This window comes from Campylobacter sp. BCW_4338 (genome assembly GCF_001763255.1).
Taxonomy (GTDB): Bacteria; Campylobacterota; Campylobacteria; order Campylobacterales; family Campylobacteraceae; genus Campylobacter_D; species Campylobacter_D jejuni.
Window position 1 is genome coordinate 1 of the sequence record NZ_MJYJ01000043.1, and the last position, 57,160, is coordinate 57,160.

The 57,160-nt window shown below is 29.9% G+C and carries 62 protein-coding genes, 1 tRNA gene and 3 pseudogenes (1 of these 66 cut by a window edge); 22 read left to right on the top strand and 44 right to left on the bottom strand.

Features of this window, described 5'->3' with window-relative positions; translation table 11 throughout:
- From AJN69_RS04750 to AJN69_RS10605, 3 genes and pseudogenes are all read left to right on the top strand, one after another.
- On the top strand, positions 1–255 hold a 255-nt coding region (locus AJN69_RS04750; RefSeq protein WP_032600453.1), incomplete at its 5' end, for a methyl-accepting chemotaxis protein.
- A 134-nt stretch (positions 256–389) separates the two neighbouring features.
- Positions 390–1,533, top strand: a pseudogene (locus AJN69_RS04755) (PhoX family protein); the annotation flags it as partial.
- A gap of 86 nt (positions 1,534–1,619) precedes the next feature.
- Positions 1,620–1,742, top strand: coding sequence for a hypothetical protein (locus AJN69_RS10605; protein ID WP_370659185.1), 123 nt, complete (start codon positions 1,620–1,622; stop codon positions 1,740–1,742).
- Between the two features lie 38 nt (positions 1,743–1,780).
- On the opposite strand, the pseudogene AJN69_RS04760 reads toward AJN69_RS10605, so the two are convergent.
- The 22 genes and pseudogenes from AJN69_RS04760 to mqnP all read right to left on the bottom strand — a co-directional run bounded on the left by AJN69_RS04760 (position 1,781) and on the right by mqnP (position 17,846).
- Positions 1,781–3,355 (bottom strand): annotated as a pseudogene (locus tag AJN69_RS04760) (GMC family oxidoreductase).
- 152 nt (positions 3,356–3,507) lie between these two features.
- The gene (locus tag AJN69_RS04765; protein ID WP_186820495.1) at positions 3,508–4,053 is read right to left on the bottom strand and encodes a gluconate 2-dehydrogenase subunit 3 family protein; all 546 of its coding nucleotides are present in this window, start codon (positions 4,051–4,053) and stop codon (positions 3,508–3,510) included.
- Positions 4,047–4,223, bottom strand: coding sequence for a twin-arginine translocation signal domain-containing protein (locus AJN69_RS10060; protein ID WP_172671516.1), 177 nt, complete (start codon positions 4,221–4,223; stop codon positions 4,047–4,049). Before AJN69_RS10060 ends, AJN69_RS04765 begins: the two co-directional genes overlap by 7 nt.
- Positions 4,224–4,392: 169 nt before the next feature.
- Complete coding sequence (gene trxB / locus AJN69_RS04770; protein ID WP_002857228.1) at positions 4,393–5,331, bottom strand: thioredoxin-disulfide reductase; 939 nt, start codon at positions 5,329–5,331, stop codon at positions 4,393–4,395.
- Positions 5,332–5,464: 133 nt separating this feature from the next.
- Entirely contained in the window at positions 5,465–5,779 is a 315-nt protein-coding gene (gene trxA / locus AJN69_RS04775) for a thioredoxin (RefSeq protein ID WP_002778629.1), read from the bottom strand.
- Between the two features lie 56 nt (positions 5,780–5,835).
- The gene (locus AJN69_RS04780) at positions 5,836–6,174 is read right to left on the bottom strand and encodes a YraN family protein (RefSeq protein ID WP_044778703.1); all 339 of its coding nucleotides are present in this window, start codon (positions 6,172–6,174) and stop codon (positions 5,836–5,838) included.
- The gene (locus AJN69_RS04785) at positions 6,174–7,421 is read right to left on the bottom strand and encodes a homoserine dehydrogenase (RefSeq protein WP_044778705.1); all 1,248 of its coding nucleotides are present in this window, start codon (positions 7,419–7,421) and stop codon (positions 6,174–6,176) included. Before AJN69_RS04785 ends, AJN69_RS04780 begins: the two co-directional genes overlap by 1 nt.
- A gap of 3 nt (positions 7,422–7,424) precedes the next feature.
- The gene (locus AJN69_RS04790; protein ID WP_070210176.1) at positions 7,425–8,627 is read right to left on the bottom strand and encodes an LL-diaminopimelate aminotransferase; all 1,203 of its coding nucleotides are present in this window, start codon (positions 8,625–8,627) and stop codon (positions 7,425–7,427) included.
- An 11-nt stretch (positions 8,628–8,638) separates the two neighbouring features.
- Entirely contained in the window at positions 8,639–9,445 is an 807-nt protein-coding gene (locus tag AJN69_RS04795; protein WP_002860973.1) for a hypothetical protein, read from the bottom strand.
- Positions 9,439–10,377 carry a membrane protein gene (locus AJN69_RS04800; RefSeq protein ID WP_044778708.1) on the bottom strand — a complete coding sequence of 313 codons (939 nt, stop codon included), beginning with the start codon at positions 10,375–10,377 and terminating at the stop codon, positions 9,439–9,441. The genes AJN69_RS04795 and AJN69_RS04800 overlap by 7 nt, the downstream gene beginning before the upstream one ends.
- On the bottom strand, positions 10,370–11,053 hold the full coding sequence (gene rlmB / locus AJN69_RS04805; protein WP_070210175.1) for a 23S rRNA (guanosine(2251)-2'-O)-methyltransferase RlmB: 684 nt from the start codon (positions 11,051–11,053) through the stop codon (positions 10,370–10,372). The genes AJN69_RS04800 and rlmB overlap by 8 nt, the downstream gene beginning before the upstream one ends.
- A 13-nt stretch (positions 11,054–11,066) precedes the next feature.
- Complete coding sequence (rsmI, locus tag AJN69_RS04810) at positions 11,067–11,891, bottom strand: 16S rRNA (cytidine(1402)-2'-O)-methyltransferase (protein WP_070210174.1); 825 nt, start codon at positions 11,889–11,891, stop codon at positions 11,067–11,069.
- A gap of 2 nt (positions 11,892–11,893) precedes the next feature.
- Positions 11,894–12,094 carry a 50S ribosomal protein L31 gene (rpmE, locus tag AJN69_RS04815; RefSeq protein WP_002860977.1) on the bottom strand — a complete coding sequence of 67 codons (201 nt, stop codon included), beginning with the start codon at positions 12,092–12,094 and terminating at the stop codon, positions 11,894–11,896.
- Between the two features lie 78 nt (positions 12,095–12,172).
- The gene (locus tag AJN69_RS04820; protein ID WP_002880850.1) at positions 12,173–12,829 is read right to left on the bottom strand and encodes a 16S rRNA (uracil(1498)-N(3))-methyltransferase; all 657 of its coding nucleotides are present in this window, start codon (positions 12,827–12,829) and stop codon (positions 12,173–12,175) included.
- Position 12,830: 1 nt separating this feature from the next.
- Positions 12,831–13,238 (bottom strand): membrane protein, encoded by a 408-nt coding sequence (locus tag AJN69_RS04825; protein ID WP_002851635.1) that lies wholly within the window; start codon positions 13,236–13,238, stop codon positions 12,831–12,833.
- Positions 13,238–13,663 (bottom strand): cytochrome c, encoded by a 426-nt coding sequence (locus AJN69_RS04830; RefSeq protein ID WP_002880848.1) that lies wholly within the window; start codon positions 13,661–13,663, stop codon positions 13,238–13,240. The genes AJN69_RS04825 and AJN69_RS04830 overlap by 1 nt, the downstream gene beginning before the upstream one ends.
- Complete coding sequence (locus AJN69_RS04835; protein WP_070210173.1) at positions 13,663–14,244, bottom strand: 6-carboxytetrahydropterin synthase; 582 nt, start codon at positions 14,242–14,244, stop codon at positions 13,663–13,665. Before AJN69_RS04835 ends, AJN69_RS04830 begins: the two co-directional genes overlap by 1 nt.
- A complete protein-coding gene (locus tag AJN69_RS04840; RefSeq protein WP_070248042.1) occupies positions 14,241–14,984 on the bottom strand; it encodes a 7-carboxy-7-deazaguanine synthase QueE in 744 nt (247 codons plus the stop codon). The genes AJN69_RS04835 and AJN69_RS04840 overlap by 4 nt, the downstream gene beginning before the upstream one ends.
- A 2-nt stretch (positions 14,985–14,986) precedes the next feature.
- Positions 14,987–15,949, bottom strand: a complete 963-nt coding sequence (gene moaA / locus AJN69_RS04845) for a GTP 3',8-cyclase MoaA (protein WP_002860981.1) — start codon at positions 15,947–15,949, stop codon at positions 14,987–14,989.
- A 12-nt stretch (positions 15,950–15,961) separates the two neighbouring features.
- On the bottom strand, positions 15,962–16,477 hold the full coding sequence (locus tag AJN69_RS04850; RefSeq protein ID WP_044778712.1) for a DUF6115 domain-containing protein: 516 nt from the start codon (positions 16,475–16,477) through the stop codon (positions 15,962–15,964).
- Positions 16,474–16,971: a hypothetical protein gene (locus AJN69_RS04855; RefSeq protein WP_002860983.1), complete on the bottom strand. Its 498-nt coding sequence runs from the start codon at positions 16,969–16,971 to the stop codon at positions 16,474–16,476. The genes AJN69_RS04850 and AJN69_RS04855 overlap by 4 nt, the downstream gene beginning before the upstream one ends.
- Positions 16,962–17,846, bottom strand: coding sequence for a menaquinone biosynthesis prenyltransferase MqnP (gene mqnP, locus AJN69_RS04860; RefSeq protein WP_070239763.1), 885 nt, complete (start codon positions 17,844–17,846; stop codon positions 16,962–16,964). The genes AJN69_RS04855 and mqnP overlap by 10 nt, the downstream gene beginning before the upstream one ends.
- 70 nt (positions 17,847–17,916) lie before the next feature.
- On the opposite strand from mqnP, the gene miaA reads away from it, so the two are divergent.
- Positions 17,917–18,786 (top strand): tRNA (adenosine(37)-N6)-dimethylallyltransferase MiaA, encoded by an 870-nt coding sequence (miaA, locus tag AJN69_RS04865; protein WP_070210600.1) that lies wholly within the window; start codon positions 17,917–17,919, stop codon positions 18,784–18,786.
- Here miaA and AJN69_RS04870 read toward each other — a convergent pair.
- Entirely contained in the window at positions 18,772–19,335 is a 564-nt protein-coding gene (locus AJN69_RS04870; RefSeq protein ID WP_070287915.1) for a manganese efflux pump MntP family protein, read from the bottom strand. The genes miaA and AJN69_RS04870 overlap by 15 nt on opposite strands.
- 147 nt (positions 19,336–19,482) lie before the next feature.
- On the opposite strand from AJN69_RS04870, the gene AJN69_RS04875 reads away from it, so the two are divergent.
- Positions 19,483–19,557 (top strand) — tRNA-Glu (locus AJN69_RS04875).
- 135 nt (positions 19,558–19,692) lie between these two features.
- On the opposite strand, the gene AJN69_RS04880 is transcribed toward AJN69_RS04875, so the two are convergent.
- A complete protein-coding gene (locus AJN69_RS04880; RefSeq protein WP_070239765.1) occupies positions 19,693–19,875 on the bottom strand; it encodes a hypothetical protein in 183 nt (60 codons plus the stop codon).
- Between the two features lie 266 nt (positions 19,876–20,141).
- On the opposite strand from AJN69_RS04880, the gene sodB reads away from it, so the two are divergent.
- The 3 genes from sodB to AJN69_RS10315 all read left to right on the top strand — a co-directional run bounded on the left by sodB (position 20,142) and on the right by AJN69_RS10315 (position 21,563).
- On the top strand, positions 20,142–20,804 hold the full coding sequence (gene sodB, locus AJN69_RS04885) for a superoxide dismutase [Fe] (protein ID WP_002851662.1): 663 nt from the start codon (positions 20,142–20,144) through the stop codon (positions 20,802–20,804).
- 68 nt (positions 20,805–20,872) lie between these two features.
- Positions 20,873–21,091 carry a hypothetical protein gene (locus tag AJN69_RS10310; RefSeq protein ID WP_002857297.1) on the top strand — a complete coding sequence of 73 codons (219 nt, stop codon included), beginning with the start codon at positions 20,873–20,875 and terminating at the stop codon, positions 21,089–21,091.
- Between the two features lie 109 nt (positions 21,092–21,200).
- Complete coding sequence (locus AJN69_RS10315; protein WP_002870694.1) at positions 21,201–21,563, top strand: hypothetical protein; 363 nt, start codon at positions 21,201–21,203, stop codon at positions 21,561–21,563.
- 12 nt (positions 21,564–21,575) lie between these two features.
- Here the strand turns inward: AJN69_RS10315 and AJN69_RS04900 are convergent, their stop codons facing one another.
- From AJN69_RS04900 to AJN69_RS04920, 5 genes and pseudogenes are all read right to left on the bottom strand, one after another.
- Positions 21,576–22,781: a saccharopine dehydrogenase family protein gene (locus tag AJN69_RS04900; RefSeq protein WP_002881175.1), complete on the bottom strand. Its 1,206-nt coding sequence runs from the start codon at positions 22,779–22,781 to the stop codon at positions 21,576–21,578.
- 35 nt (positions 22,782–22,816) lie between these two features.
- Positions 22,817–23,725 (bottom strand): ABC transporter ATP-binding protein, encoded by a 909-nt coding sequence (locus AJN69_RS04905; protein ID WP_072223564.1) that lies wholly within the window; start codon positions 23,723–23,725, stop codon positions 22,817–22,819.
- A complete protein-coding gene (locus tag AJN69_RS04910; RefSeq protein ID WP_070239767.1) occupies positions 23,709–25,325 on the bottom strand; it encodes an iron ABC transporter permease in 1,617 nt (538 codons plus the stop codon). Before AJN69_RS04910 ends, AJN69_RS04905 begins: the two co-directional genes overlap by 17 nt.
- Positions 25,325–26,329 carry a Fe(3+) ABC transporter substrate-binding protein gene (locus AJN69_RS04915; RefSeq protein ID WP_002870690.1) on the bottom strand — a complete coding sequence of 335 codons (1,005 nt, stop codon included), beginning with the start codon at positions 26,327–26,329 and terminating at the stop codon, positions 25,325–25,327. Before AJN69_RS04915 ends, AJN69_RS04910 begins: the two co-directional genes overlap by 1 nt.
- Positions 26,326–26,456: pseudogene (locus AJN69_RS04920) on the bottom strand (hypothetical protein). Before AJN69_RS04920 ends, AJN69_RS04915 begins: the two are co-directional and overlap by 4 nt.
- A 222-nt stretch (positions 26,457–26,678) precedes the next feature.
- Between AJN69_RS04920 and AJN69_RS04925 the strand changes: the two are divergent.
- The 7 genes from AJN69_RS04925 to AJN69_RS04955 all read left to right on the top strand — a co-directional run bounded on the left by AJN69_RS04925 (position 26,679) and on the right by AJN69_RS04955 (position 34,436).
- Entirely contained in the window at positions 26,679–27,521 is an 843-nt protein-coding gene (locus AJN69_RS04925) for a ChaN family lipoprotein (RefSeq protein ID WP_052949929.1), read from the top strand.
- Between the two features lie 10 nt (positions 27,522–27,531).
- A complete protein-coding gene (locus tag AJN69_RS04930) occupies positions 27,532–29,808 on the top strand; it encodes a TonB-dependent receptor domain-containing protein (protein ID WP_070248048.1) in 2,277 nt (758 codons plus the stop codon).
- Between the two features lie 11 nt (positions 29,809–29,819).
- Entirely contained in the window at positions 29,820–30,581 is a 762-nt protein-coding gene (locus AJN69_RS04935; protein WP_070287916.1) for a MotA/TolQ/ExbB proton channel family protein, read from the top strand.
- Complete coding sequence (locus tag AJN69_RS04940) at positions 30,568–30,978, top strand: biopolymer transporter ExbD (protein WP_002851714.1); 411 nt, start codon at positions 30,568–30,570, stop codon at positions 30,976–30,978. Before AJN69_RS04935 ends, AJN69_RS04940 begins: the two co-directional genes overlap by 14 nt.
- Position 30,979: 1 nt before the next feature.
- A complete protein-coding gene (locus AJN69_RS04945; protein ID WP_002867104.1) occupies positions 30,980–31,726 on the top strand; it encodes an energy transducer TonB in 747 nt (248 codons plus the stop codon).
- A gap of 45 nt (positions 31,727–31,771) precedes the next feature.
- The gene (locus AJN69_RS04950; RefSeq protein ID WP_083262288.1) at positions 31,772–32,977 is read left to right on the top strand and encodes a putative transporter; all 1,206 of its coding nucleotides are present in this window, start codon (positions 31,772–31,774) and stop codon (positions 32,975–32,977) included.
- A gap of 100 nt (positions 32,978–33,077) precedes the next feature.
- Entirely contained in the window at positions 33,078–34,436 is a 1,359-nt protein-coding gene (locus AJN69_RS04955) for a hemolysin family protein (RefSeq protein WP_002860995.1), read from the top strand.
- A 12-nt stretch (positions 34,437–34,448) separates the two neighbouring features.
- Here the strand turns inward: AJN69_RS04955 and AJN69_RS04960 are convergent, their stop codons facing one another.
- The 10 genes from AJN69_RS04960 to tig all read right to left on the bottom strand — a co-directional run bounded on the left by AJN69_RS04960 (position 34,449) and on the right by tig (position 43,230).
- The gene (locus tag AJN69_RS04960) at positions 34,449–35,633 is read right to left on the bottom strand and encodes a metallophosphoesterase (RefSeq protein WP_070280888.1); all 1,185 of its coding nucleotides are present in this window, start codon (positions 35,631–35,633) and stop codon (positions 34,449–34,451) included.
- Positions 35,634–35,642: 9 nt separating this feature from the next.
- Complete coding sequence (locus AJN69_RS04965; protein WP_070280890.1) at positions 35,643–35,852, bottom strand: alkylphosphonate utilization protein; 210 nt, start codon at positions 35,850–35,852, stop codon at positions 35,643–35,645.
- Positions 35,845–36,564: a TerC family protein gene (locus tag AJN69_RS04970; protein ID WP_070280892.1), complete on the bottom strand. Its 720-nt coding sequence runs from the start codon at positions 36,562–36,564 to the stop codon at positions 35,845–35,847. Before AJN69_RS04970 ends, AJN69_RS04965 begins: the two co-directional genes overlap by 8 nt.
- Positions 36,565–36,635: 71 nt before the next feature.
- On the bottom strand, positions 36,636–37,202 hold the full coding sequence (gene purN / locus AJN69_RS04975; RefSeq protein WP_002866343.1) for a phosphoribosylglycinamide formyltransferase: 567 nt from the start codon (positions 37,200–37,202) through the stop codon (positions 36,636–36,638).
- Positions 37,193–38,563, bottom strand: coding sequence for a bifunctional ADP-dependent NAD(P)H-hydrate dehydratase/NAD(P)H-hydrate epimerase (locus AJN69_RS04980; protein WP_070274219.1), 1,371 nt, complete (start codon positions 38,561–38,563; stop codon positions 37,193–37,195). The genes purN and AJN69_RS04980 overlap by 10 nt, the downstream gene beginning before the upstream one ends.
- Positions 38,547–39,245: an NYN domain-containing protein gene (locus AJN69_RS04985; RefSeq protein ID WP_052949937.1), complete on the bottom strand. Its 699-nt coding sequence runs from the start codon at positions 39,243–39,245 to the stop codon at positions 38,547–38,549. Before AJN69_RS04985 ends, AJN69_RS04980 begins: the two co-directional genes overlap by 17 nt.
- 1 nt (position 39,246) lies before the next feature.
- Positions 39,247–40,752, bottom strand: a complete 1,506-nt coding sequence (locus AJN69_RS04990; RefSeq protein ID WP_070274220.1) for a YifB family Mg chelatase-like AAA ATPase — start codon at positions 40,750–40,752, stop codon at positions 39,247–39,249.
- On the bottom strand, positions 40,749–41,276 hold the full coding sequence (gene def / locus AJN69_RS04995) for a peptide deformylase (RefSeq protein ID WP_002861002.1): 528 nt from the start codon (positions 41,274–41,276) through the stop codon (positions 40,749–40,751). The genes AJN69_RS04990 and def overlap by 4 nt, the downstream gene beginning before the upstream one ends.
- 35 nt (positions 41,277–41,311) lie before the next feature.
- Positions 41,312–41,896, bottom strand: a complete 585-nt coding sequence (clpP, locus tag AJN69_RS05000; protein WP_002861003.1) for an ATP-dependent Clp endopeptidase proteolytic subunit ClpP — start codon at positions 41,894–41,896, stop codon at positions 41,312–41,314.
- Positions 41,896–43,230 carry a trigger factor gene (gene tig, locus AJN69_RS05005; protein WP_032599953.1) on the bottom strand — a complete coding sequence of 445 codons (1,335 nt, stop codon included), beginning with the start codon at positions 43,228–43,230 and terminating at the stop codon, positions 41,896–41,898. The genes clpP and tig overlap by 1 nt, the downstream gene beginning before the upstream one ends.
- A gap of 142 nt (positions 43,231–43,372) precedes the next feature.
- Between tig and folE the strand changes: the two genes are divergently transcribed.
- Positions 43,373–43,945, top strand: coding sequence for a GTP cyclohydrolase I FolE (gene folE / locus AJN69_RS05010; protein WP_002851990.1), 573 nt, complete (start codon positions 43,373–43,375; stop codon positions 43,943–43,945).
- A complete protein-coding gene (fliI, locus tag AJN69_RS05015; RefSeq protein ID WP_002854283.1) occupies positions 43,945–45,330 on the top strand; it encodes a flagellar protein export ATPase FliI in 1,386 nt (461 codons plus the stop codon). Before folE ends, fliI begins: the two co-directional genes overlap by 1 nt.
- Before the next feature lie 2 nt (positions 45,331–45,332).
- On the opposite strand, the gene purF is transcribed toward fliI, so the two are convergent.
- The 5 genes from purF to AJN69_RS05040 all read right to left on the bottom strand — a co-directional run bounded on the left by purF (position 45,333) and on the right by AJN69_RS05040 (position 50,252).
- Positions 45,333–46,670, bottom strand: a complete 1,338-nt coding sequence (purF, locus tag AJN69_RS05020) for an amidophosphoribosyltransferase (RefSeq protein ID WP_070287920.1) — start codon at positions 46,668–46,670, stop codon at positions 45,333–45,335.
- A complete protein-coding gene (gene dapB, locus AJN69_RS05025; protein WP_052802346.1) occupies positions 46,671–47,399 on the bottom strand; it encodes a 4-hydroxy-tetrahydrodipicolinate reductase in 729 nt (242 codons plus the stop codon).
- Between the two features lie 62 nt (positions 47,400–47,461).
- Positions 47,462–48,643 (bottom strand): replication-associated recombination protein A, encoded by a 1,182-nt coding sequence (locus AJN69_RS05030; RefSeq protein ID WP_044778724.1) that lies wholly within the window; start codon positions 48,641–48,643, stop codon positions 47,462–47,464.
- Positions 48,643–49,770 carry a hypothetical protein gene (locus AJN69_RS05035; RefSeq protein ID WP_070261529.1) on the bottom strand — a complete coding sequence of 376 codons (1,128 nt, stop codon included), beginning with the start codon at positions 49,768–49,770 and terminating at the stop codon, positions 48,643–48,645. The genes AJN69_RS05030 and AJN69_RS05035 overlap by 1 nt, the downstream gene beginning before the upstream one ends.
- Positions 49,771–49,904: 134 nt before the next feature.
- The gene (locus AJN69_RS05040; RefSeq protein ID WP_002851849.1) at positions 49,905–50,252 is read right to left on the bottom strand and encodes a hypothetical protein; all 348 of its coding nucleotides are present in this window, start codon (positions 50,250–50,252) and stop codon (positions 49,905–49,907) included.
- A gap of 315 nt (positions 50,253–50,567) precedes the next feature.
- Between AJN69_RS05040 and AJN69_RS05045 the strand changes: the two genes are divergently transcribed.
- From AJN69_RS05045 to infC, 5 genes are all read left to right on the top strand, one after another.
- Positions 50,568–51,917, top strand: coding sequence for a CitMHS family transporter (locus AJN69_RS05045; RefSeq protein WP_002861011.1), 1,350 nt, complete (start codon positions 50,568–50,570; stop codon positions 51,915–51,917).
- 183 nt (positions 51,918–52,100) lie between these two features.
- Positions 52,101–54,098, top strand: a complete 1,998-nt coding sequence (locus tag AJN69_RS05050) for an OPT family oligopeptide transporter (RefSeq protein WP_083262289.1) — start codon at positions 52,101–52,103, stop codon at positions 54,096–54,098.
- Positions 54,099–54,171: 73 nt separating this feature from the next.
- Positions 54,172–54,975, top strand: coding sequence for an undecaprenyl-diphosphate phosphatase (locus AJN69_RS05055; protein ID WP_070287928.1), 804 nt, complete (start codon positions 54,172–54,174; stop codon positions 54,973–54,975).
- 130 nt (positions 54,976–55,105) lie between these two features.
- The gene (gene thrS, locus AJN69_RS05060; RefSeq protein ID WP_052802501.1) at positions 55,106–56,914 is read left to right on the top strand and encodes a threonine--tRNA ligase; all 1,809 of its coding nucleotides are present in this window, start codon (positions 55,106–55,108) and stop codon (positions 56,912–56,914) included.
- Positions 56,911–57,160: the 5' end (the start) of a translation initiation factor IF-3 gene (gene infC, locus AJN69_RS05065; protein WP_002851726.1), read on the top strand. Its footprint extends 269 nt past the window's final position; the window shows 250 of its 519 coding nt (coding positions 1–250); the start codon lies at positions 56,911–56,913; its stop codon lies beyond the right edge, outside the window. Before thrS ends, infC begins: the two co-directional genes overlap by 4 nt.

Sequence of the window (57,160 nt, forward strand, 5' to 3'; positions counted from 1 at the left end):
CTAGCTGAGAGAACTCAAAAGTCTTTATCTGAAATAGAAGCTAATACTAATTTACTTGTTCAATCTATCAATGATATGGCAGAAAGTATTAAAGAACAAACTGCAGGTATTACTCAAATCAATGATAGCGTAGCACAAATTGATCAAACTACTAAAGATAATGTTGAAATTGCTAATGAATCAGCTATTATTTCTAGTACAGTAAGTGATATAGCTAATAATATCTTAGAAGATGTTAAGAAGAAGAGGTTTTAATTAGTCATTTATACCTAGTGAAAAACTAGGTATAAATTTTTCCTTCGATTTAAATTTTTCATCAAAATTTCTAAAAAGTTTCTAAATATTTTTATACTTCCATTGTTTTAAATTTTAATATGAAGTAAAAACAAATGGAAAGAAGATTGTTTTAAAAGGTTCAGCCTTAGGTTCTATGGTGGCTTTTTTGCAAGTTCAAATTTAAGTGCTACTATGCTCAAGGATAAAGATTTGCTAGGTTTTAAAGCTGTTAGTGCAAGCACACAAGATAAAGTTATAGTACCACAAGGTTATGAAGCAAAGGTTTTAATTTTTTGGGTGATCCACTTTTAGTAAAGCAAAACCTTATGATGAAAATAAAATCATCGATATAAATGTAGTTAAAATGCTCATTTGGTTTTTTAGAGATAACGATGATGGTATGAGTTTTTTCCACTTTCAAAAAATAGAGCAATTTTAGCCGTTAATAATGAATATATAAATCCTGAAATTATATTTAATCATCCATAGCAAAAATTTAAGCAAAGAAGATGTTTTATATGATCAATCCAGTGTGGGTGTGAGTATCTTAGAAATCGAAAAAAAGATGATGATTGGACTGTTTTTAGACTCTAAGTATAACCGCAGAATCGATGCAAACACTAAAATGCAAGTAAGTGAGCAGCTAAAAAAGAAGTTTTAAAAAATGAAAAATTTATTCATGGAACTTTTGCAAATTATGCAAATGGACAAACACCTTAGGGAACTTATATCACCCGTGAAGAAAATTTTGACGATTTTTTGAAGTTTAGGTGAAAATTTAGAATTTTGATGAAATATTTGATTTAGCTAAAAATATCGATGAAATCAATCTTTTTAATATAAAAATATGCCTTAAAAGAACTTCTTTAGGGTGTTTAAACATGTAAATATAGGAATTATCGTAAAAAAGACGGGTTTATATGGGTGAATGACGAGTTATTTTTAAATTTATTAGTAAACACAAATATAAAAAAGGTGCTAATATAGCAAAATTATTAGATGAAAGCATTTTGTATATAGGACAGTTTAATGGTAAAGTGGGAGATTTTAAAAGATAGGGAAAATGGATAGCAAGCCACAAGCAAAGTGGTTCTAAAGAAGTATTTGCAATACTAGCAAATAATAAAACCACCAAGAACCTATCTCTTGATGAGCTTAAATTTGATAGAGATGGAAGACTTTGGATGCAAACAGATGGATCTTATCTAATAAAAATGAATACGAAGGTATGGGAATAACTGCATGCTAACAGTAAATCCAAAAATAGGGAAATCAGACGCTTTTTAACAGGGTTTATTGCTTGTGAATTAACAGGGATTGTTTTTAGTGAGGATTATACTACAATGTTTGTAGGTATACAACACCCAAGAGAAGGTTTAAAAGGTAGTACTTTTCCTTATGGAAAAACGCCAAGATCGAGTGTAATGATGATAAGAAAACTTGATGGTGGAGTGATAGGAAGCTAATAAATTCCAAGCTTAAGGCTTGGAATTTAATTACTGCATTAGCAATTACCAGTTTTTAAATATTTTATAATAGCTTCGCTAGCACGATAGGCTAAAGCATTTAAGGTTAAGGTAGGGTTGTAGCCTGGATTATGTGGAAAATTTCCTGCACCTACGACAAAAAGATTGTTAACATCCCAATGTTGTAAATAAGGATTAACTACACTTGTGCTTTTATCTGTACCCATTATAGTTCCGCCAGCAATATGGGTAGAAGTATACCAACCATTTGAAACTACTCCATAATCTCCTAATTATGGCGAAGTGTAAATATTTTGCGCTCCCATTTCTTGCATGATGCTTTTTAGTTTTGGAAGCATAAAATTATAAAGATTTTTATCTTGTTTGGTAAAATTATAGGTTACGCGGATAAGTGGTAGTCCATAAGCATCTTTATAAGTTGGATCAAGGGATAAATAATTACCTATATAAGGAATAGATGCACCTTGAGCTCCAATATAAGTAAATCGAGTATAATTATAAATAGAAGCTTTTTTAAATTCGGCTCCCCATGAAGGTGTACCTGGTTTAATTGGATTTGATGCTATAGGTCTTGCTCCATTTTGGGAAATTCTAAAGCTTGCTCCATGAATAAAATCAAGTTTAGAATGATCGAAATTATCCCCATTAAAATCATCTATCCAATTGCAAAGTGCCCCAGCTCCAAGATAAGAATTAAATGGATCTTTGAAAAAACCATTAACACTAGGTGTGATTTGATAACTATAATTTTTTCCTAAAGTTCCTTTGCCTGTTTTTGGATTATAAATTTCGCCTATATTAGAAATCATTAAAAGTTTAGCATTGTTGAAAACATAAGAGCCTAGCATAACCACTTCTGCAGGCTGGATAAATTCTTCTAAAGTTAAAGTATTGATAAATTTTACCCCTGTAGCTTTACCATCTTTATGCAAAATTTCTAAAACATTAGCATGCGTTTTAATATCTAAGTTTTTAGTTGCTAAAGCTGAAGGTATAGTTGTTACTATAGGAGAAGCTTTTGCACCATATTCACAACCAAAATGCTCACAAAAAGCACAATATTGACATGCTCCCAAGCTTTGTTTATCAGGATTTGTATAAGTTTGAGATGAGTTTGAAGCAGGAACCATGCAAGGATGATATCCAAGTTTTTTGGTTGCTTTATCAAATTTTTTTAACATAGTTGTTTTTTCTAAAGGAGGATTAGGATAAGGATTGCTTCTTTTTCCTGAGAAAGGACTTTTATCTTCTCCAGAAACTCCCATCATTTTTTCAGCTTTGTCGTAGTAAGGTTCCATTTCATCATAGTTTACACCCCAATCTTGAATAGTGTATTCTTTAGAAACTTTATTTTTGCCATATTTTTCTTCTGTTAAAGATTTTATTTGAAAGTCATAAGGTAGAAAACGATAACTCATACCATTCCAATGAACTCCTGCTCCACCAACATTATTACCGACATCAAAAGCATAATTTTTTCTCATTGGTAAAGCAATTTCATTATCATTATTCCTAACACATATACTTTCTTTACTTAAATCTTGTTTCATTGCAGCATTATTTACATATTTATACTCATCATGCGCACCCAAAAAATCCGAAGTATCTTGATGTCCACCCCTTTCTAAGGCGACAACTTTAATCCCTGCTTTAGCGCATTCATTTGCAACAATAGAAGAACTCCAACCTAAACCTATAACAACAACATCTGTTTTTTTTAAGTATTTTTGCCATTTGTATTCCTTTAATGTGACATATCAGCCAAAGAAATAGGCTCTATCACTTCAAATTTATCTCCATCTAAAACTTGAGCTGCGTAAGTCATTTGAGCGCCTGGGAATTTTTTCATGCGCCAAGCTTGCATATTTGCATTGCCGCCATAAATTGGATCAGCATAAACTCCTGTTATAGTTATGCTTCTTAACTCTGTAAAAAAATCGCTTGCTTTTATCTTATCTCCAAAAGAAACCTTTGTTTTATCTTGTTCAAAAGCTCTTAAGACTTCATCTTTTTGTTTTGCGCTAAGCTCTACAAAGCCTTTTTTATAACGAAGTTTTGCTTCTTCATCTAAAGCATTTACACCCATTTTAAAAAGTTCAGCTCTAGTTAAAGGATATTGATAACCTTGATTTTTCTTTCCTTGTATAAAAGGTCCAAAGCGATAATCTTTTGCTCCACTTCCGTAATTTCCTGCAAGTTCATTATCTATAAAAATAGCTACACCTAATTTTTTAGCACCTGGTCCTAAATCATCTTCGGGAAAAATTCTTTCTACTGCTTCACTCAGAATATCAAGTTGTGCAGAATTATTAAAAAAATTCTAGCACGATAATTTTGAGTAGAATTCAAATTGTTTTGATTGTGCGTATGAGCAAAAACCATACTTGGTGCGCTAGCACCTACTAAAGCAAACAAAGATGAGGCTTTAAGAAAATTTCTGCGACTTTGTTTTTTGTCCATGTTTATTCCTTCCTTATTTTTTTAAATGTGTAATTATGTAACAAAATTAAGTATAATTTAAATTATATTTAATAATATTTATAAAACGTTATGAAAAAATATTTTATATTTTTAAGGAGTATTGATATAAAGATTTAGGCTAGGAATTCTAGCCTATAATAAGAAAAAATCAATGCAAGCTTTCTATATAAGCCATAGCACTTAATGCAGCTACAGCTCCATCACCTGCAGCACAAATCACTTGCTTAGGTGCATCTTTTCTAAGATCTCCTGCGGCAAAAAGTCCAGCAACACTAGTTTGCATTTTAAGATCAACACTTACTTGCCCACCTTCTTCCATATTGCATAAAAACTTACCATCGTCTTGTTTTAAAATTTCATTTCTTACATTAAGACCAACAAAAGTAAAAATTCCTGGAACATTTAAATCTCTAATACTACCATCTTTTAATTTTACTTTTACACCAGTAACACCCATTTTATCACCATATACTTCATCTACACTTGCACTAGTAATGAGTTCTATTTTTTCATTTTTCTTAACTTTTTCTACTGTAGATGGAGCTGCTCTAAACTCATCTCTGCGGTGGATAAGATAAACCTTAGAACAAATATTTGCTAGATACAAAGCTTCTTCTAAAGCCGTATCTCCACCACCTAAAACTGCAACTTCTTTATTTTTATAAAAAAATCCATCACAAGTTGCACAAGTGCTTACACCTTTTCCAAAAAATTCATCTTCGCCTTTAAAACCTGCTCTTTTTGGAGCTGAACCTGTGCAAACTATCACAGCTTTAGTAAGTTCTGTTTTACCACCTTCTAATTTGATGGTAAAACTTCCATCACTATTTTTTAAAATTTGTTCTACTCCAACCATTTCATGTTTTAAACCAAAGCGCATACATTGTTCATTCCAAGGAGCCATAAAAGAAATTCCATCCATAACTTGGGCTACACCTGGATAATTTTCTATTTCAGAACTTGAGGTAATTTGTCCGCCAGGCATACCTTTTTCAAACATTACTACATTCTTAAGACCACCTCTAGTTGCATAAAGTCCGGCACTAAGTCCAGCAGGACCTCCACCTATGATTGCTACATCTAACATCTACATTTCCTTTATATTGAATTTTATTATTAATAATGATATAAAAATTATTCTTAATAGTAGTTAATAAAAATTATTATTTAGTATAAATTTGAAATTTTTAAGAAGAAGGCTAGTTATACTAGCCTTTAGTTTATAGTAAAGAGTTTAGTTTATCACTAATTGCTTGTTTAGATTGTGCACCAACGAGTTGATCTACAACTTCACCATTTTTAAAGAAAATAAGCGTAGGAATAGAGCGAACACCAAATTCAGCTGCTAAATCACCTTGTTCATCTGTATTTACTTTGCAAATTTTAGCTTTACCATCAAAGTCATTTGCAAGTTCATCAATAACTGGAGCAAGCATTCTACAAGGTCCGCACCATGGAGCCCAAAAATCAACTAAAGCTACACCTTCTTTTGCTTGAGCAAAATTATCACTTGTTAATTCAATATATTTTCCCATAATTTTTCCTTTCTTTAATTTTTGTCTAATTGTATTTTATTTTTTTAAATATCAGCTTAAAAACTTATATTTTCGCAAAATTGTATCACATCATTTTTAATGCAAATCAGATCAATCTGAAAATCCGATGAAATTCCATTTTTAAGATGATAAAATTCTATAGTTTTTAAAATTTTTTCAAGTTTTTTTCTATTCAAACGCTCGGAAGCTTCATAATCATTTTGAGTAAATTTAACCTCTATAAAATGTAAAATTTCATCTTTTTTGGCTATTATATCGATTTCTCCAAATTTAGAATGGAAATTTCTTTTTAAAATTTCAAAGCCTTGTTTTTTTAAAAATTTACAAGCCTTATCTTCACCTAAAATTCCATCTAAATAAGCTTTTACACCCATTATTCTATACGCATCATAAAAGGCTTGGTTTTTATAAAATCTTGTTTGCGTAAAATTTCAAGCAAATTTTGTATGCTTTTTTCATAAGTTAAATGTGTAGTAAAAAATAAAGTACTGTAATTTTCATCATTTTTTTTAGGTTTTTGTAAAAAACTATCGATAGAAATATTATTTTCACTCATCAATTGTGTGATTTTAGATAAAACCCCTATTTTATCTTCAACTTTCACCCTTAAATAATATTTTGTATAAATTTCATCTTTGCTTAAAAGCTCGTATTCTAAAGTATTCACAAAACCAAGCATTGGTGCTTTTACCTGATCTCTTGCTATATCCATAAGATCTGAAATCACAGCACTTGCAGTGGCCTCTCCTCCTGCTCCTGCTCCATAATACAAACTTTCACCCAACAAATCTCCATTAATACTTATAGCATTCATCACTCCATCGACTTTTGCAAGCATTTTTTCTTTATCTATCATAGTAGGATGCACTCTTAATTCTACTTTATCTTCACGCACCTTGGCTATACCTAAAAGTTTTATGGTAAATTCAAACTCATTAGCAAAATACATGTCTTCAGGCGCAATTTCGCTAATACCCTCGATCAAAATATCTTCAGGTTTAGCTTTAAGATTATAAGCGATACTTGATAAAACAAGCAGTTTATGAGCTGCATCTTGTCCTTCTATGTCAAAAGTTGGATCAGCTTCTGCATAGCCTAAATTTTGAGCTATTTGTAAGGCTTGTTTAAAACTCATATTTTTTTGACTCATAGAACTTAAAATATAATTACTCGTACCATTTAAAATCCCTTTTATAGCTAAAATATTATTTGCACTTAAACCTTCTTTTAAAACCTTTATAATAGGAATTCCTCCAGCCACACTTGCTTCATAACCAAAGGCTAAATTTTTAGCCAAATTTTCAAGTTCATAACGATGATAAGCAAGCATAGCTTTATTTGCAGTAACAACGGCTTTTTTCTTTTTTAAAATTTCACTCACTATTTTAAAAGCTTCATCCACTCCACCCATTAACTCCACAAAAACATCTACATCAGCATTTAAAATTTCTTCAACGCTATGAGTAATTGGAATTAAAGCGTTTTTTTTAGGACTTCTAGCAAGAGCGATCACAGGAGTTATGCTTTGCCCACATCTCGCACGAATAAGTTTATTGTTTTCTAAAAGAAATTTAACCACTGCACTTCCAACAGTGCCATAACCAAGAATTGCTACTTTCATAACTTACTCTTTTAAATATTTTTTGATATTGCGTGCAGCTTGGCGTATGCGATTTTCATTTTCAATTAAAGCAATTCTTACATACTCATCACCTGCTTCGCCAAAACCTACCCCAGGACTTACTGCAACACTAGCACGTTGTAAAAGTTGCTTTGAAAATTCTAAACTTTTTAAATGTCTTTTGCTTTCAGGGAGTTTTGCCCAAACAAACATACTTGCTCTTGGTTTTTGAAGTTTCCAGCCTGCATTTTCAAAAGCTTCAAGTAAAATGCGCATTCTTTTATCATAAGTTGCACGGATTTCATCCACACAAGTTTGATCTCCATCTAAAGCTATGGTAGCTGCTACTTGAATAGGTGTATACATACCATAATCAAACCAAGATTTTATTTTTTTAAGCGCGCTGACTAAGCGTTTATTTCCTACTACAAAACCTACACGCCAGCCTGCCATATTGTAAGATTTTGAAAGAGTGTAAGTTTCTACCGCTACATCTTTTGCACCTTCAATTTCCAAAATAGAAGGAGTTTTATAGTCATCATAAGTTGAATCTGCATATGCAATATCTGAAATAATATAAAATCTTTCTTTTTTTGCCGTTGCTATCAATCTTTCATAAAAACTTTTCTCACAAGTTACTGTTGTTGGATTATGCGGGAAATTAACAACGACATATTTTGGACGCGGGATGCTTTCATTTAAAGTTTTATGTAAATTTTCAAAAAATTGATTTTCATCAAGCTCAAATTTTTCATTATAAGCTAAAGGCATTTTTGCTACATTGCCTCCTGCTATAATAAAAGCTTGAGTATGTATAGGATAAGCAGGAGTTGGCACAATAGCAACATCTCCAGGATTTATAATCGCTCTTGCAAGATTTACAAAACCCTCTTTTGAACCCATGGTAGCTACAACTTCATTTTCAGGATCTAGATTGACATTATATTTTCTTTTATACCAATTACAAATTGCTAAGCGAAGTTTATAAATCCCCATGGATGTAGAATATCCCGAGGTTTTATCTTTGTTAGCGCTTTCACAAAGTTTATCTATAATGTGTTGTGGAGTTTTACCATCGGGATTTCCCATTGAAAAGTCGATGATATCCTCTCCAGCACGTCTTGCTGCCATTTTTATCGCATTTACTTCTGCGAAAACATAATTTGGAAGTCTTTCTATGGTATTAAAACGGATTTCATCAAACATTTCTTAATCCTTTATTTTTTAAGTGTGATTTTTAAACCCCTGCGTATATTATCTAAACTATACATATCGCTTACAATAGCATATATAGCACCATTTGGAATAAGTTCTGAAAAATGATTATTTTTATTTTCGCTTTTTACTGCTTTAATTAGATTTAGATTTTTATCTAAAAAGAAGATTTTAGGAAACCAATTGTCTAAATCATTTGCATCAATAATCAAATTTGTAGCATTTTTTAAATCAAGCACATAGTCTTTAAGGGGTTTTTCTAATGATTTTGGAGTATTTAAATTAACATTTGTATTGGTTTTTAATACAGCATTGGAAAAATTTAAATCATATTCATAATCATATGCCCCAATACGCTTAATATTATCTATATAGACAGAATTTTCTTTTAAGAGATTGTAAAGCGTTCCAGGATCTAAAACATATTGGGATTCTACTTGTATGGTATAGTCAATATTTCCTTCTCTTAAAATCAAATCTGTAGGGATAAAATATATATATCCAGCATCTGTTAAAACATCGGATAAAATTTTAAAAAACATAACTTCATCAGCTTTTGCTTTAAAATTTAGTCTTAGACTTTGAGGATTTGATAGTGTTAAGGCAATTAAAGAATTGGTTTTTAATATTTGAGATATTTTTGCAATATCACAATTTCCATTATTATCTATGTAAGAATTATTTGAAAATAATAATTCTAGTTGAGAATTTTTACTAGGATTGTTTACTAAATTTTTTGCCAAATCAAGACTTGAGATTGCAAAAGATATATTAACATAAAGAGTAAGAATAATAATTTTTTTTACCATTCTTTACCTTTATTTAATTTTGCAAATTCAGCAGCTGAAATACTTGTAATTTTTCCATCTTTAATCAAGAAACGTTTTGAAATTCCTGCAGGAAATTTTTGTTCTTTATTTTCTTGATCAAACATTGTTAAAGCTGCAGCTCCTGTTAAAATTAACTGATCTTTATCTAAAGAAATATTAAAATCTTTTTCTTTAACAAAGCTTGTTTTTTTAAGGCTTTTTAAATCTATCAAACCTATCCAAATCTTGGTAGAGGTTTTAAAATGTGCTTCTTTTAAAGAATCAGTTTTTGGTGTATTTATGTCTTCTTGGATTTGGGTATTTTTTTCTTCATCGAGTAAGGTTGTGTTATTTTCACTGATATTATTTTCTATGCTTATGTTTTTATCATTTTCTTGTAACGAGATGTTTTGGCTTGGTAAAACGCTCTCTGTTTGATTTGTTTCTTGTGCTTTATTGTTGTCTATAACAACAACATTATTTCCACCTAAAGATTTTAAATTTTCTTGTGCTTGTCCTATGATATCTATAACTGTTGTGCTAGTATTATTTTGTTCATCTTTGAAAAAAGTTTTAAGTGTATCAAAATAATAAATTCCACTTCCTATAATCACTAAAACAATAAGAACAATCAAAAAAGGCCAAGCATTAGAGGATTTTTGACTATAAGCATCTAGTTTTGGGGTTATCATTTTTGATTTTGTTTGTGGAGTAGGATTGTTTTCGTTAAGATAAGCTTCATACTCTTCATTAAAATCACTAAAGTCGAGTTCGTATTCTCTGCTTAAAATTTTAACAAAACCTTTAACATTAAAACGACTTAAAACAGCAAAATTCTTTTCTGCTAAAGCTTCAAGAAAATCAAGTTCAATTTGCGTTTTTGCTGCAACTTCTTTTAAATTTAATTCTTGTATTTTTTTCCAATTAAGCATTTAACATCCTATCACAAAGTATTGCAAAAGCAGCGCTGACATTAAGACTATCAAAATTATTTTTCATCGCAATGCCCACACATTCATCGCATTTTTTTACAATTTTAGAGCTTAAACCAAAACCCTCACTACCCAAAACTAAAACTTTTTTACCATTGCTTATTTTTACACTGTGAATTTCTTTTCCCGAGCCATCGCTCGCATAAAAATAAAAACCCACTTGTTTTAGTTCATTTATTACACTTAAAGCATCGTTGCTTATCACAATAGGTAAATCAAGAGCCGCTCCGCTGCTTGTGCGAATTACTCCTTCCATGGCTAATTTTTCACCAATAAAAATTAAAGCCCCAACCCCTAAAGCATAAGCTGTACGCGTGATAGCCCCTATATTTCCTACATCGCTAATTCCATAAAGCATAACAATAAAATCATTTTTTTTGATCTCATTTAAATTCGCAAAAGAACTTTCTTTAATATCTAGCAAAAAACCTTGATGATTTCCACCTTTCGCATAAGCTTGAGCAGTTTTAAAATCAAGTTTTTTGATTTTAAAACCTGATTTTGCGATTTTGGAAAAAGTAGTTTTATCACATTCTTTTGCTAAATAAAGCTCATTGATATAGTCTTTATGATATTCTAAAATATAAAAAAATATTTGCTTCCCATAAACTATCATATTAAAATTTTACCTAATCTTGACTTAAAAGCAGTTTTTGATAAATTTCTTTTGCATTTTTTCCATTGATCTTTGATAATAATTTTGCTTTTGCTTTTAAAGACAGCTCTAAATCCATAATATCTTTTTCACAAAGAGTATTTTGCAAAAAATTTTGCTCTTTTGATTGCAGTACTACAACCCATTCACCGTTTAAATTAGACTTTTTTAAAATTTCAAAAAGCTCTTTAGCATTGCCTTTAAATTTATTTTCAAATTTTTTACTGATTTCTTTAATCAAAAAAATTTCTCTTTGGCTGTCTAGAATCATAATTTGTTCTATCAAAGATAAAATACGCTTGGGGGATTCGTAAATAATACTTGGATAAGGAAAGTTTAAAATTTTTTCTATATCTTTTTGTCTTTCTTTGCCTTTATTGGCTAAAAAACCGATAAAGATAAATTCTTTTTGACAAAATGCCGAGCTTACAAGAGCAACTAAGGCTGCATTTGCACCTGGTAAAATTTCATAGGCGATATTATTTTCTTGTGCAAATTCTACCAAAGCCTTGCCAGGGTCACTAATCCCTGGCATTCCTGCATCGCTTAAATAAGCTACATTTTTTTCAAATATTTTTAAATCAATACTTGCTAAAACCTCTTTTTCATTATGGGAGTGTAAGGCTATAAATTTAGAAATATGAATATCAGTGTGAAATTTCGCATTTAATAACGAAATTAAAGACTTACTTATTCTCGTATCTTCACAAAACACAAGATTGCAAGTCTTTAAAAGTTCTAAGGCTCTAAAAGAAATATCGCTTAAATTTCCTATGGGAGTAGGAATAAAATAAAGCATAATTATTGCATTGCGTATTTTTTCTTAAATTTCTCTACACGACCTGCAGCATCTACAATTTTTTCACTACCTGTAAAAAAAGGATGGCAATTTGAACAAATATCTACTTTTAATTCTGCTTTGTTTGACTTTGTTGTAAAAGTATTTCCACAAGCACAACTTACTTTGCATTCTACGTATTCTGGGTGAATTTCTTTTTTCATTAGTTTTCCTTAAAAATTAAAACAATAAGCCGTGATTATAAATTATTTAACATAAAAAAGAGATTAATTTAAGAAAAGTTAAAGCAAAATTTTTGAAGCTATAGCTATAATAGCTGTTTGACTTTTTAGAATATTAGAGCTTTTAAGAGAGACTTTCCGGTTAAACAATAATCTCTCATCATTGTTAAATCCACCTTCAGGACCTATAAAATATAATTCTTTTTCATCGAAATGACTTTGTTGTTCTCCTTGAAAATCAACCATAATTGCATTTGGAAATTTTTGAACAAATTCTTGAGTGCTTTGATAGATAATTAAATCCATTTTAGTATTTCTACCGCATTGTTCACAAGAAGAAATAATGATTTTTTCAAATCTTTCTAAATCGATTTTAAAATTTCTTTGTGAAAAATTTGTAAAAACCAAATGTAACTTTTTTACTCCAAGTTCATTTAAGAAAGGTAGAGTTTTTTCTAAAATTTTAATATCTATAATGGCTAAGGCTAAGTTTAATTCACTTTGTTTTATATTTTGTGATTTTTTGTTTAACAATTTTAAAGTGCAAGAATTTCTTGTTAAATTTGTGATTGTATAGTTGTAAAAAAAATTATCTTGTAAATTTCTAAGATTTAGCTCCGAATTTTCCTTTACTCTTCTTACTTTTAAATGGTTAAAGTTTTCACCTTGAAGTTGTATAAACTCTTCTCCAGCTTGCTTGTTATACAAAAATTGCATTTTATAGATATCTTTCTATTAAAAAAGGCAAAAACAATAAAAAAATTTCAAAAGGTAAAATCAAACAACTAATCCATCTAAAAGTGGCATATTTTCTAAATCTTCTTGCTTTTTTAAAACAAACAAAGTGAAAAATTGCTAAGGCAAAAATTAAGATCCAAGAAAAAATCATTACCCAGATATTGACATTCATTTGAAATTGTTTCATTGCTGATAACAAACAACCTGTAAAAATAATCAAAGCTAAAAATAAATAATAAATTGGTAAAAATAATCGTATTCTGCGAATAAAAATAAATTCGGTTTTAAAATTTCCTTGTGTTAGTATAAGATAAAAAAGCATTAAAAAACCGCTCGCATAAAGACTATAAAGATGTAAAGCTAAAAAGAATTCGTAACTTTGATCCATTATTTTCCTTTGTTTATAAAATCAGCTAAATTTTGAATTTGTTCATCACTTAAAAAACTATGGTTTTTATCTTTTATCGTTTTTATTTTTTGTATAAAAATTTTATTGCCCAAGGTTTTAATGGCTGTGCTGTTTTTAAGTTTTAATTCCCCTTTTTCTCCATGACAAGTGGCACATTTTTGTTTATATAAAGAGTTGATAATAGTAGGATTGGCTTCATGTTCATCATCTGAACTTTGTGCTTCATCATCTACGGGTAAAGGCAGGTTGGAGTCACTTAATTCTGTTTTTTCATCGTTTTGTTCTATTTGGACTACTTCTTGATCTGTATTTTGAGTCTTGGAAATATTTTTTTCATCATTGGAACAGGCAGATAAAACTAATAAAAAAAAACTTAAGGCAATTAAAATTTTAGCTTTTTGCATTAAATCTCCTTTGAATTTATAAAAATTTCTTTATTTTTTAATTTGTTATAAAAATCTATATCATTCCATTCTGCTTTAATGCCATTGGAAAATTCTATGTCTTGAAGTGAAATTTTTGGCATTAGCTCACTATAGGCATCTTCTCTAAAACCTTGTGCATAGCCTGTTCTTGTTTCATGAACAATGATGCTTTGTAAAGTCACTCCTTGTTCTCCATTTACCATTTTTGTTTGTTTCAATAAAGCATCTATAAGTATGAAAAATACACGACAAAAATTTTCAGCACTTACATTAACAGGCAGGCAAATCCAACGACTTGAATATTTTTTCATTTCTTCTAAATATTTTGCGTCATCATATTTAAAAAGAGTGATAGCATGATCAAAACTATCAATAATTTGGCGTATATAGGTTTTTAAAAGTCCAAAATCATAGACCATTCCAGCATTATCTAAATATTTGCTTTCAAGTAAAATTTCAACTTTGTAAGAATGTCCATGAATGCTACTTTTGCAACGCTTAGAAGAACAAAATCTAACAATGTGTGCGTTTTCAAATTCAAATAATTTTCTTATAATCATAAACCCTCTTTATTGTTCCAAAGACGAATATGAATTCTATCAGAATAATTATAACCATTCTTAATACAAAATTCAGCAATTTTTTGAGCATTTTTTTTAAGGTTTTGCTCATTTTCACCCATGGGCATACAAAAAATTTGATTTGGAGCTTCTTTTAGAATTTCATTGATTTCTAAAAATGAATTATCAAGGGTATTGGCATCTAAAACAAATTTATAAAAACTATCTTTTGCGCAATTTTTAAATGCTTTTAAAGCTTTAAAATTTAATCGTTTATCTTTTTTTATCCCGCTATTTTGGAGTTTAACGCTTAAAGCAAAAATACATTCTTTGTAAAAAGGATATCTATCAAAATCAATTTCTATGCTTCCATTGCTTTCAAAGTGTATTTCGAATTTATTTTTTAATAACATTTGGATAAATTCTATAAATTCAGGATTTTCATAATGGATTAATGGCTCTCCACCTGTGATAACAACTATAGGATTAAAGCCTTGTTTTAATTTTATCACTCTTTTTAAAAGTTCATTAGCATTTAAAGTTTCATAACTTTCTTTAAAATCTTTTGTGAAAACAGCTCTTATCGTGTCACATCCGATGAGAGTTTTATTGTTTTTTGATATTTTTACATTAAAACCTAAACAGTTGAAATTACAGCCAGCAAAACGCATAAAAATAGCTAATTTTCCATTATATTTACCTTCTCCTTGAATGCTTAAGAAACTTTCAACAAGTTGCAAAATTAACCTCCAGTTTGATAAAAAGCACGAGATGAGGTTTTATTATCAACAACACTCCATTTATTTTTTTCTGGTTTATTTCTTAATACTTCTTGTAATATTTCTACAGCGGCTTTAATATCACCTTTTCGAACCGCTTCTTTTATACTTAATGCTTCATCAAAATAAAGGCAAGGTATTAACAAGCCTTCAGCACTTAAGCGTATGCGATTGCAAGAATCGCAAAATTCATGGCTATGAGGATCTATAATTCCGAATTCATAATCATCTGCCTTGTAAATACTCACAGGTGCTTTTTCATCTTTTTTTATAAGTTGAATTTGATATTTTTGACTCAAAATTTGTATAATTTCATCTCTTTTTAATCCTTGTAATTTACCATAAGCATGAGTATTTTCCATAAATTCTATAAAGCGAATTTGAGCTTTTTTTGATTTTGCAAATTCCAAAAGAGATATCAGTTCATCATCGTTTAAATTTTTAAGAGCTACAGTATTAAGTTTTACTTTCAAATCTAGATTTAAAGCTTCATCAATTCCAGATAAAACACTATCTAATACATCTTTTTGCGCAAGAGTTTTTGCTTTTTTGTGATCTAGGGTATCAAGTGAAATATTAAGTCGTTTAAGTCCAGCATTTTTTAAGTCTTTAGCAAAGTCTTTTAGTAAAAATCCATTTGTAGTTATAGCAAGGTCAATATCGCTTTTATAATCGCTAATCATTTTTATAAAAATACTTAAATCTTTTCTTAATAAAGGTTCCCCACCTGTTATACGGATTTTTTCAATTCCTTCGTCTATAGCCGCTTTGATAAATAAAAAAAGTTCTTCGAAGCTTAATAAATTTTCTTTTGGCTGATAATCGAAAGGAATTTTTGGCATACAATAAAGGCAGCGAAAGTTACATCTTTGTGTAACTGAAATTCTAAGATAATTTATTTTTCTACCGAATTGATCTATAAGCATTTATTTTCCATTCTATTTTATTAATTTCTTAAATTTTAAGACAAGTTCTACATTTCCAGTGCCAATGCGTAAATCTTTAGCGATTTGTTCTATGCTTTTTCCTTCTTTGAAAAGATTTTCTATTTTTTGTTCTTCTGTATCGTAATTTGGTGTAAGTTTAGCCATGCTTTGTGCTTTTTGTTCCAAATTTAAAAGACGATTTTGTTGTTCATTTTGAAAATCTTCTATGATATGTTCCATAGTTTTTAGTGTTCTTAAAACAGGAGTGATTTTTGAACTGATTTGTTTATCAAGTTCAATCATAATTTCTTCTTTTAAAAGAGAGATTTTATAGTCTTCATCCTCTTCGCTATCATCTTTAACCCCTAATTCTTTACGAAAATAATGAAGTTCTTTGGTAATATCTTCTATCACATTTTGAAGTTTTGCTATTTTTGCATTATTTTCTCTTTCTTTGATATTCATATAGGCTAGCATTGCAATTAAAAGCACAATTATAAAAACTAAATAAAGTACATCATCACTCATTCTTGGCCTTTCTTATTTCTTATCATATTTCTTTGAATTTCAACAACAAAAGCATCAAAAGCCATTTTGTCTTCGGGCTTAATTTTGATAATTTTTGCCAATGTTTGACTTTGAGCTTTGATAAAAATAGCTATTTTTTGATTATTTAAATCAAATCTTAAATAATATTCTTTATCTTCTTCTAAAATAGTATCCAAAAAATTTAGATATTCAAAATTCAAAGATTCTACTACCCCTTTTTGCTTAAGCGGTATAAGTTCTTTATTTTTATCTAAAGAATTTTCAAGCCTTAAAATATCTTCTTTTAGACTTAAAAGAAGATCAAAAATAATTTTTTCACCCTCGTCAAAATCAATGCGTAAAGCAAGTTTTTTCCATTTTAAAATTTGAGAAATTGCTCCAAGTTTTAGGTATTCTCCAAGAAAACGGTTATTTTCTATTTTACAACATTCTAAATGAGCTTCAAATCCTGCTTTAAAAAGTGTTAATTCCATAATAAATCAATCCAAATAAAAATAAAAAAGATAATACTTAAATAACCATTGAGAGTAAAAAATGCTCTATCAATATGAGCAAAATTCTTGTGAACAATTTTATGTTCCAAGGCTAAAATAATACCGCTTATAATTACCCCAGTAAGTGCTATTTTTCCAAGTGCTACACCCCAAACTTCCCACACAAAAAGAAGCCAAAATAATACCGCTAAAATATGGCAAAAAGCTGATATAAATAAAGTAGCCTTTGAGCCAAATTTAGTAGGGATAGAGTGAAGTCCTATTTTTTTATCATACTCCATATCTTGTAAAGAATAAAGCAGATCAAACCCAGCTGTCCAAAAAGTTACACCTAAACATAAAATAACGCTATAAATGTGAATTTCACCCATAATTATAACGCTTCCTGCAATAGGCGCAAGTCCTAAACAAAATCCTAAAACTAAATGCGCTAAAGAACTAAAGCGTTTAAAAGCTGAATAAATAGCCAATACAAAAAGCACAGGAAAAGACAAATAAAAAGCCAAGGTATTAATAAAATAAGAACATAATATAAAAATAAGTGCATTAATAATAATAAAAATCCATACGCTTTTTCTACCTATTTTTCCACTGACATTAGGACGATTTGCACAACGAGGATTATCCTTATCTATATCTTCATCCATTAAACGATTTGTAGCCATGGCAAAATTTCTTGCACTTACCGCACAAATAATGCCTAAAATCAATGCCTTAAAACCAAACCAAGCAGTGTCATTTGCAAGTTTTGATGCTACAATCATAGAGGAAAATAAAAAAGGCAAAGCAAAAATAGAATGCTTAAATACTACAAGTTCTAAAATATCTTTAAATTTTATCCAGAATGTGTTCATTTTTCTACTTTAAAATATTTTTTGCTATGATTTTACTAAAATTTTTATAAATTTTAGGATAAATATTAAAATGTTTTTTGAAATAGCATTAATAGGAACAACCGCGAGTGGAAAAACATACATAGCTAATACTTTAGCAAGAGAATTTGATGCTGTTGTTTTAAGTCTTGATAGTCTTTGTGTTTATAAAGAAATTAATATAGCAAGTGCCAAGCCTTCACAAGATGATCTTGCGAGTATAAAATACTTTGGGGTAAATTTATTGAGTGTGAATGAACATTTTAATGTTGAGCTATTCATAAGAGAATATCAAAAAGCAAAAGAATTTGCTTTAGCTAGAAATTTACCTCTAATTATAGTAGGTGGAACTGGATTTTATTTAAAAACTATGATAGATGGTTTGAGTGAAAAAACCTTAGAGTCAAAGAGTTCTTTAAATAATGATGAAATTTATGCTCTTTTATTAAATATTGATCCAAACTATAAAATAGAAAAAAATGATACTTATAGATTAAAAAAATGGCTGGGTATTTATGAGCAAACAAGAGAAATTCCTAGTGAATTTTTAAAAAGAACACAAAAAACTGGGGTGCTTAAAGATATAGAAATTTATGAGCTTGAGTGGGATAAAGAAATTTTAAAAAAACGTATTCAAACTAGAACAAAAGAAATGCTTGATAATGGACTTTTAGATGAAGCAAAAATTCTTTTTTCTAAATTTGATCATAAGCTTAAAGCATTAAATTCTATAGGTTTGAAAGAGTGTAAAGAATATTTAGATGGAGAAATTTCCTTTAAAGAGCTTGAAAATTTAATCTCGATACATACTACGCAACTTGCCAAAAGACAAAGAACTTTTAATAAAAAATTTCAAAGTAAAGCCTTGGAATTTGATAAAGCTTTAGCTACTTTAAGAATGAAATTTTCAATCGAAAAATAAATGTTCTACTAGAATTTTTACTCCTAATATAATTAAAACCAATCCGCCTAAAAGTTCAGCTTTATTTTTAAGATAAATTCCAAATTTATTTCCTATTTTTAGAGCAATGATACATAAAATGAAGGTAATAATACCTATTAAAAATATGGCTAATAATAAATTTACATTTAAAAATGCAAAACTTACGCCAACTGCTAGCGCATCGATACTCGTAGCAATTGCCAAAGCTAGCATGGTTTTAAAGCCAAATTGATTGGCATTACTATCGCAATTTTCATTTTCCAATGACTCTTTGATCATTTTTAATCCTATTAAAGAAAGTAAAATAAAAGCTATCCAATGATCAATACTCGCAATAAAAGATGCAAAAGTTATACCTATAAAATAACCAATAGTTGGCATCAAGGCTTGAAATCCGCCAAAATAAATTCCAACAATAAGATAATGTTTTAAATGTAGTTTTTTAACACTAAAACCTTTGCATAGTGATACAGCAAAAGTATCCATTCCTAAAGCACAGGATAAAAAAATAAGACTATAAAAATCCATAATAAATCCTAAAATTTTATAAAAAATTGAAGATGAAATTATAATCAAACAAAGATAAAAATCACATAATTTTGATATATTTAATTAAATTTTAAGAAATAAATATATATAATTCAATTTCATTTTTATTTTTTACTCCTTAAAAGTGGCCCATTCGTCTAGCGGTTAGGACATCGCCCTTTCACGGCGGTAACACGAGTTCGAGTCTCGTATGGGTCACCACTTTTTAATTTTTCTTTTAAAATAACGATTTTTTCATTTTTTCTATTAAAATTTAATAAATATTAATAATTTATTTTGTAGAATACGGATAGCTTTTGATATAAGTCTATTATAGACTTATATCAAGGCTGGGCATTATTGAGCTGGTGTTTGCTCTTTTGTTTTTTTGTGAGTTTTAGCTTCATGTTTTTTATCAGCTTTAGCTTTTGAATGATGAGCTTTTGTATGTGTTTGATTCACATCGCTTGGAGTATTAGCTGCAAAAACATTAGCTGCGAGAGCACCTAGTAATGCTGAGATTAGTACAACTTTTTTCATATTTTCCTCCTTATGAATAATTTTTAGTTGCAAATTAATTGTAATTATTAAAAACCAACAAATAGATATTTTTTGTAAAAATATTTCAAAAAATATAATTTTTTATATACATTTAAATTATTATTAAAATATATTATAAATATATCTTATTTTATTTAGATTAAATAAATAGAAATTTTACCCACTAAGCTTTTAAGATATTTTTACTCTTTTTAATATTATTATGGTAATATTTTCAATATCAAACTAAAAATAAAGGAGAAATTATGTTTGAATTAAGAAAATTACCTTATGATACCAATGCTTTTGGTGATTTTTTGAGTGCTGAAACTTTTAGCTATCATCATGGAAAACATCACAATACTTATGTTACAAATCTAAATAATCTTATCAAAGATACTGAATTTGCAGGTAAAGATCTTGTAAGTATTATCAAAACTTCAAATGGGGGCGTATTTAATAACGCAGCTCAAGTTTATAATCATGATTTTTATTTTGATTGCATTAAGCCAAGTACAGGCTGTGGTTGTGGCGGTTCATGTCAAAGTATAGATGCTAATTTACAAGCGGCGCTAGAAAAAGAATTTGGATCTTTAGAAAATTTCAAAGCTGAATTCATCAAAGGTGCTACAGGAGTTTTTGGTTCAGGATGGTTTTGGTTAGTTTATAATACTAAAAATCAAAAGCTAGAATTTGTAGGCACTTCAAACGCAGCTACACCGATTACTGAAGATAAAGTTCCTTTACTTGTTGTAGATGTTTGGGAACATGCTTATTATGTAGATCATCGTAATGCACGCCCTGCTTATTTAGAGAAATTCTATGCTCATATCAATTGGGAATTTGTTGCAAAAGCTTATGAATGGGCTTTAAAAGAAGGTATGGGATCAGTTAGTTTTTATGCAAATGAACTTCACCCTGTAAAATAATTTTAATCCTTTTTGTGTTAGAATGAATTTTGGCTTAATGTCAAAATTCTATACGAAAAGGAGCAAAAATGGATAATTCTTTATCTGCATATACTCAAAAATATGACAAAGAAGGTTATGGACTTCAATATCCTGATGGTCATGTTATAAGATTTTACGAGAGAATCTTAAAATACAAACTAAGCAAAACAAGTGGAAAATTACTTGATTTTGGTTGCGGAAATGGAGTGCATTCTAAGTATTTTAAAAATATAACTGGGGGGGGGTATAGAGCCTTATGGCATTGATATAGTTCCTAGTTTAAAAAAAGTTTGGGAAAAAGATCCTTGCTTAGATTCTAAAAATTTTCACATCATATCTCCTAATTCTAGCTTTAAAAAACTCTTCAATACAAAAATGGATTTTATATTTGCAAATCAAAGCTTATATTATCTTACAAAACAAGCTTTTAAAGAAGCTGTGCAAGAATTTTATGAACTATGCAATGAAGGAGCTATTATATTTGCAACTATGATGAGTGATAAAGGCTATAGTATGTATGAAAGAGGAGAACTTATGGATAATGGCTTACGTGAAGTAAAAGGATGTCCAAGTGGTAGATTGAGCGGTTCTTCATATATACGCTTTACTAAAGACATAGAAGAATTAAAAGAAGATTTTAAACCTTTTAAACCTTTATTTTGGGGAGATTATGAATTAATTAATCTATATAATTTTGAAGGCAGTGTGGAGCACTTTATTTATATAGGACAAAAGTAAGTGCTCTAGCACTTACTCTCCTAAGCTTGGAGTCATTTCGATAATCTTCCAAGGAAGTCCTTGAGAATTCAGCTCTTCCATAAAAGGCTTAGCGTCAAATTCTTCCATATTAAACACGCCTTTTCCTTGCCAAATCCCTTTAGCGATTAATTTCGTACCTATCATAGCAGGAACACCTGTAGTATAGCTCACAGCTTGTGCACCAGTTTCTTTATAACATTCTTCATGATTGCAAACATTATAAATATAAACTTGCTTGTCTTTTCCATCTTTTTTACCACGAATCACACAACCTATATTGGTATAACCTTTGGTGCGTGGTCCCAAACTTGCAGGATCAGGAAGTAAGGTTTTTAAAAATTCTATAGGAATGATTTCTTTTCCTTGGTGCATCACAGGTTTAATCCCTAGCATTCCAACATTTTCAAGGCATTTCATATGAGTTAAATAACTTTGTCCAAAAGTCATAAAAAAGCGTATTCTTTTTAAACCTTTGATATTTTTTACCAAGCTTTCAAGTTCTTCATGATAAAGCAAATAGCTATCTTTCACACCTACTTCTGGATAATCCCACTCCATTTTTATTTCCATAGGCTCTGTTTCTATCCACTTGCCATTTTCCCAATAACGCCCTTTAGCAGAAACCTCACGTAGATTGATTTCAGGGTTGAAATTGGTCGCAAAAGCATAGCCATGATCACCTGCATTGCAATCTAAAATATCTATATAAGAAATTTCATCAAATAAATTTTGCTGTGCATAGGCACAAAAAACATTAGTTACACCAGGATCAAATCCACTTCCTAAAAGTCCTAAAATTCCTGCTTGTTTAAACTCATCATTTCTCGCCCATTGCTCTTTGTATTCAAATTTAGCTAAATCAGGATGTTCATAATTTGCCGTATCTACATAATCAATCCCTGCTTTTATACAAGCATCCATTAAACTCAAATCTTGATAAGGCAAAGCAACATTGAGTAAAATTTGCGCTCCTGTTTTCTTGATAAGTTCTACAACCGCATTGCTATCATCAGCATCAATTTGCGCCGTTTCAATTTGAACCCCTAAACGCTCTTTGATAAAAGCAGCGATCTCATCACATTTGCTTTTTGTTCTACTAGCTAAAGTGATTTTGCTAAAAGTATCAGAATTCATTGCGCATTTTACAGTAGCCACACGACTTACCCCACCTGCGCCTATGATTAAAAGATTTTTCATGAAATTTGTCCTTAAAAGATTTTTAGGAATTTTAGCTAAAAATTGATAATATCAAAATTTATTTTTTCTTCTAAGTTATAATTTGAACTTAATAACATAAAAAATTCTATATTTTTATATCTTAACTTAAGTCTATAAAAAGCCCCTAAAAATTCTTTTTGTAAAATTTTAGCCTCAAAGCGATTTCCTATTTTAAGCTCTGCATAACCAAAAATATAATTTTTTGAAGCTATCCAAGCAAAAAATTCATCTTCTAAATCAAGTTTTTCTTCTATGATATTTAAATCAGGTAAAATTTGCGCACTTTTAAAATCAGGCTTAAAATAAAGCTCTTTAGGATTTGCATGAGCTAAGATTTTTCCTTTTTCTAAAAAAGCGATTTGATCAGACATGCAATAAGCATCTTCAATATCATGAGTTACCATAATAGCCGTAATGCCTTGATTTTCTATCATTTTTTTCAATTCTCTTCTTAAATCCTGTTTTAAATTTTGATCCAAATTAGAAAAAGGTTCATCTAAAAGCAAAAGCTTACATCCTCTTGCTATAGCTCTAGCAAAAGCCACTCTTTGCGCTTGCCCTCCTGAAATTTCATCGATTTTTTTATATCTTAAATCTTCAATTTCAAAAGTTTTAAGCAAATGATTTAAAATTTGATTTTTATCTTTTTTATCGTAAAGTGCAAAAAGTATGTTTTTCTCAACATTTAAATGAGGAAATAAAGCATAATTTTGAAACATCAAAGCCACTTCACCTTTGCAAGAAAACAAATCATAAGAACTAGCTTGTTCAAGCTTAGCAATAATCCTTAAAAGCGTGCTTTTTCCGCTTCCACTACCTCCTAAAATGCTTAAAAATTCTCCTTCTTTGACATGAAGATTGATATTTTCTAAAGCTTGTATTTTTCCAAAATTTTTAGATAAATTTTTAATTTCTAACATCATCTTTCCTTGTGATTTTATCCATCCAAACAACAACCATTAAAGAAAGAAAAACGATAAACAAGGAAGGCAAAGCTGCATCATAAATTCTTTCATCACTTGCAAACCAGAAAGCTTTAACACTTAAAGTTTCAAAGCCAAAAGGTGCTAAAATTCTACTTAAAGGAAGTTCTTTAATCGTATCAATAAAAACAATAATAAAAGCTAAAAATAAAAAATGTTTCATTAAAGGTGTGTGAATTTTAAAAAATAAAATAAAATAACTCGCTCTTAAATTTAAACTTGCCTCATCAATATTTAGATGAATTTTATTATATCCTCCTTCTAAAGAATAAATTGCACTCGCTAAAAAACGAATTATATAAGTAAAAACAAGAACAAATAAAGAATTTCCCAATAAACTCATGTGAAAAATTTTATCCAAAAATACAAAAAGCACTATAATGCTAATCCCTAAAGCAGCAGCAGGTATAGAATAACCCAAAGAACTTATTTTTAAAATAAATAAATTAAAAAAATGATTTTTAACTATCCTAGAACTAAACATCAAAAAATAAGCTAAAAAAGTGGTAATTAAAGCAGTGATTAAAGCTAAGATTATAGTTTGAAAACTGATAATATAAAATTGTGATTCAAAAAGCTTATGATCTTTTAGCCCCCAATAAACTAGCCAAATAAAAGGTAAAATAAAACCTACCAAAGCAATCATAAAACAATAAATACAGGATAGAATTTGTTTAATAGGATTTAATTTCCTTTTTTTGATAAAAAGAGTTAAATTTTGATTAAAACTATAATGATGTTTATTTTTATAATAATAATCCACATACATAATCAAAAATACAAAAAGCATTAAAATACCCGATAAAACACTAGAAGAATAAGAATCATTCAAATCATACCAGAGTTTAAAAATTCCAGCCGAAAAAGTATCCACTCCCAAATAAGCACTTGCACCATAATCACTTAAAGTTTCCATTAAAACCAATAAAGCTCCAGAAAAAATGGCAGGTCTTGCGCTCAAAAGTGCCACGCGTGTAAAAATTCTAAATTCAGAATATTTCATAATTTTAGCTACTTCATAAGCCTCTTTAGCTTCACTCTTAAAAGCTGTTTTAGCAAATAAATAAATATAAGGATATAAAGAAATAGCCAAAACAAAAATAACACCATAATGATTGAAAAAATCTATCCTAAAGCCAAAATTTTCATGAAAAAATCCTTGAAAATCCATAATTCCCACATAAACAAAGGCTAAAATATAAGCAGGTATGGCCAAGGGTAAAATGAGTAATTTTTCTAAAATTTTACAGAAATAAAAATCATAATTTGCGATCAAATAAGCAGAACTCACACCCAAAATCAAGCTTAAACACAATACTCCCACGCTAATTATAAAAGTATCTTTGATGAATTTTAAAAATAAATAATCAAAAAAATGACTCAAATTTTCTTTAATAGATGAAAATTGGGTTAAAACATTTGTGTTAAAATTTTGAAATAAAATATAAAAAAGTTCAGCAAAAATACCAAAAATAGGCAAAGCAAGAAAAAGGGCAAGTAAAATTGCCCCGAGTTTATAGTATTTTAAGGTTTTATACATTATCTAAAACCGACTTCATCGTAAATTTTAACAGCTTCTTTAATATTTTCTGCTATCTTACTCACAGGAATTTGATCTTCTTTAAAAGTTCCAAAATCCTTTACCGTTTGGCTTAATTCTACATCATTTCTTATAGGAAATTCATAATTACTATCAGTAAGAATTTTTTGAATTTCAGGACTTAACATAAATTCCATAAATTTTTTAGCCGCATCTTGATTTTTACTTGATTTTGTCATAGCAATACCGCTAATGTTAATATGCGTTCCTCTATTGTCTTGATTAGGAAAAATAATACCCAAAGAATTCCCCACTTCTACATCTTTTGGATTTTTAGAATTCTTTAAAAGCCCTATATAATAAGTATTCATAACTGCAAATTTAGCTTCGCCTGCAAATACTTGTCTGGCTTGATCTCTATCCCCACCCTTTGGGTTTGTCGCAAGATTCTCAAGTACACCTTTAGCCCATGCTTTAGCCTCTTTACTTCCATCATTAGCTATAATAGATGCTAAAAGAGTTTTGCTATAAGGAGCTGTAGCACTTCTCATGACAATTTCTCCTTTAAATTCAGCTTTTGCTAAATCTTCATAATTTTTCATTTTGCTAATGTCGATATTTGCGTTTTTATTGTAAGCAATAATTCTTGCTCTTTTTGTAATCGCAAACCATTCTTTATCCTTATCTCTTAAATGAGCAGGTATAAATTCTTCTAAATATTTTGATGAAACAGGGGATAAAAGTCCTAAATTTTTAGCTTCTGTAAGATTTGAAATATCAGCTGTGATGAAAATATCAGCAGGAGAGTTATTTCCTTCAAGAGAAAGCCTTTTAATAAGTTCTGAAGCTTTAGCTTGAGTATGATTGACCTTAATGCCTGTTTTTTCTTCGAATTTTTTTATGATTTCAAAATCAGCATCATAATGTCTTGCTGAGTAAATATTAAGCTCGCTAGCACCTAAAAATGAAAAAGCCGTTAAAAACATAAAGAAGATTTTTTTCATATTTTATCCTTTATTGAGAATTATACTTGGTTTTATTAAGATCTTTAAAATCAGTATGAGAATGTTCAGAGCAAGCAAAAGCAAAGCCAACGCATAGTAAAAATAAAATTATTTTTTTCATAGACATTAATTCCTTTTTAGATATTTTGATAAGAAATATTAATATTAAAAAGTAAATATAAAATAATTTAATAATTTTATAACTGATAAATATTTTCATTTAATTATAATAAATTTTGATAATAATTATAATTAATTAAATTTTAATATAAATATTTAAGAGTATTTTTATATATAAAATATTAATATTCAATATCAAAAATTATTTGCTAAGAAGGTAACAATAATAATGAAATTTTATATTATACTAGGCACGCTATTTATAGGTTTTATCTTTAATGCTTGTACCGTTTTGCAAAAATCATCTCCACTTCAAGAAAATAAAGATTTTTATATACTTGATATGCATACTCAAAAAAAGATTTCTTTTGAAGATATGATTTTAGAATTGCTAAAAGCAGATGTGATACTGCTTGGCGAAAAACACGATGAAGCAAAGCACAAGATAAGTCAAGTTATGATTTTTAATGCTTTAGAAGGAAATTTAAGTTCTCAAAATATCAGCTTTGATGTAGCTTTAGAAATGCTAGCAAGCACGGAACAAAATCACTTGGATAAAGCCTTAAAAAATAAAAAAAACATTAAGGCTAACGAACTTGCTAATGCGCTAAACTGGGATAAAAGCTGGAAATGGAAAGATTATGAGCAATTTGTCAATGTGGTTTTTTATTCAAGGTCAAAAATATTAGGTGCAAATCTTTCACGCTCAGAAATTACAAGTATTTATAATGGGGCTCAGCCCTTAAAGGGTTATGTTTCAACCACAAATGAAGTAAAAAAACAACTTTTTGACATTATATCCTTAAGCCATGAGTTAAATCCTGAAGAAAATAAAAAATTGGTAGATAAATTAGTAGAAATTCAGCAATTTAAAGACAGGCGTATGGCGGATGTATTGGTTCATCATCCAAATAAAGTTTTATTGCTAGCTGGAAGCTATCATACAAGTAAAAAAATAGGAATTCCTTTACATATACAAGATTTTAAAAGCAGCAAAAAAATAGTTGTAGTGAATTTAAACTATGGAGGAATGGATTTAAAAGACAGTGATTATACTTTTATTTATTATTAAGGAAAAATTAATGAAAAAATTAAGTTTATTTTGTGTTATGGGTTTATGTTTTGCTAATTATACTTTTTCCGAAGAATTAGAATTTGATAGTCTTGAAATTTCAGGCTCAAAAATCAAAAACGATGAAAAGCCCTTTGTAACTCCTGGAGCAACAAGCACAAGAGATAATTTAAATTCAAGCACTCAAAGTATAGATTCTATAGTACGTAGTGTTCCTGGTGCTTATACTCAAGTAGATCAAGCACAGGGGGGAATTTCAGTAAATATTCGCGGTATGACAGGACTTGGAAGAGTAAATACACAAATTGATGGCGTAACTCAAACTTTTTTTGGTTCTGCAAGTGATGATAGCTTTCATGGGCAAATTGGAACTTCAAGTTTTACAGCTCCAATAGATAAAAATTTTTTAGTCGCCTTAGATGTTAATCGTGGAACTTTTAATGGAGCAAATGGGGTTAATGCTTTAATGGGTTCGGCTAATTTTAGAACTATAGGTGTAGATGATATAGTACAAGAAGGAAGAGTTTTTGGTTTTTTGGGAAAATACTCTTATGGTAGCAATGCTATAGGGCCTGATTTTATGGGTGCTATAGCAGGAAAAACTATGTTAGAAAATAATGCTAATTTAGGCATTTTATTTGCTTATAGTGGACAAAATGTTTCTCAAAATTATAAAATCGGAGGTGGAGGCTATATAGGCGATCAAAAACCCCCAATTGACACTGATGATGATGGCATTCCAGATGATAATTTAGCAGCACCTATAAATCCAAACAATCTTTATAATCAGCCTAGAAGTCAGCTCTTTAAAGTAGAATACAAATCTGATATCAATGAGGCGATTTTAAACTATAGAGCTTATAAGAACAATCTTGCAGGTAGAAAGATTGCAAATGATACTTATCAAATTGACTATCGTTTAAATCCTGATTCTAATCTTTTGGATTTAAAATTTTTATTTGCTTATAATGACGGAAAGCAAAAGTATAATCAAGGCAGCACTTGGGGTTATCACGATATGAGTGGAGTTAAGACTAAAAATCGAGCGGTAACTTTTGATCTTAGCAATACCATGAATAAAGAATTTTCACAAGATTCAAATTTGTATTTTACTTATGGGATTAATATTTTAAATAATCATTATAGCAATGATTTTCCAAAAGATAGAGTGCTTTTGCCTTATATTTTGACTAGTTTTTATCCTAAAGGAAAACAAGATATTAAAACCCTTTATTTAGATACGAGTTTTACAAAGGGAATTTTCACCCTAAATTCTAATGTCAATTGGATCAATGCACAATTAAGTGGATATAAGGGAGTTTGTAGCATGGCTAATCCTTATTGTCAGCCAAAAAATGCGACAAATTTAGAAAAGGATTACAATAATTTTAATTATTCTTTAATGCTTTCAGCAGATATCCATCCACTTTTCAATCCTTTTATTTCTTATTCTAAAAGCCATAGAATCCCAAATGTTCAAGAGTATTTTTTTACTCATGATGCAAGTTTTGAGCATAATATGAATACATTTTTAAAGGCTGAAAGTGCAGATACTTATCAAATTGGTTTCAATTCTTTTGCACATGAAATTTTAAACAATAATGATACTTTAGGTTTTAAAGTGCTTTATTATGATACTAAGGTGAAAAATTATATTTATAATAGAAGATATTGGCAAAAAGCTGACAATACTATCTTTCTTATGCAATTAAATGATGATGAAAAAGCTAAATTCCACGGAGTTGAGCTTGAGTTTAAATACGATACGGGGTTTTTTTATTCTATACTATCTTATACTTATCAAAAATCCAAGCATAAATTTTCAGATACAGAATCTTTAGAAACAGGTGGAGCACAATCAGGCCAAAGTCAATTTGCTCAACTTCCAGAGCATTATGCTAATCTTGATATGGGTGTAAGATTATTTGAAGAAAAACTAATCCTAGGAGCTCTTGCTAAATATACAGGAAAAGCAAAGAGAGTAGCTCCTGTAGGCAGTTTGGATGATGATCCAAGTAATCCTGATGCTATGGCTCCGCTTAAAACTACAGATGAATTACCAAAAATACCAACTATCGTTGATCTTTATGTAAATTATAAAATTTTGAAAAACTTTACAATCAAAGCAGAGATACAAAATTTATTTGACAAAAACTATATGGATGCGCTTTATACTTATAATACTGGTGATAGTCAAAATGCTGGAGGGTTATTTGATCCTATTTATATTTATAATAACTCTGCTCGCGGCCGTACTTTTATAGTAAGTTTTGAATATAAATATTAAGGAATATACAAATGTTAAAAAAAATGTTTTTATTTTGTTTTTTATTGTTAAATTTAAATGCAGAAGTAAATGTAACAGATATAAATTTATCGTTTGATTCTCCCAAGATAGAAACCGAAGCACCTAAAATAGAGCTTTCTCTTTCTAGTCTTTATCAAAATGCTGATGAGGTGGTAAAAGGCGTTATTTATATATTGGTTTTATTTTCCATTTTAGCATGGGCAGTTTTTATTTCCAAGCTTATGCAATTTTATTTTATGAAAAAAAATTTAGACTCATCTATACAAAAGATAAAAGAATTAAAAAATCTCAATGAATTAGATCAGACAAAAGATTTTGCAGGTGTTTTATCTTTAGAAATTCAAGATGAGCTTGAAAAAAGTGAATATAAAAATGATCAGATAAAAGAGCGTATAGAATTGCGTTTACAAAATACCGTCTCAAAGCAAATCACAGTAAGCAAAAATGGTTTGAGTTTGCTTGCGAGCATAGGTGCTAGCGCACCTTTTATAGGGCTTTTTGGAACAGTTTGGGGAATTATGAATGCATTTATAGGTATAGCAAATCTTGGCAATGCTTCTTTGGCAGTCGTTGCGCCTGGTATAGCTGAAGCCTTGTTTGCTACAGCTTTTGGCTTGATAGCTGCTATCCCTGCGGTGCTTTTTTATAATTATCTTACAAGAAAAAATTTAAAACTTATGCACCATTTAGATGAGCTTGCAAATTTTGTCTATATACTTTTTCATAGGAGTTATTTTAATGATAAAAACTGAAATGGCTCACAAAGAAGAGGAGTTAAGTGAGATCAATATAACTCCTTTTATAGATATTATGCTTGTATTATTGATTGTTTTTATGGCTGTTACTCCTCTTATCACAAGTTCTATCAAAATAGAATTACCCAAGAGTTCGCAGCAAGCAGAGGATAAGCTTAAAAATCCCATCATACTTTATTTAAATACTGATAATACTTTGGCTATTAATGATGATAAATTAAGCCTAGAAAATCTTTCAAGTGCTTTAGATATAAAAACCAAAGGCAATAAAGAAGAAATTATTTATTTTCATATCGATAAAAGTGTAAAGTATGAAGATATTATGCAAGTAATGCAAAAATTAAAAGAGAATGGCTATGGAAAAATAGCTCTTTCAAGTAAAAAGATGGATTAGTATGAAGTCTAGTGTGATTTTTGGGTTTGTGTTAAGTTTGATATTGCATACTTTAGTATTAATGTTTTTCCTTTTTTCTTTTTATACTCAAGAAAAATCAAGTGGTGTTGATTTTAAACAAGGAGCGGAATTTACTTCCATTATGATGGTATCAGAGCTTCCTATCGGGGAATTAAAAGAAGTTTCGATTGATCAAAAAAAGAGTAATTCTCAAGATAAAAACAAAAAACAAGACGAAAGAATAAGTCTTAATTCTCAAGATAAAAATGCTGTATTAAAAGTTCAAAAAAAGATTGAAAAGCAAGATGAAAACCAAGCTCAAAAAGAAATAGCTAATGCAAGTGAAAATTCAAAATTTAAAAATGAATCGCTCAGTGCTCCGCTACAAAGTAATGAAGATAAAACACAAACTATAGTAAGTGGCAATGCCAAAGAACAAGTTAAAAGCTATCAAGCTTTGCTTATGGCTCATTTGACTAAATTTAAAAAATATCCTCAAGAAGCGATAATGCAAAAACAAGAAGGCGTTGTAAGAATTCGCGTAAGCATTGATGAAAGCGGAAATGTCTTAAGCAAAGAGCTTAAAAAATCTTGCCCTTATGCAGCGCTCAATGATGAAGCTTTAAGTTTATTTAAAAGAGCTTCTCCATTGCCAAAACCGCCTAAAGAAATGTTAAAAAATGGTGATAAAATCAGTTTTGTTATGCCTATTGATTACAATATTAAAGACTATTTAGGTAAAAAATAAACTTTTCATTAAAAAAAGTTTATTAGAATTTTTATTTTAAAGGTGATGATTATGTTCTCTTCGTTTTTTAAAAGTAAAAAATGGGCTTTATGGGCTTATTTGGGACTTTTTTTACTGTTATTTTTCTTATATATACAAACAAGCTTAAATGTTGCTATAAATTCATGGTATAGTGATTTTTACAATGTTTTACAAAAGCCAAAAATAGAACTTTTGGATTCTAATTCTACGCAAAAAATAGAAACTAATTTCGAAAATAATGCCACTTTAATCCAAGAGGCTAATCAAAGAGCTGAGCAAAATTTCCAAAAAGCTAATTTTATCAATAAAGGCGCATTGTATTATTATCAAAATTTATTAGAATATTTTTTCAACTCTAGGGCTATGATTGAAAAGCCAAATTATTCAGCAAATGATTTTTATGCTTTGATTTTAGTTTTTTTGGCTATTGCTATTCCTTATGTTTTAATCGCTACGATTAATATCTATTTTGCTAGCGTCTATGCTTTTAAGTGGCGTGAGGCTATGACTTTTTCTTATTTAAAATTTTGGAAAAATAAAGATGACAATATAGAAGGAAGTTCGCAAAGAATTCAAGAAGATACTTATAATTTTTCCAAAATCGTAGAGAGTTTAGGACTTAGTTTTATAAAAGCTTTGATGACCCTTGTAGCATTTATTCCGATTTTATGGAGTTTAAGTGATGTTGTGAGTAAAGCTTTATTTGCAAATTTAAGCGAAAATTCTTCTTTTTATTTTTTAAAAAACATTGATGGTTTGCTTGTTTATATTGCACTTTTGATTTCTTTAGGAGGCTTGGTTGTGTCATGGTTTGTAGGTATTAAGCTTCCTGGACTTGAATATAACAATCAAAAAGCTGAAGCAGCTTTTAGAAAAGAGCTTGTTTATGCTGAGGATAATCGCAAAGAATATGCTAAAAATGAGACTATGATAGAGCTTTTTACAGGGCTTAAATTTAACTATAAAAGACTTTTTTTACATTATGGATATTTTAATATTTGGCTCATTTTATTTGAGCAAATGATAGTTATAGTGCCATTTTTAATCATGGCACCAGGGCTTTTTGCTGGAGCTATAGGACTTGGTATTGTAATGCAGATTAACAATGCTTTTGATCAAGTACGAAGCTCTTTTAGTGTTTTTATCACAAACTGGACAACTATCACTCAACTTAGAAGCATATATAAGCGTTTAAAAGAATTTGAGAAAAATATTTCTTATAAGTCTTAGCTTTTATCTTAATAAGATACAAGAAAAAATTCAAATATTAAATTTACTTTTAATTGTGTATAATAAGGTTTAATAATATTTTATTTCTTAAGGAGCTTCATTGGACCCCAGTCAGGTTTTGGATTTAAACCAAACTTCTACAGCATCTTTTGATGCAGGATATTCTATACTTATGGTTGTTGTTGCACTTGCTCTAGTGTTTTTAAATGGTTTTTTTGTTTTGTCTGAATTTAGTATTGTTAAAGTACGTCGTTCCAAGCTTGAAGAGATGGTAAAAGAAAAAAAAGCTGGTGCCAAGAAAGCTTTGGAGGTTACTTCAAGACTCGATACTTATCTTAGTGCTTGTCAATTAGGAATCACTTTAAGTTCTCTAGCTCTTGGTTGGATAGGTGAACCTGCTATTGCAAAAATGCTAGAAATTCCGCTTATTAATCTTGGTTTTAGCACTGTTATTATCCATACTATAGCTTTTATTATTGCTTTTAGCATTATTACTCTTTTACATGTGGTTTTAGGAGAACTTGTGCCAAAAAGTATAGCTATTGCAGTTGCGGATAAAGCAGTTTTATTTATAGCTAGACCGCTTCATTGGTTTTGGATACTCTTTTTGCCTTGTATTAAAATTTTCGATTTTTTAGCAGCTATAAGTTTGAAACTTTTTGGAATAAAACCTGCTAAAGAAAGCGAGCTAACTCATAGCGAAGAAGAAATTAAAATCATAGCAAGTGAGAGTCAAAAAGGTGGAGTTTTAGATGAATTTGAAACAGAGATCATACGCAATGCTGTTGATTTTTCAGATACTGTTGCTAAAGAGATTATGACTCCTAGAAAAGATATGATTTGTCTAAATAAACAAAAAAGTTACGAAGAAAATATGCAAATCATTTGTGAACATAAACATACTCGCTTTCCTTATATTGACGGTTCTAAAGATACTATTTTAGGGATGATACACATACGAGATATAATACAAAATGAATTAAGCCATAAAAGTCAAAATTTAGATACTTTTGTTAAACCTTTGATTTTGGTTCCTGAAAATATCAGCATTTCAAAAGTACTTGTAATGATGAATAAAGAACGCTCTCATACTGCATTAGTAGTTGATGAGTATGGTGGAACTGCTGGAATTTTAACCATGGAAGATATCATGGAAGAAATTATTGGCGAAATTAAAAGCGAGCATGAAGAAGACAGCTATAAAAAACTTGCTGAAAATATCTATGAATTTCAAGGACGATGCGATATAGAAACTGTTGAAGAAATGCTTGTAATAAACTATGATGAGGATTTAGAACAAGTTACTATAGGTGGATATGTATTTAATCTTTTAGGACGCTTGCCTATAGTAGGAGATCGCATTGAAGATGAACTTTGTTACTATGAAGTTAAAAAAATGGATGGGAATTCTATAGAGCGTGTTAAGGTGGTTAAAAAAACAAATAAAGATGAAGAATAAGCCTCTTTAGGCTTATTTCTTTTTGTAAATTTGGTTTTTAATTTCTATACACTCAAAACCTTTTTTATCTAGTGTAACTACGCGTAAATATCCACCATCATCTATTTTACCCTCGCATAAAAATACTCTTTTGGCTATTTTCATAGGAAGTTTTTCTTTATTTCTGTGTCCAAAGATTTGATAAAGATTGTCCGAGGTGAAATTGCAAAATTGATTTGCTACTTTTTGACTGTCTTCATATCCACCTACACCATAAATAAAATCATGGCTTGGTATAAAACTTATTTTTTCAGGTTTGGAGGGTATAAAATTTACTCCTCCATGTGAACAAAATATGAATTTATTTTGGAATTTGTAGTATAAACATTCTTTTAGATGAGGATAGAGTTTTCTAGCATCTCTTGGAGTAAGTTTTTCTTTTCTAAAATCCTTTAAAGTATTTTCATTAAATTCTTTGGAATTTGACAATTCTCCATTAGCCCATTTTATAAGATGTCTTTCGTGATTTCCTTCTAATAAGCATACATTTTCTTTTTCGCAAATTTTTAAAAGAAATTTTATTACTTTGCCATTTTCTATACCTCTGTTGATATAATCTCCCAAAAATATATAAAATTCATCTTCTTTGATTGTTTTAATGTATTCTTTTAAAACACTATAGCAACCTTGTAAATCTCCTATATGATGAATTTTTTTGTATTTGCTTAAATTTGGCATTTGGTAAAGACATTTTTTCCAGTCGCTCGAGTCTAAAATTGAGTATTTTTTTGGATTTTTTTTGAGTAAATCTTGAGTTTTTTCCAAAAGAGCATAAGGGATGATATATCCATTTTTTTTAGCTTCTAAAAGATTTTTTTCTTGACATTGTTTTAAAGAGCTATCAAAAACAATAACATACATTTTATAGCGATATTGTTTAGCTAAGTCTTTATAAATTTTTAATGTTTCATTGTAAGCGTTTATGATGCAAAACTCACCTTTTTGCATACGCATTTCTAGAAGTTTGAGTAAAATTTTACTCAAATCTTCATCATTTTTAACATTTAAAATTTTATATTCACTGACTATATTTTTAACGCTTCCTGATAAAAGACGCAAAGCATTTAAATCAAGTGTATAATTTTGAAGTTTATTATTTTTGATAAATTCTTCTTGTCCTGCGTAATAATTCCCTCTTAAAACAAGTAAGATTCGCACATTCTTTGCCTAGATTTTCTTTAAAAATTCAGTTTTTAAAACAATAACTCCAAATTTGTCTACTCTAGCCTCAATTTCACCTTCTTTAGAAGTGAGCTTAATATTTTTTATAGTAGTTCCACGTTTTAAAGTTGTACTTGCACCTTTAGCCTTAAGATCTTTTATTACACTCACGCTATCACCTGCATTAAGTTCTGTTCCATTAGCGTCTTTAGCCATTTTTTTCCTTTCTTTGATCTAAAATATTTAAAATTTGCACCACTAAAGCAAAAGCCATAGCAGTATAAATATATGCCTTATCAATATGAATATCAAAACTTTCAGCAACTAAAACTACGCCTATTAACACCAAAAAAGCTAAGGCTAAAATTTTAATGCTTGGATATTTTTCAACAAAATTTGCTATAGGTTTAGAAGCAAAAAGCATCACAGCTACTGCGATAATAACAGCGATAATCATGATGGTTACATCTTGAGCAATTCCTACTGCGGTAATAACACTATCAAGCGAAAACACTATGTCAATCACAGCAATTTCAGCTACAACTATCCAAAGTTTATTGCTTGCTTTAAAATGACTTTGACTTTCTTCTTGATGAGAAATTTGCTCTTTAATTTCTTTAATAGACTTTACAATTAAGAAAAGTCCACCTAGTAAAAGAACTAGATCTCTTCCTGAAATTTCATTGTCCAATACACTAAACAAAGGTGTTACAAGTTTCATCACCCAAAAAAGAGATAAAAGAAGTAAAATTCTTGTAATCATTGCAAAAGCTAAACCTAAGATACGTCCTTTATCACGATGTTCAAGGGGTAGTTTGCTTACTAAAATAGCTAAAAAAATGATATTATCTATCCCTAGTACAATTTCAAGAGCACTTAAAGTAGCTAAAGTAATCCAAGCATCAATACTAAATATCCATTCAAACATAAATTTCCTTGAAAATTTTAAAATTTTTTAAAGCGATATTTTATAGTTTTAAAGCAAATACCTTTAATTCTTTAAGAAAAAATTTCAATCACACTTAAGGGTAAAATTTCATGTTCTAGACTATGAATTTTTTCTTCAAATTCTTCAAAACTCAAATTTCTTTTTTCAAAAGCTTTTTGAGCTATAATCATTCCACCATCAAGTTCTTCACTGACCCAATGCACACTCACACCAGCTACTTTCATATCACTTTCATAGCTTTCTTTAATCGCATGTGCTCCTTTAAAAAGGGGTAATAAAGAAGGATGAAGGTTAATTGCCTTAATATTTTTTGTAAAAACAGGACTTAAAATTCTCATAAAACCTGCTAATACAGTAAGATTTGCTCCACTTTCTTTGATCTTTTGTACCAAAATCGTATCAAATTCTTCACGAGTATTATAAGCCTTATGATCAACAATCACAGTATCAAGACCAAATTTTTTTGCCCTTTGTATACCAAAAGCATCTTTTTTATTGCAAAGGCAAAGTACTACTTCATAGGTATTTTCTCCTATAGTTTTTTTATGAAGTTTTTCTAAAATATTTTCTAAATTACTTCCATTTCCACTAAAAAGTACAGCTAATTTTACAAGCATTTTAATCCTTTGATAAGTTTTAAAGCATCAAAGCTATTTTTATTAAATTTATATTTCTTTGCAACAAGTCCATGGGCTAAAGTAGCATTTTTTGCTGCTTCTAAAGCACTAAAACCAAAACCTAAATGCGCAGCAATCATTCCACTTAAAACATCTCCACTCCCACCTTTAGCTAAGGCTTGATTTCCTAAATTTACAACAAATAATTTTTCTTTTTGTGCAATAATAGGATTTGCTCCTTTTAAAACAAGAACACAATCATAATTTTGTGAAAATTTTCTAGCGTAGAAAAAGCGATTTTTTTGCAATGTTTCTATATTTAAATCCTCATCAAAGCATATTTTATAAAGTCTTATAAATTCTTTTGGATGAGGGGTTATAACGACATCTTTTCTGTTTAAATACCAAAGCAAAGCTTCACTTAAAAAGCAGTTTGCATCCAAGATCAAAGGAGTGTTTTGCAAAATTTCATCTTTTAGAAAATCCAAATTTTCAAGCCCCATACCTAAAGCAATAGCACTTGCATTATTTTCAATTTTTTCTTTTAACATCAAAAGAGGCGAGAAGCTTTTTTGTGCTACTAAAGAAACAAGACCTGCTCCAAAATTTAAGGCTCCAAGTCCTGCTAAAGTTCCAGCGCTTGCATTGGCAACTATATAAATATGGCCAAAATTTCCTTTATTAGCGTTGATTTTTCTATCTATAGTTTTTAAATCTTTTTTTTCAAGCAAAAAAGCTTGAGAATTAGGGTAAAATTTCTTAGAGCTAATGCCTAAATTGGCTATTTTAATCCTTCCTACAAATTCCTTAGCAAAATCTTCAAGTAAAATTTCCTTTAAGGCTCCCATGCAAAGTGTAATATTAGCTTTAAAACAAGGATAAAATCCCAAATTTGTAGGCATATCACAAGCTATTTTTAAAGCCTTGCTTTGATTAACTTTTTGAATTATTAAACTTGTTTTTTCATCTAAGCAACGATTTAAGCCTGTGCCTAAAATACAATCAATGATAATATGAAATTTTTTAAAATCAGGTTCTTTTTTACAAAATTTAAAAGCATAATTTTGTAAAATTTGCTCTTGTTTTTTAAAAAGCGTATTTTCTTTAAAGCCTACTTTATAAGCTTTAGCGTGTTTTAAATTTCTTAAAGCCACCAAGCCATCTGAAGCGTTGTTACCCCCGCCTAATAAAAAAAGTATTTTTACTTTTTTAATCTTGCGTTGAATGCAGATTTTTTTAGCTTCTTTTTTAATTAGTTTGGCTAAATTTAATCCCGCATTTTCCATTAAAATAAGCTCATCTAAGCCTTTATTTATAGCATTTTGTTCTAAAATGTTTATATTATCAATAATAGCTTTCATAATCTTTTTTCACCAAAAAATATATATTTTTTTCTCTTTCTTCTTCAAATTTTTTCATTTTAGGTAAAAATTTCTGGATCAAAGCACGAAAATTCTTAAAACCATAATTTTGCGGATGAAAATCCGAGTATTTGCGGTTCATATTAGTGCGTATTAGTGCGTATTCGGCACGCCCCTTTTCATCGATGAGCTGTTCGGTGATATTGATTAAAGCTCTTAAATAATCCTTACTTAAAATATCTTCTTTTTTACTCTCATCTTTATCTAAATAAAAAAATTCACTAAAGGCATTTACATAGGATTTTATAGATTTTTCAAGCCCCATTCCTATAACCTGTTTTTTATTTTCTCTTAATTTTTGAATGAGTGAAGTATAATCGCTATCGCTTGAAACAATAACAAAAATATCTATATTTTTTTCATAAAATATGGACATGATTTCAGTGATTAAATACATATCACTTGAGTTTTTGTTGGCCGCAAAATTAAATTGTTGCATAGCGATTAAAGAATATTCAGCAATTTGCTCTCTCCAACCTTGTATATTTTTTTGAGTCCAATCCCCATAAATGCGTTTAATGATAACTTCTCCATAATCTGAAGCGATATCAAAAATACTTTTAGCATATTTTGCAGGGATATTTTCTGCATCTATAAAGATAGCTATACTTTTATTTTCCATTTTAATTCCTTGCTCTAAAGCTTAAAGCTTCTAAAATATGAGTTTTGTTAATATTAAGACTTTGTTCTAAATCCGCTATACTTCTTGAAACTTTTAAAATTTTATTGAGCGATCGCAAAGAAAGATTATAACGTGAAATTGCTAAATCTAGCGTATCTTTGGCATCTTTTTCCAATACACAAAAACGACTCAAATCTTCATCTTTTAATTTCCCATTAAATTCTTTTTGCCCTCGTTTTTTACCAAAAATAAAAGCTTGTAAAATTTTTTCACTCATTTCTTTAGAACTTATACTCGTTTTATCATCCTTACTAATCTCATCCATAGCTACATAAAGATCAATCCTATCCATAATAGGAGCTGAAATGTGATTTTTGTATTTTTTAATCTCATTTTCACTACAAACACAAGAAAGATTTTTAGAAAATAAATTTCCGCAAGGACAAGGATTTTGAGCGGCTATAAAGCTAAATTTTGTTTCATAAGTGATTTTAGAATTTACTCTTGAAATATGAATTTTATAATCCTCTAAAGGTTCTCTTAAACTCTCTATGATTTGCTTGTTAAAATGTGGAAATTCATCAAAAAACAATACTCCACCATTTGCAAGTGCGACTTCTCCAATTCTAGCATTTTTTGTTCCTCCGCCAAAAATACTTGCTCTTGTAGAAGTATGATGAGGATGACGAAAAGCACGAATTTTAGTAAATTCACAATCTTTTGAATCTAAAGACATATAAGCATTTTGCATTAAAATTTCACTTAAACTTTGAGGAGGCATGATATAAACAAGACGTTTAGCACACATACTTTTACCACTTCCTGGACTTCCTTCAAATAAGATATTATGCATACCTAAAGCAGCTATCATACAAGCTCTTTTAGCTTTTTCCTGCCCTTTGATGTCTTTAAAATCAAGTTTAAAATCCATATTTTGTAAAAAAATTTCATTTTCTATTTGCAAAGGGTTTGTAAATAAAGGATGATTGTGCGAGAAGTGAAAATTTTCATAATTTTTTTCTTTAAAAAACTCTATTGCTTCATTTAAATTTTCAAGTCCATAAACCTCCAAATTTGGTATCATGGAAGCTTTTTGAGCTATGCTTTTTGGAACAACGATTTTAGCTTTTTTAATTTTAGCAGAGAGAAACAAAAGCAAAGAAAAAAGCTCGTTAGTGCTTTTAATACTTCCATCAAGTCCTAATTCTCCTACTACAAAAAAGTCATCTAATTCTTCATTTTGCAAAAGGATTAATAAAGCAATGGCCAAATCAAAATGAGATCCCTTTTTTGGGATGCCTGAAGGACTAAGATTGATAGTAATTTTTTTAGCAGGAAAAGCAAAATCACAACTTAAAAGCGTGGCTTTGATGCGTTCGATACTTTCCTTAATCGCTACACTTGCAAGTCCTACTATGCTTAAATTTGGCAAACCTCTTGTAAAAGTGGATTCTACCTCTATAATGTCTAAGCCTTCATGAAAGCTTATGCACTTTAGTTTTTTCATTTCTCTTTTTTATGATTTTTCTTCTTTTTCTTAAATTCTTTATCGAATTTTTGACGCTTAGCAAAAGAAATTTTTTCTATAAATAAATGTCCATTTAAATGATCATTTTCGTGTTGAATGGCCACAGCTAAAAAACCTTTTGCTTCAAGTTCTTTAAATTCTCCAAAGCGATCTTGATATTTAAGTAAGATATGATTATAGCGTTTTACTTCTTCGAAAAAATCTGGCACACTCAAACACCCTTCTGTGCAAGTGATCATTTCTTCATCTAAAGGAATAATTTCAGGATTAATAATCTCTAGCAAATCTTCTTTTTTTTGTTCATCATTTTCATCAAAAATATTCACAAGTAAAGCACGCAAAGGAATATCCACTTGAATAGCTGCTAAACCTACTCCATTACTTGCTATCATAGTTTCATACATATCATCAAGCAAGGTGTGAAGTTCTGTATCAAATTTATTTACAATTTCAGAGTTTAAAAAAAGTCTAGGATTAGGATAAGTGATAATTTTTCTAACCATTAAAAAACCTTTGTTTTAAATGATCTCCAAAGAAATCATTTAAAACTTTTTTCCAAAACCTTATCAATCAGTCCATATTCTTTAGCTTCTTGTGCTGACATGAAAAAATCTCTTTCTGTATCTTTTGCTATTTTTGTAACTTTTTGCTTAGTATTTTTTGCCAAAATATCATTAAGTATAGTTTTAAGTCTTAAAATTTCTTTAGCTTGAATTTCAATATCTGTGGCTTGACCTCTAGCTCCACCTAAAGGTTGATGAATCATAATGCGTGAATTAGGCAAAGCAAAACGTTTTCCTTCTGCGCCACAACTAAGCAAAAATGCTCCCATAGAAGCAGCTTGTCCTATGCAAATCGTACAAACATCAGGTTTGATATAGTTCATAGTATCATAAATACTAAAACCACTTGTAATGACACCGCCTGGAGAATTGATATAAAGATAAATATCTTTTGTAGGATCTTCAGCTTCTAAAAAAAGAAGTTGTGCTACGATAGAAGCAGCAAGTTCATCATGAATTTCGCCACTTAGCATAATAATTCTATCTTTTAAAAGGCGTGAATAAATGTCATAACTTCTTTCACCACGACTGGATTTTTCAATAACATAAGGAATAAACATTATTTATCTTCTTTCTCTTTTTTGCTCGATTTTTCCGATTTTTCCGATTTTGGCATAAAAATATCATTAAAAAGTTTTTCTTCAATTAAAGCCATTTTCACAGCAGGTAAAGCTCCTTGTTTTTTATAGTTTTCTAAATGCTCTTTTGGATTCATACCATAGCGATATGCTTCAAAATAAATCGCTTGAATCAATTCTTGATCATTTGCTTCAATCTTACGCAATTTTGCAAGCTCATCAATAATAAAAGTAAGTTTTACACTTTTTTGCGCTTCTTCTTTAAAAGAATCACGTTTTTCTTGATATTTTTCTTTACTTGCTTTAAGCTCTTCAATTTCTTTTTCGCTAAAAGTATTAAAAGCTGCACGCATTTGCATATCAGTTTCTTGTTCTACTATGCCTTTAGGTAAATCAAAATTATATTTTTCAATCAAAGCATCTGCAAATTTACCTTTTAATTCGTCATTTACAAGTTTAAAAAGCTTTTCGTTTTTGATTTGCTCTTTTAATTTTTCATCTAAAACTTCAACACTAGTTTTTTCTTCTCCTGGTAAAAGTTTTTTAAGCATTTCTTCATCAAGTTCTGGAATTTTAAGCTCTTGAATTTCATGTAGTTTTACTTTAAATACGGCATCTTTACCCGCTAAATGCGCTGCACCGTATTCTTTAGGGAAAGTTACTTTGATATCTTTTTCTTCACCTATTTTCATTCCTACCATACCATCTTCAAAACCTGGAATAAATTGCTTAGAACCAATTTCTAAAACATAATTTTCAGCTTTACCACCTTCAAAAGCTTTATCATCTACAAAACCTTCAAAATCAAATTTTGCAAAATCACCTTCTTTTAAAGCTCTTTTTGTTTTTATAGCTTCAGGAGTAGCAAAACGCTTTAAAAGTTCATCTTTTTTCTCATCAATTTCTTTTTTACCTACTTTTGGAGTTTGGTATTCAGGAATGAGTTTTTCATAACCCTCAAGTTTGATTTCAGGTTTAAAAGAAAGTATTAACTCAGCAATAATTTCTCCATCTTTACGATCAAATTTTTCAAAATATGGCTCACCTACAAGCTCTTTACTTTCTTTTTTAAGTTCTTGTAAAGCACTATTTACAGCAGATTTAAAAAGATTTTGTTCCGCGTCTTGAGTGAGTTCTCTTTCATATCTTTTAAGTACAGCACTTACAGGAACTTTTCCTGGTCTAAACCCATCCATTTTTACACTTTTAGAAGCTTTTTTTGCTAAATTTTCTACTTCACTTTTGATCATTCCTGAAGGAATTTTTACACTAGCAGTCGCATTAACAGAATCTAGTTGCTTTGCCTTTACTTCCATAGTTTTTTCCTTATAAAATAAAATTTGCTTTCAATCATAGCAAATTTTTCCTTATTACTTGCATAAAATTTTAAAGTAATTTATGATAAAATTGCAATATTACATTATTATTAAAATAATAAAAATATTTTTGGAGAAAAATTTGCAAAAAAAATTTGAAGATTGTGTTAAAACTATGCTTGAAATTATAGGAGAAAATCCAAATCGTGAAGGACTGATTAAAACACCAAATCGTGTTTTTAAAGCTTATGAATTTCTTACTAGTGGTTATACGCAAAATGTCAAAGAAATTTTAAATGACGCTTTATTTGAAAGCTCTAATAATGAAATGGTTTTAGTGCGTGATATAGAATTTTATAGTCTTTGCGAACATCATCTTTTACCTTTTTTTGGGCGTGCTCATGTAGCCTATATCCCTAATAAAAAAGTAGTAGGTTTAAGCAAAATTCCACGCCTTGTAGAGGTGTTTGCAAGAAGACTTCAAATTCAAGAACAACTTACCGAACAAATCGCACAAGCTTTAATGGAAAATGTCGATGCAAAAGGTGTGGGTGTAGTCATAGAAGCAAGACATATGTGTGTTGAAATGCGTGGAGTGCAAAAAGCTAATTCCACCACTACAACTTCAGCTTTGCGTGGAATTTTCTTGAAAAATGAAAAAACCAGAGAGGAATTTTTTTCTCTCATAAACTCTGCTAAACAGGTAAGATTTTAATGAATCTTGAAAAACTACGCTCCAAACTTGGTAAAGAAAATTTAAGTGCTATCTTTGGAGAGATTACAAAAATTTCTGCTACGAGTATAGAAATTCGTGGGCTTAAAACAGGGGTTGGAGATATAGTAAAGCTAGTTTCTAATGAAAATGAAAATTTAAACACTCTAGCTATGGTCGTAGAAATCAAAGAACAATTTAGCTATTTAAGCCCTTTTTCTTTTATAGAAGGTTTTAAAATAGGCGATCGTGCTTTCATAAGTGATGCAGGTATGCAAATAGGCGTTAGCGATGAACTTTTAGGCAGAGTAGTAGATCCTTTTATGCGTCCAAAAGATGGTAAAGGAGCTATAGAAGTAAGTAAATATATGCCTATAATGCGTGCACCTATTGATGCGATGAAAAGAGGGCTTATAGAAGAAGTTTTTCCCGTGGGTGTTAAAACCATAGACGCGCTTTTAACTTGTGGTGTAGGGCAAAAACTTGGTATTTTTGCAGGAAGCGGGGTAGGAAAATCCACTCTTATGGGAATGATAGTTAAAAATTCCAAAGCTCCTATAAAGGTAGTGGCGCTCATAGGAGAAAGGGGGCGTGAAATTCCTGAATTTATACAAAAAAATTTAGGCGGAAAGCTCGATGATACAGTGATTATTGTTGCTACAAGTGATGATAGTGCTTTGATGCGTAAATACGGTGCTTTTTGCGCAATGAGTGTGGCAGAATACTTTAAAGAACAGGGCAAAGATGTACTTTTTATCATGGATAGTGTAACGCGTTTTGCTATGGCACAAAGAGAAATTGGACTAGCTCTTGGAGAGCCTCCTACAACCAAAGGTTATCCGCCAAGTGTTTTAAGTCTTTTACCTCAACTCATGGAAAGAACGGGTAAAGAAGAAGGTAAAGGCACTATAACAGCCTTTTTTACCGTTTTGGTAGATGGAGATGATATGAGCGATCCAATCGCCGATCAAAGTCGTTCTATCTTAGATGGACACATTGTTTTAAGTCGTGAATTAACAGACTTTGGAATTTATCCTCCTATTAATATACAAAACTCTGCTTCAAGGGTGATGAGTGATATTATAAGTCCTGAACATAAACTTTGGGCAAGAAAATTTAAGCGTTTAAACTCGCTTTTAAAAGAAAATGAAGTATTGCTTCGCATCGGTGCTTATCAGAAAGGAAGTGATAAAGAACTTGATGAAGCTATTTCTAAAAAAGAATTTATGCAAAAATTCTTAGGACAAAATCCTGAAGAAAGCTTCGAATTTAATCAAACTTTAGAGCTTTTAAGTCAAATTGATACACCAAATACTCCTTTGCCACCAACTCAAAATATAAATGTAGGAAGTGCAAGTGCAACTTTGCCTAATCCTAATTTAAAATAAAATTATTTAATAAAATAATCTCCATCAAAACTGATTAAAGAATATTTCCTTTCATTGCCTATGCTTTGGGTTAATTCTTCTATGCTTAAAAAACTTAGCGTATCAGCTTCTACATATTCACGCACTTCTTCAGCATTTTTATTTGCACTGATAAGTTCTTCAAAAGTTGGAGTATCTATGCCATAAGTATCAGGAAACTTGATTTCAGGACAAGCTATGGCAAGATGGATTTTGCTCGCTCCTGCAGCACGAAGTAAAGAAATTATTTTTTTAGAAGTAGTGCCACGCACCAAGCTATCATCAATGACTACTATTTCTTTGCCTTCTAAAACTTTACGCATAGGATTAAGCTTTAATTTTACTTTTAAATTTCTAAGCTCTTGAGTTGGCTCTATAAAAGTTCTTCCTACATAATGATTTCTTACTATTGCCATTTCAAGAGGGATTTGTAAATATTGAGCAAAACCTATAGCTGCACTTACTCCACTATCTGGCACAGGCACGACAAAGTCTGCTTTATAAGCAAATTTTTTAGCTAAAGCTTCGCCCATTTTTTTACGCACTTCATACACGCTTTTGCCTTCTACTATGCTATCAGGTCTAGCAAAATAAATGTATTCAAAAGCACAAATTCTAGGAGTTTGAGAAAAAAGTTCTATGCTTTCAAATTTATCATTTCCTTGAGTAAAAATAAGCATTTCCCCTGGTTTAACATCACGAATAAATTCAGCCTCTATAAGATCAAAAGCACAAGTTTCACTAGCAACTATATAGCCTCCATCTTTTAAACGCCCTAAAGACAAAGGACGCACCCCATGAGGATCTCTTACAACATAAAGTTTATCTTTGCTTGCTAAAACAAAACAATAAGCTCCTATACATTCTTTTAAACTCTCAATAAATCTATCTTTTAGACTTTCTTGCTTACTTCTTGCGATAAGATGGACAACATTTTCTGTATCCATATTGGTTTGAAAAATAGCCCCATCTTGAATAAGTCTTGATCTTACTTCTTCTTTATTAACTAAATTTCCATTATGCGCTAAAGCAATATCACCTAAAACCGAAGTAGCTGCTATGGGCTGAGCGTCATTTAAACTTGAATTTCCTGCTGTAGAATAGCGATTATGCCCTATAGCGATTTCACCTTCTAAAGTTTTTAGATTATCAGGATTAAAAATTTGACTCACTTCACCTTTAGCTTTAATAGTCTTAATATTTTTACCATTACTCACACTAATACCACTTGCCTCTTGCCCACGGTGTTGCATAGCAAAAAGCGCATAATACGCATAAGTGCTAGCATTTTTTGAATTGATAACTCCTACAACTGCACACATTTAAATTCCTAAAAAATCATTGATTGAATACATTTTTGCTTCTTGCTTACTAAGCCAAATAGCGATTTTAATCGCACCTTTAGCAAAAGTCGCCCTTGAAGTAGCGGTATGATTAAGTTCTAAAAATTCTCCATCTTCATAAAAACCTACTGTATGGCGTCCTACTATATCGCCACCCCTTAAACTCATCACGGCAATCTCATCTTTGCTTCTTTCACCTATAATGCCATCTCTTCCACTTACTCTTACTTTTTCAAGTTCTAAATTTCTAGCTTTTGCTACACTTTGGGCTAAAGTCATAGCTGTACCACTTGGGGCATCTTTTTTATGGCGATGATGCATTTCTAAAATTTCTATATCAAAATTTCTTAGCATTTGACTCGCTTTACTAGCAAGATAGTTTAAAACTGCAACACCTAAAGACATATTGGTCGCATAAAAAATCGGCATCACTTCACTAGCACTTTGCATCAAATGTAAAATTTTCTCATCAAGTCCTGTTGTACCTATTACCAAAGGTTTAGGCATAGTTCTTGCATAATTTAAAAGCTCATGAGTTCCACTTGGGGAAGAAAAATCAATAATCACATCGCTTTTTTCAAAAAGCTCTTCTAAATTTCCACCCTTATCATAAAGTATCGAAATTTGTGCTTGCGTTTCGCTTTTTAAACATTCTTCAATCTGTTTTCCCATGCGTCCTTTAGCGCCATAAATTCCTATTTTAATCATCTTTTTCCTTGAAAATAAAATATTGATTTTAGCATTTATTTTGTAAATTTTAAATAATAAAATTAAGCTTTATAATTTTTTAATTTATATAAATTATCTAACAATTTTGCTTCTTCTCCTAAGCCCTTGCTATGATAAAATTTTAAATTTTTACTAAGATATTTTTGCTCTACCCAGCCACCAAAATCATGTGGATAAAGATAGTCTTGTTTTTCTTGATGATTGTTGTTAAGATAATTAGGTATTTCTAAAGCTTCATTATTTTTTACATAGTTTAAAGCTTCATTGATAGCTTTGTAGCTTGCATTGGATTTGATTGTGCTTGCTAAATAAACTACGCATTGGGCTAGGATAATTCTTGCTTCAGGATAACCTATATTTTTAACGGCTTCTAGAGTCGAAACTGCTAAATTTAAAGCATTTGGATCGGCATTTCCGACATCTTCACTTGAAAAAATCACCAAACGCCTAGCGATAAAATCCGCACTTTCTCCTGCATCAATAAGTCTTGCAAGATAATAAATAGCTGCATCAACGTCACTTCCACGTAAACTTTTTATCATTGCACTTGCTAAGATATAATGTGTATCTTTTGAGCTAACACCCTCACTATTTATGGTGTTGCGAAGTTTTTTAAGATTTTCAAGACTGATATGTTTTTCATCTAAAACCAAGACAAATTCAAGCAAATTTAGCATAGCTCTTGCATCAGCACTTTTAAGTAGAAAATCTTTAGCTTCTTTATCAATATTAAATTTCATTTTTTCTTGTACACGCAAGAGTAAAGTTTCAAGTTCCTTTACCCCTAAAGATTTAAATTCGAAAAGCATGGAACGACTTCTTATACCAGAACTTAAAACAAAATAGGGATTTTCAGTGCTTGCGCCGATTAAAATTAAACGGTAATTTTCCATAGGAATTAAAAGCATTTCTTGTTGGGTTTTGCTAAGGCGGTGAATTTCATCAATAAAAATTAAAGGCTTATAAAGACTATTTTTATAATTATCTAAAATTTTTCTTAGTTCTTCGAGTTTAAAATTTCCTCCATCAAATTCATAAAAATCTAAGCCAAATTCTTTGGCTACAACTCTAGCAAAAGTTGTTTTTCCAGAACCTGCCGTTCCAAAAAAAATACTATGAGGAAGTTTTTGTAAAGCAGTAAATTTTTTGAAAATTTCTATAAGCTCATATTGTCCTAAAATATCATCAAAATTTTCAGGGCGAAAGGTCAAAGCTAGGCTCATTAATTTAAATCCATATTTGAAAATTCACTACCATTAATTTTTAGCTGAGGATTGGCTAAGCTATCATAAGATAAATTTAGAAAAAAGTTATTATTTTCTTTTAAAAAATATTGATTTAAACCTCCATAATCCTTTGTCCAAGGAAAAATTTCATCAGGCTCATCTGAACTGATAACTTGTAATTTTGCTTGATAAGAGTTGTTAATATTTAAATTACCTTGTAGACTGATATTTTGTTTATTTTTTTCAAGAATTAAATTTTGTATTTCTAGATCAAGATTTTTTTGAATAAAATGAGAGATATTGAAATTTGAGTTAAGAAATTTATTTATGGTTATATTAAATTTTGTTTTGTCAAAATTCAAATTCTGACCCAATAAAGATTTAAGATCAATATCAATTTCATTGGATTTTCCTTGTATGTTTAAGTTTATTGCTGAATTTTCTTCATTAAAATTTACTTGGTTTTTACTATAAAAAGAATTGATTTTATTGTTGTCTAGCACAAGATAATCAAAGTTGATCTCTTGTTGGCTATCGCTAAATAAATTTAACTCATAAAATTGTACAGGATTGTTAAAAAATTGTTCGTAATTTAAATTTTGCAATATAAATTTAGTATAAAATTGAGAAAAATCAATCATATCAAAATGTATTTTAATGTTTTTAATTTCTAAATTTTTATTCATTAAAGCTTCAATATATCCGCCGTTTATTATGGTATCTCCGCCTTCATTGCTTAAATTTATATCTTTAATATTTAGAAATATTTTAGAGTTGTTATCGTGTAATTTGAGAGTAAAAGTTCCTAATTGATTGTTTTTTAACACTTCATCTAAAAAATCAAAAGGATTTGTAAAATTTCCTTTTATAATTTTATCTAAGAAAAAATAATTATTAAATTTAAGGTTGATTTTGGTTGAAAGCTGTGTATGAGAGTGATTTAAAGTAAAGCTTCCTTTAGAGGTTAAAAAACCTTTTTTGAAGTAAATATCTGTAATTGTATAATCAGGATTGCTGTTTTTAATAAATTTATTAAATAAAAGTTCGTTAGTGTATCCTATATAAAATATATGAATAATAAAACCTAATATAAAACAAAAAACAATAAAAATCCATTTTTTCATTATTTGCCTTAGATGAAAATATAAGTGTTATTTTATAAATTGCTTGTTAAAAAAGAGTTTAAATTTTTATTTAAGGGTGATGAAGTAGTTTAGTAAAGAATGATTTTTATAAATCCCTTGTTAAGGGATTTATATTAATAAGCTTTTTTATAACATTGAATTTCAATTTTTCTAGCTACTGGAATAGCCTGAGTATTTGGCGTAGCAGGTGTTCCATAAGAAATTTTACTTTCTAAAAAATTTCCAACCTGTAAATCTTTAAAAGTTCCATCTTTATCTGTTCCAAAAATACCACAATCATCCATTTCTATTTCGGTATTTGGTAGAACTTTTATAGCCATTTGTCCGCCATAAATCGAGTCAATAAGCAAGGTTTTATTGTTATCATAAATTTGTGCAATAGTACCTTCAAGTTTTAGACTATCTGCAAAAAGCATTGAGCTAGCTAAAAGTGCTGATGCAAATAAAATACTTTTTTTCATAATTATTTCTCCTTCAATGTAAAGTGATAACATTATAAACTTTTTAAGTGAAGTGAATGTGAAGTTAAAATTTTTACTTTTTAGTTTTGATAATATTATGCAACTTATTATATTTTGACTATCGTTACTTCTAGTTGTAAATTTAAAAGAGTGAATACTTTATCAAAAATAATTAAAAATTATTTTTTATTCTTGTTTAAAATAGTTACATTAAAAAATATATTTTTTCCAAAAAGCTATAAATTTAAACACATATAAGTTGGACTTAAAATATCCATTTTATTATTGAATAAAAATGATACAAAAGGATAGGATATGGAAATTTTTTTAGCTTTATTGGGTTTTTTCTCATTAGGATTGATAGTTTGGCTTTTGCTAAAAGATTATACTACTCCAGCATTAGCTTTTATAAGTGTAAGTATTAGTGTAGCTTGTATTTTACTTATTCTTGAACAGCTTGGTTTTGGCGTGGGTGCAGCTTTAGGGGTTAAAGAAGGAGGTGTTTTTGATATTAAAACATTGGTTGCTTTTATTAAAGATGGAGTCAAAAGCGTAACGGATACGGCAGCTTTGTTTGTTTTTTCTATACTCTTTTTTAGTGTTTTAAATGCAAGTGGTTTTTTTACTAAAATTTTAAATGCGTTTTTATCAAAAATGAAAGCTAATGTATATCAAGTTTGCATTCTTACTGTTTTTATTACTGCTGCTGTGCATTTAGATGGTTCAGGTGCTTCTACTTTTCTTATTGTAATACCTGCATTATTACCTATTTATGAGCGTCTAGGTATAAGAAAGACTTCAATGTTATTGATTATTACTTCGGCTATGGGGGTTATGAATGTTATTCCTTGGGGTGGTCCTACTTTAAGAGCGGCTACTAATATAGGAATGGATGCAAATTTGCTTTGGCACCATATTATACCTATTCAGATTGTAGGTTTGGTATTATCCCTTCTTTTGGCAATTTGGATTGCTAAGATAGAAATAAAAAGAGGTGCAGGCGCAGGTAACTTGTCGGGAATAAATTTAAATATAGAAAAAAGCGAACACCATAATGAAAAATGGTTTTGGTTAAATTTACTTGTAGCTATTGGGGTTATTGGGCTTTTAATTAGTGGTATTTTTCCTAGTTATATTTGCTTTATGATAGGACTTGCAATAATTTTACCGCTTAATTATCCTAATTTAAAAATAGCTAAAAAAGTTTTAGATCGTGCAAGTGCTGGTGCAATGCTTATGTATATTACTTTAATTGGTGCTGGGATATTAATAGGCGTATTTGATAAAAGTGGTATTATGGAGAAAATGGGTGTTTTGATTTTAAATTTTGTTCCAGATTATTTAGGCGCTTATATTCCTTTGATGGTAGGGATATTAGCTGTTCCAATGGCAATTATTTTTTGTACAGATTCTTATTTTTATGGAGTGATGCCTATAGTTTTGAGTGTAACTAAGGCTTTTGGCGCTGAACCTTTGACTATAGCTATTATCATGGTGATAGCAAGAAATTGTGCGACATTTATTTCTCCTGTTGTGCCTGCAACTTTGCTGGGTTGCGGTTTAGCAGAGGTTAATATTAAAGATCATATCAAAAGAAGCTTTTTTTATATATGGGGTATAAGTATTATTTGTTTGATTTTTGCTGAGGTAGCTGGGATAATATAATTAAAATAAAAAAACTTTTGATTTTTCAATGATTGGTTCATTGTTTTATGATATTTTTGAGTCAAAAATTTATAAAAATATAAGCGTTTTTTTGTATTATTTTATTTTGCTTTAGAGAAAAATTATAAATTTAAACTTATAAGAATATTTTTTAACGTTGAAAGTAAATTTTAAAACGGAGAAATGATGTACAAAAAACAAAATTTACCAGAACTTACCTTAAGGGGTTTGATTTTGGGAAGTATTTTAACTATTATTTTTACAGCTTCAAATGTATATTTGGGGTTAAAAGTGGGACTTACTTTTTCATCATCAATTCCAGCTGTGGTCATCTCCATGGCGGTTTTGAGTCTTTTTAAGACTTCAAATATTTTAGAAAATAATATGGTTCAAACTCAAGCTTCAGCAGCAGGAACTTTATCATCAGTTATTTTTGTTATCCCAGGACTTTTTATGTGTGGGTATTGGAGTGAATTTCCACTTTGGCAAACTTTTATGATATGTCTTTGTGGTGGTGGACTTGGAGTGCTTTTTACTATACCATTAAGAAGGGCTATGGTAGTTGAAAGCAAACTTGCTTATCCTGAAGGTAGGGCCGCAGCTGAAATTTTAAAAGTAGCCAATAAAGATCAGAGTAATAAAAAAGGAAAACAAGGTATTAAAGAAATAGCATTAGGCTCTTTTATAGCTGCTATTTTTAGTTTATTAAGCAATGGTTTTAAACTCACTGCAAGTGAGAGTAGTTTTGCTTTTATTTGGAATAAAATGGCTTTTGGTTTTTCTATGGGATATTCTTTGGCACTTTTAGGAGCAGGTTATTTAGTCGGTTTAGCAGGTGCTATAGCTCTTTTTGTAGGTATGTTTTTAGCTTGGGGTATTTTTACTCCTTATCTTTCAAATTTTGAATTCGATAGTGCAAAAAATGCCGTAGATTTAGCTTCTAGTGTATGGAGTTCTAAAGTAAGGCTTATAGGAACAGGAGCTATTGCTATAGCAGCGCTTTGGACTTTAATAGAACTTTTAAAACCCGTTATTGAAGGTATTAAAGAAATTGTTAAAAATGTTAAAATTACTAATCAAGAAAAAAATGAAAGAACAAATATAGATCTTTCTTTAAAAAGTATTTTTATACTTTTTGTTTTAATGGTTGTGGGTTTATTTATTACTTTTTATAGTTTTGTTGAAGATGCTAACTTAAGCATTTATTATCAAATGCTATTTTCATTTGTTGGAACTTTAGTTTCTGTTTTAATAGGTTTTTTTGTTGCAGCAGCTTGCGGATATATGGCAGGACTTGTAGGATCTTCTTCTAGTCCTATTTCTGGAATCGGACTTATTGGTGTTATTATTTCTTCTATTGTTTTTTTGGTTTTAGGTGTGGAACTTTTTCAAGATCCTATGCTTTCTAAATTTGCAGTAGCGTTAGCTATTTTTACTACTAGTGTTATTTTGGCTACAGCTGCTATTTCGAATGATAATTTACAAGATTTAAAGACAGGGCATTTAGTCGGAGCTACTCCTTGGAAGCAACAAGTTGCTTTACTTGTAGGCTGTGTTTTTGGTGCTTTGGCTATAGTTCCTGTTTTAAATTTGCTTTATCAAGCCTATGGTTTTGTTGGGGCAATGCCAAGAGAAGGTATGGATGCTTCATCGGCTTTAGCAGCACCGCAAGCGAATTTAATGAGTACTATCGCTCAAGGAATTTTTCATCACAATATAGAGTGGGGTTATATGGCTTTTGGTGTATTTGTAGGAATTTTAATGATTATTATAGATAAAATTTTAAGAAGAACACAGAAAATGTCTTTGCCGCCTTTAGCCGTTGGAATAGGTATTTACCTTCCGCCTGCTGTAAATATACCTTTAGTTATAGGCGGAATTTTAAAATATATTGTAATGCAATACTTGACTAAAAAATATGCAAAAAATTCTCATAAAGAAGAAAAACTTGCGAGTTGTGAGCAAAGAGGCACGCTTTTTGCTTCAGGGCTTATAGTGGGTGAAAGTATTTTTGGGGTAATTATCGCAGGAATTACTGTATTTTCAGTAAGTATGGGTGGTAGCGAAAATCCTTTAGCTTTAAATTTAACAAATTTTCATGATAGCGAGCTTTTAGCACTTATCTTTTTTGTGGGAGTTGTATTATATTTCATTAAGCGTATTGTTAAAAAAGATGCTTAATTTTTGGGGTTAAAACCCCATTTAATCCATTCTGATATAATTTTTCTTTTGCAATTATCATTCAAGGATTAAAATGGAAAATTTATATGCTTTAATACTTGGAATTATAGAAGGTCTGACTGAGTTTTTACCTGTTTCTTCAACAGGACATATGATTTTAGGTGCGACTATTTTAGGTATTGATATAGATGAGTTTTGGAAAAGCTTTTTGATTATCATCCAGCTTGGTTCTATTTTGGCGGTCATTTTTGTATTTTGGCGTAAATTGTTTCAAGGGCTTGATATTTGGTTAAAACTTGCAGTTGGATTTTTTCCTACTGGAGTTATAGGGCTTTTTGTGGCAAAATACTTAAATGCTTTATTTAATGGTTGGGTTGTGGTTGGAATGCTCATTTTTGGTGGTGTTGTGCTTATTCTTATAGAACTTGCGCACAAAAATAAACAATATCGTATCAATTCTTTAGAAGAAATAAGTTTTAAACAAGCTTTTTGTATAGGTATTTTTCAATCTTTAGCCATGATTCCTGGCACTTCAAGAAGTGGAGCAAGTATTATTGGTGGGCTTTTGTTAGGATTTAATAGAAAAGTGGCTGCTGAGTTTAGTTTTTTGCTTGCTATTCCAACGATGATTATTGCTACAGCTTATAGTATTTATAAAGAGCCTGAATTACTGAGTAATGCAAATTCTTTAATTCCTTTAGGCATAGGTTTTATCACTGCTTTTGTTGTTGCGGTTTTAGTTATAAAATTTTTCTTAAAATTTATTTCTAAATTTGACTTTATCCCTTTTGGAATTTATCGCATTATTTTAGGATTTATTTTCTTTTATTTGTATTATAGTGGGATTTTAAATACTGGAAGTGAATTTAAGCTATAAATAAATATTAAATTTATTCTAAGATTTTTTTAAAAATAAGCTGAATTTCAAAAATAATTAAGTCTTAGAAAGTTAAAATTAGAACTTTATAAACACTCACAGGGTAAGTGAGCGACAAAGGGTTAAAAATATGGAAAAAGAAGTTATTGCGTATTTGGACAATGAGACAATAATTGACTCTCAAAGTGTGAAAAATACAAATTTAAAAGAAATTTATTTTGATAATTCTAAAGAAAGTTTAGAGGTAATCCGTCATTCTTGTGCGCATTTAATGGCACAGGCGATTAAGAGTTTGTATCCTGAAGCTAAATTTTTCGTTGGTCCTGTTATAGAAGATGGATTTTATTATGATTTTCGTGTGGAAAGTAAGATTGGCGAAGAAGATTTAGTAAAAATTGAAAAAAAGATGAAAGAACTTGCTGAAGCAAAGATTGAAATTTTAAAATATGAAATCACAAAAAACGAAGCTTTGGCTAAATTTCAAAATGATGATTTAAAACAAGAAGTTTTATTGCGTATTCCTGATGGAGCTGTAAGTATTTATAAACAAGGTGAATTTGAAGATTTGTGTCGTGGTCCTCATGTGCCAAATACGAAATTTTTACGCTTTTTTAAACTCACTCGTGTTGCAGGAGCGTATTTGGGTGGCGATGAAAAAAGAGAAATGCTTACTCGAATTTATGGTACCGCTTTTGCAGATAAGGAAAGTTTAAAAGAGTATTTAACCATTATTGAAGAAGCTAAAAAACGCGATCATAGAAAGCTTGGAACAGAGCTTAAGCTTTTTACTTTTGATGATGAGATCGGAGGAGGTCTTCCTATCTGGTTAAGTAATGGTGCAAGACTTAGATCTAAACTTGAACATATGCTTTATAAAATTCATCGTTTACGTGGTTATGAACCTGTGCGCGGGCCTGAACTTTTAAAAGCAGATGCATGGAAAATCAGCGGGCATTATGCAAACTATAAAGAAAATATGTATTTTACACAAATTGATGAACAAGAATATGGCATTAAGCCTATGAACTGTGTGGGACATATTAAAATTTATCAAAGTGATGTAAGAAGTTATCGTGATTTGCCTTTGAAATTTTTTGAATATGGCGTAGTGCATCGTCATGAAAAAAGTGGGGTTTTGCATGGACTTTTTAGGGTGAGAGAATTCACTCAAGATGATGCACATATTTTTTGTATGCCAAGTCAGATTAAAGAGCAGGTTTTAGAAATTTTAGCTTTTGTGGATAATTTGATGAAATTATTTGATTTTAGCTATGAAATGGAAATTTCAACTAAACCTGAAAAAGCCATAGGTGATGATGAAATTTGGGAAGTGGCAACTAAGGCTTTAAAGGAAGCTTTAGATGAACAAGGTCTAAAATATGGCATTGATGAAGGTGGAGGGGCTTTTTATGGGCCAAAGATTGATATTAAAATCACCGATGCTTTAAAAAGAAAGTGGCAATGTGGAACCATACAAGTAGATTTTAACCTGCCAAGTCGTTTTAAACTCGAATATACTGATAGTGATAATGAAAAAAAACAACCTGTAATGTTGCATCGTGCGATTTTAGGTTCTTTTGAAAGATTTATAGGAATTTTAACCGAGCATTGTGCGGGTGAGTTTCCATTTTTTATCGCACCAACCGCAGTGGGTATAGTGCCAATAGGCGAAGCACATATTGCTTACGCAAAAGAAATTCAAAAAGAATTATTAGAGCTTAATATCGATAGCGAGGTGTATGAAAAAAATGAGAGCTTAAGTAAAAAAATTCGTATCGCTGAAAAGCAAAAATTACCTATGATTTTAGTTTTAGGCGATGATGAGGTGGCAAAGCGTAGCGTTGCTTTAAGAGATAGAAGAGCTAAAGAACAAAAAAATCTTAGCTTGGACGAATTTATTAAATTAGTTAAGGAGAAAATGAGTGAGGTACACTTTTGAGTAAAGAAAAAGAAGTATTGCTCAATGAAGAAATAAGAGCGGATGAAATCAGATGTGTTGGCGATGATGGCAAAGTTTATGGTATTATCAGTAGTGATGAAGCTTTAGAAATTGCAAATCGTTTAGGACTTGATCTTGTAATGATAGCTGCAGATGCTAAGCCACCTGTTTGCAAGATCATGGACTATGGTAAATTCCGTTATCAACAAGAGAAAAAACAAAAAGAAGCAAAGAAAAAACAAAAAG

Excerpts from the sequence above, each read along its gene's own strand:
- AJN69_RS04905 (WP_072223564.1), bottom strand. The coding sequence starts at position 23,725 with ATGATGTTAGAAATTAAAAATTTATCTAAAAATTTTGGAAAAATACAA.
- AJN69_RS10060 (WP_172671516.1), bottom strand. The coding sequence starts at position 4,223 with ATGGACAAAAAACAAAGTCGCAGAAATTTTCTTAAAGCCTCATCTTTG.
- AJN69_RS04795 (WP_002860973.1), bottom strand. The coding sequence starts at position 9,445 with ATGGTAAAAAAAATTATTATTCTTACTCTTTATGTTAATATATCTTTT.
- moaA (WP_002860981.1), bottom strand. The coding sequence starts at position 15,949 with ATGCTTATAGATCAATTCGGTAGAAAAATAAATTATCTTAGAATTTCA.
- AJN69_RS04785 (WP_044778705.1), bottom strand. The coding sequence starts at position 7,421 with ATGAAAGTAGCAATTCTTGGTTATGGCACTGTTGGAAGTGCAGTGGTT.
- AJN69_RS05055 (WP_070287928.1), top strand. The coding sequence starts at position 54,172 with ATGGAAAATTTATATGCTTTAATACTTGGAATTATAGAAGGTCTGACT.
- AJN69_RS04870 (WP_070287915.1), bottom strand. The coding sequence starts at position 19,335 with ATGGATTTTTATAGTCTTATTTTTTTATCCTGTGCTTTAGGAATGGAT.
- tig (WP_032599953.1), bottom strand. The coding sequence starts at position 43,230 with ATGGAAGTAAAGGCAAAGCAACTAGATTCTGTTAATGCGACTGCTAGT.
- trxB (WP_002857228.1), bottom strand. The coding sequence starts at position 5,331 with ATGTTAGATGTAGCAATCATAGGTGGAGGTCCTGCTGGACTTAGTGCC.
- mqnP (WP_070239763.1), bottom strand. The coding sequence starts at position 17,846 with ATGAACACATTCTGGATAAAATTTAAAGATATTTTAGAACTTGTAGTA.
- AJN69_RS05045 (WP_002861011.1), top strand. The coding sequence starts at position 50,568 with ATGGAAATTTTTTTAGCTTTATTGGGTTTTTTCTCATTAGGATTGATA.
- AJN69_RS04830 (WP_002880848.1), bottom strand. The coding sequence starts at position 13,663 with ATGCAAAAAGCTAAAATTTTAATTGCCTTAAGTTTTTTTTTATTAGTT.
- AJN69_RS04855 (WP_002860983.1), bottom strand. The coding sequence starts at position 16,971 with ATGGAATTAACACTTTTTAAAGCAGGATTTGAAGCTCATTTAGAATGT.
- AJN69_RS04990 (WP_070274220.1), bottom strand. The coding sequence starts at position 40,752 with ATGAAAAAACTAAAGTGCATAAGCTTTCATGAAGGCTTAGACATTATA.
- fliI (WP_002854283.1), top strand. The coding sequence starts at position 43,945 with ATGAATCTTGAAAAACTACGCTCCAAACTTGGTAAAGAAAATTTAAGT.
- AJN69_RS04835 (WP_070210173.1), bottom strand. The coding sequence starts at position 14,244 with ATGATTATAAGAAAATTATTTGAATTTGAAAACGCACACATTGTTAGA.
- sodB (WP_002851662.1), top strand. The coding sequence starts at position 20,142 with ATGTTTGAATTAAGAAAATTACCTTATGATACCAATGCTTTTGGTGAT.
- AJN69_RS04970 (WP_070280892.1), bottom strand. The coding sequence starts at position 36,564 with ATGTTTGAATGGATATTTAGTATTGATGCTTGGATTACTTTAGCTACT.
- AJN69_RS04980 (WP_070274219.1), bottom strand. The coding sequence starts at position 38,563 with ATGAAAGCTATTATTGATAATATAAACATTTTAGAACAAAATGCTATA.
- dapB (WP_052802346.1), bottom strand. The coding sequence starts at position 47,399 with ATGATTAAAATAGGAATTTATGGCGCTAAAGGACGCATGGGAAAACAG.
- def (WP_002861002.1), bottom strand. The coding sequence starts at position 41,276 with ATGGTTAGAAAAATTATCACTTATCCTAATCCTAGACTTTTTTTAAAC.
- AJN69_RS04880 (WP_070239765.1), bottom strand. The coding sequence starts at position 19,875 with ATGAAAAAAGTTGTACTAATCTCAGCATTACTAGGTGCTCTCGCAGCT.
- AJN69_RS10605 (WP_370659185.1), top strand. The coding sequence starts at position 1,620 with ATGTTTGTAGGTATACAACACCCAAGAGAAGGTTTAAAAGGTAGTACT.
- AJN69_RS05035 (WP_070261529.1), bottom strand. The coding sequence starts at position 49,770 with ATGAAAAAATGGATTTTTATTGTTTTTTGTTTTATATTAGGTTTTATT.
- AJN69_RS04950 (WP_083262288.1), top strand. The coding sequence starts at position 31,772 with ATGATTATGTTCTCTTCGTTTTTTAAAAGTAAAAAATGGGCTTTATGG.
- rlmB (WP_070210175.1), bottom strand. The coding sequence starts at position 11,053 with ATGATAGTTTATGGGAAGCAAATATTTTTTTATATTTTAGAATATCAT.
- AJN69_RS04915 (WP_002870690.1), bottom strand. The coding sequence starts at position 26,329 with ATGAAAAAAATCTTCTTTATGTTTTTAACGGCTTTTTCATTTTTAGGT.
- AJN69_RS04985 (WP_052949937.1), bottom strand. The coding sequence starts at position 39,245 with ATGGAAAATAAAAGTATAGCTATCTTTATAGATGCAGAAAATATCCCT.
- AJN69_RS04820 (WP_002880850.1), bottom strand. The coding sequence starts at position 12,829 with ATGCAATTTTTGTATAACAAGCAAGCTGGAGAAGAGTTTATACAACTT.
- purN (WP_002866343.1), bottom strand. The coding sequence starts at position 37,202 with ATGCTTGTAAAATTAGCTGTACTTTTTAGTGGAAATGGAAGTAATTTA.
- AJN69_RS04935 (WP_070287916.1), top strand. The coding sequence starts at position 29,820 with ATGTTAAAAAAAATGTTTTTATTTTGTTTTTTATTGTTAAATTTAAAT.
- AJN69_RS05030 (WP_044778724.1), bottom strand. The coding sequence starts at position 48,643 with ATGAGCCTAGCTTTGACCTTTCGCCCTGAAAATTTTGATGATATTTTA.
- AJN69_RS04900 (WP_002881175.1), bottom strand. The coding sequence starts at position 22,781 with ATGAAAAATCTTTTAATCATAGGCGCAGGTGGGGTAAGTCGTGTGGCT.
- AJN69_RS04940 (WP_002851714.1), top strand. The coding sequence starts at position 30,568 with ATGATAAAAACTGAAATGGCTCACAAAGAAGAGGAGTTAAGTGAGATC.
- thrS (WP_052802501.1), top strand. The coding sequence starts at position 55,106 with ATGGAAAAAGAAGTTATTGCGTATTTGGACAATGAGACAATAATTGAC.
- purF (WP_070287920.1), bottom strand. The coding sequence starts at position 46,670 with ATGTGTGCAGTTGTAGGAGTTATCAATTCAAAAAATGCTAGCACTTAT.
- AJN69_RS10315 (WP_002870694.1), top strand. The coding sequence starts at position 21,201 with ATGGATTTTATATTTGCAAATCAAAGCTTATATTATCTTACAAAACAA.
- AJN69_RS04930 (WP_070248048.1), top strand. The coding sequence starts at position 27,532 with ATGAAAAAATTAAGTTTATTTTGTGTTATGGGTTTATGTTTTGCTAAT.
- rpmE (WP_002860977.1), bottom strand. The coding sequence starts at position 12,094 with ATGAAAAAAGAAATTCACCCAGAATACGTAGAATGCAAAGTAAGTTGT.
- AJN69_RS04850 (WP_044778712.1), bottom strand. The coding sequence starts at position 16,477 with ATGAGTGATGATGTACTTTATTTAGTTTTTATAATTGTGCTTTTAATT.
- AJN69_RS04780 (WP_044778703.1), bottom strand. The coding sequence starts at position 6,174 with ATGGGTGTAAAAGCTTATTTAGATGGAATTTTAGGTGAAGATAAGGCT.
- AJN69_RS04925 (WP_052949929.1), top strand. The coding sequence starts at position 26,679 with ATGAAATTTTATATTATACTAGGCACGCTATTTATAGGTTTTATCTTT.
- AJN69_RS04790 (WP_070210176.1), bottom strand. The coding sequence starts at position 8,627 with ATGTTTGATGAAATCCGTTTTAATACCATAGAAAGACTTCCAAATTAT.
- clpP (WP_002861003.1), bottom strand. The coding sequence starts at position 41,896 with ATGTTTATTCCTTATGTTATTGAAAAATCCAGTCGTGGTGAAAGAAGT.
- AJN69_RS10310 (WP_002857297.1), top strand. The coding sequence starts at position 20,873 with ATGGATAATTCTTTATCTGCATATACTCAAAAATATGACAAAGAAGGT.
- trxA (WP_002778629.1), bottom strand. The coding sequence starts at position 5,779 with ATGGGAAAATATATTGAATTAACAAGTGATAATTTTGCTCAAGCAAAA.
- AJN69_RS04800 (WP_044778708.1), bottom strand. The coding sequence starts at position 10,377 with ATGCTTAATTGGAAAAAAATACAAGAATTAAATTTAAAAGAAGTTGCA.
- miaA (WP_070210600.1), top strand. The coding sequence starts at position 17,917 with ATGTTTTTTGAAATAGCATTAATAGGAACAACCGCGAGTGGAAAAACA.
- AJN69_RS04910 (WP_070239767.1), bottom strand. The coding sequence starts at position 25,325 with ATGTATAAAACCTTAAAATACTATAAACTCGGGGCAATTTTACTTGCC.
- AJN69_RS05040 (WP_002851849.1), bottom strand. The coding sequence starts at position 50,252 with ATGAAAAAAAGTATTTTATTTGCATCAGCACTTTTAGCTAGCTCAATG.
- AJN69_RS04825 (WP_002851635.1), bottom strand. The coding sequence starts at position 13,238 with ATGGATCAAAGTTACGAATTCTTTTTAGCTTTACATCTTTATAGTCTT.
- rsmI (WP_070210174.1), bottom strand. The coding sequence starts at position 11,891 with ATGCTTTATTTTATTCCTACTCCCATAGGAAATTTAAGCGATATTTCT.
- AJN69_RS04965 (WP_070280890.1), bottom strand. The coding sequence starts at position 35,852 with ATGGCTAAAGACGCTAATGGAACAGAACTTAATGCAGGTGATAGCGTG.
- AJN69_RS04945 (WP_002867104.1), top strand. The coding sequence starts at position 30,980 with ATGAAGTCTAGTGTGATTTTTGGGTTTGTGTTAAGTTTGATATTGCAT.
- AJN69_RS05050 (WP_083262289.1), top strand. The coding sequence starts at position 52,101 with ATGATGTACAAAAAACAAAATTTACCAGAACTTACCTTAAGGGGTTTG.